The organism is Litoribacter ruber, assembly GCF_018500185.1.
In the GTDB taxonomy this organism is placed as follows: domain Bacteria; phylum Bacteroidota; class Bacteroidia; order Cytophagales; family Cyclobacteriaceae; genus Litoribacter; species Litoribacter ruber.
Genome location: NZ_JAHBGI010000002.1, coordinates 288,358 through 345,329 on the forward strand (window position 1 = coordinate 288,358; position 56,972 = coordinate 345,329).

The window sequence follows — 56,972 nt, forward strand, 5'->3', positions numbered from 1 at the left end:
TTATTTTGACAAAAATAAGCCTGGCAAGGAAGGCGCCCAGTACCTGACTTTCCCTTGGAAAGATGGGATGGATGTGGAGTCTATCGAAGCTTACTTTGACAACATTGACTTTGCTGACTGGATCCACCCGATGAGTAAGGCCAAGATGCTGAAAGCCCAGCACCCAGATTACGAATTGTTCTCCATGGGCGTACACGCCCAACGAGGCGTAAGTTGTGCGGACTGCCATATGCCTTATCGAACTGAGGGCGGACAGAAATTTACCGACCACCACATAGGATCCCCCCTAAACAATGTGGAAAACAGCTGTTTTGTGTGCCACAGAGAAAAAGTTTCCGATCTGGTAAATGATGTCTATGAGCGACAGAGAAAAATCAAGGAAGGCACCAATAAATTAAGGAGGATCATAGCCATGGCCCACTTTGAGGCAGAGAAGGCCTGGGAGCTTGGTGCCACCCAAGAACAGATGAAAGACATCCTTACCGGCATCAGACATGCCCAGTGGAGATGGGATTATGCAGTGGCCTCCCATGGGGCGGCTTTCCACGCTCCGCTTGAAACCAGTAGAATTGTAACCTCCGCCACGGATATCATCCAGGAAACCCGCATCAAACTGACCCGAGTACTGGCCGATTTGGGACATAATGAGCCTGTGAAAACCCCAGACCTAAACAGCAAAAGTGCACTTCAGGCCTATATAGGTATTGACCTTGAAAAGGAAACTGAGGCTAAAGGGAAATTCCTCGAGCAGGTGGTACCGAGATGGTTGAAGGAAGGCAGGGCCAGAGAGGCACAAAAAGAAGTAAAAGTACTTAGCAATAAATGATATTGGGTTGAGAAATAGGGCACTTATATTGTTCGTGTATTACACTATAAATCAGTTAAATATATTGAACAAAACCTTTACTCAGTTTTAAAATATCAATGTTATGAAAAAATGGATAACCATTGGATTGGTCATGATAATGACACTTTCCTACTACAGTGCGATGGCACAGTTTAGCATTGACGGCCAGTATATAACCCGGGGAGAATACCGGAATGGCTTCGGCAGACCCATTGGGGAAGGAGAAAACCCAGCAGCATTTATTGCCCATAGGGCCCGACTACAGGCGAGTTACCGAATGGATGGCTTTAATTTTTTCATGAGTGTACAGGATATCCGGACTTGGGGCAATACCACTCAGGTCAAGCTAACCGACAATTTTTTATCCGTCCATGAGGCTTGGCTTGAGGCGGATATGGGCCCCATGTGGAAAATCAAGCTTGGCCGGCAGGAATTGAATTACGATAATGCCCGCTTCTTGGGTAATTTGGATTGGGCGCTCCAAGCCAGGGCACATGATTTTGCACTGGTCAAATATGAAAAAGAAGACATGAAGCTTCATTTTGGAGGGGGATTCAACCAAGAAAACCAGTTCCTCTTTGAGACTACCTTCGTTATTCCCAACCAATATAAGGTAGCCCAAATGGCCCGATATGAAAACAAGTACGGGGATTTTCATTTCTCGGCTATGTTTTGGAATGACGGCAGGCAGTTTTGGACAGTTGAAGATGAAGAATTCTCCACCACGGGAGTGGATTTCCGACAGACGATTGGGCTCCCCACATTGAAATACCAAATGGGCAACACCACCTTTACAGGGTACTATTACCACCAATTGGGAAGAGATAGATTTGGCGTGGAAAGAAGAAGGATCAATGCCTATAATGTAAGTGCCCAGGTCACCCAGCAGTTTGACATCAATAATGAGATAGGCAGAAAGTTCAGACTTGTCGGAGGCTTTGAGATTCTAAGCGGCGGGGTGGACTCTTTGACGAATAATGCCTACTCCCCGCTTTATGGTACCAACCACCTATTTAACGGTTACATGGATCTGTTTTACGTAGGCGGAGCCCATGAAAACAATGTGGGCCTTCAGGATTATTTTCTCAGAGGCCGATATGATTTCAATGAAAGGTTTTTCCTTCAAGGCGATGCCCATTTGTTTTACTCCTATGCAAGTGTATTCGGACCTGAAGGCGGTCCAGACCCTTTGAGCAACTTCATGGGGACCGAGCTGGATTTGAGTTTTGGTTATGTATTCACCGATGCGATTTCCCTTCAGGGGGGATACAGCCAATTTTTCCACACAGATACTTATCGCGCCATACAGGGCAACCGTAACCTAAGAGACACCCAAAACTGGGCCTATCTCATGATGATCTTTAGGCCCAATATGAAGAATAAATTTATAGGAATATTACTGTAGGAAGAATGAGGTTAGTGAAGTTAGTATTTTCCACCAAGGTTACCTTGGTGCTGTTGATTGCTTTTGCTGGAAGTATGGCCTGGGCCACCTTTATAGAAAATGATCACGGGACAGCCGTAGCCCGGGGCATGGTCTATGATTCCTGGTGGTTTGAAATCATCCTGATATGGTTGGCCTTCAATTTTTTGGGGCACATCCAGCATTACAAGTTATTCAGCGCCAAGAGGTGGCCGATAGGATTGTTTCACATTGCCTTTGTAATCACCATATTGGGAGCGGGTATCACCCGCTACATGAGTGAGGAAGGCATGATACACATCCGTGAAGGTGAAACTGGAAATACCTTCTACACTACCGCGCATTACCTGCAGGTGAAAAACCACAATGCCGAAAAGGGAAATAGTTTTGAGAAGCCTATTGCCCTGATTGGTCATAAATTCAGACCACAAACCCATAAGGTAAACTTCAATGAGCCCAATTTCAAAGTGACTTTTGAGGATTACATCATTGGCGGCAGGGAGGAGTTTGAACAAGGTGATCAAACCTATATCGGTCTAGCTGTGGCAGTGGGATCCGGAAGGGAGGATTATCTGGTCAACCCGGGTCAGACAGTGAAACTGGGGGACTTTGAACTGGGAACTACTTTGGAGGCGGAAAGTCCTGTGAAAGTCTTCAAAACAGATTCTTCCTGGATGATCCACACCAACATTCACCTACAGCTGATGGACATGAATACCCAGCAGATGGGCGTGATGCATGCCGGGGAAACCCAGCCCATCCGCTACAGATCCCTATATCAATGGGATGCGGGAGCTTTTATAGTGAAATCAATCGAGGAAAACGCACAGCTACACTACGGGCCGGAGCCAGACCCTGAGGTGGCAAAAAACAGGTCGGACATCATCAAACTTGCCATCAAAGATCAAGATGACAATCCTATTTCTAACGCCTATTTTAAGCTCACCAGCCTAAAGCCCAATTGGCATTCCTTTGAACATGATGGGCAGGAATTCAGCCTAACATATGGCCCCAAGGCTATTTCTTTCCCATTTGAATTATATTTAAATGCCTTCGAGTTGGACCGCTACCCGGGTAGCCAAAGCCCAGCCAGCTATGCCAGTGAGGTGATGGTGAGGGATAATGGAGATGAATTCCCCTACCGGATTTTTATGAACAATGTGTTGGACTACAGGGGATACAGGTTTTATCAGTCCTCCTACGATACAGACGAAATGGGCACGGTGCTTTCCGTCAATCAGGATCGGCCAGGCACTTATTTGACTTACTTTGGCTACTTCCTAATGACCCTGGGTATGTTTATGACCCTATTTGTAAAAGGCAGCCGCTTCCAGATGCTGAATAGAAAACTGGTGACGCTGAGGAAAAAAGCCATGGTGACTCTGCCCCTCTTTTTATTCGCCATCGCAGGCCTTCAGGCCCAAACGCCAGTACCTACAGTAGCGCCAGAAAGCATTGTACCCAAGGAGGTAGCTGACGAGTATGGTAAACTGATCGTACAGGATCTTGACGGTAGAATGAAGCCTTTGAATACCCTTGCCAATGAAATTGTGAGGAAAGTGGCGGGAAAATCTTATGTGGACATTCCAACCGATGCTGGTACAGAAAGGTTGACGGCAGAGCAATTTTTGCTTGCCATACAGCTGGATCCTGTGAGTTATAGCCATTTGCCGATTATTAAGATAGACAGTGAAAAATCCCTACATGCATTTGCAGCATTGGACCTGGAGCCAACTGACAGGATTAGCTTCAGGGATTTTCTGACCGATGACGGGGAATACAGACTTTATGAATTGGTGGAAATTGCCAATATGCTCAAGCCATCTGAGCGAAATGAAAGCCATAAAGAATTGCTCAAAACAGATGAACGCTTCAATATCTTCTATGCCCTGTTGACAGGTGATTTTCTGAGAATTTTTCCAAACCAATTGGATGAAAATAACACCTGGTTTACCAGTCAGCAACACCAGCAGGGGTTTGAAGAGGAGGATGCCATTTTTGTCAAAAATATCACCCCACTTTTTCTGAACGGCGTGAAAAAAGGATTGGAGCAAAACAACTGGGAAGATGCCTATGAAGCGCTTAACTACATCAATGTCTTCCAGCAATATGCGGGCAAGGAAGTCTATCCTAGTGAAAACCTGATCATGGCAGAAGTGCTATACAACCGATTAAACCTAGGCACTAGAATGTTTGGTCCCTTCTGGTTGATTGGATTATGCATGCTGATGCTGGGAATTACCATGTTGTTCAAGGAAAATAAACCTTTACATATCGCTTGGAGTGTAGGCAATGTTTTGGGTTGGATCGGCTTGTTGGTGTTTACCTTTCACTTGGGATTGAGATGGTACATTGCCAAGCACCCGCCTTGGAGTGATGGGTTCGAGATGTTGGTCTTCGTGGCCTGGGGTGTGCTATTCTTCGGTTTGATATTTTCCGATAAATCAAAATTTACTGTGCCACTCGGGCTTCTGTTTTCAGGCACCCTCCTCTTTGTGGGGTTTCTGGATTGGCTAAACCCTGAAATCACCAACTTGATGCCGGTGCTCCACTCCTACTGGCTCAAAATCCACGTGGCAGTAATAGTAAGTGGCTATGCGCCATTGGCACTTTCCGCCATCATGGCCTTGCTAAGCCTGATGCTGCTGATCTTCAAGCCTACCGCACCAAAAGCCAAATGGTGGCTGAGCATGCAGGAACTCAATGTGGTGAATGAAATGTCCATCACCATCGGCCTGTTTTTGCTGACCATTGGCACCTTCCTTGGTGGCGTATGGGCCAACGAAAGCTGGGGCCGCTACTGGGCTTGGGATCCAAAGGAAACCTGGGCGTTGATCTCCATCATCATCTATGCGGCCATCCTACATTTGAGATTGATTCCTCCATTGAAAAACAGCCTGCTTTATAATTTGGCCAGTCTTTGGGGCTTCTCTACCATCATCATGACCTCCTTTGGGGTCAACTATTACCTATCGGGATTGCACTCCTACGCCGCCGGTGATCCGGTACCGGTGCCACATTGGGTATATTGGATTGTAGCCGTTCTACTTGTAATCTCTGTGATCGCCTGGATGAAGTATAAAAAACTTGGCGATGATGAAAAGAAAAGGTTGGTGGTGTAAGCCCTAGCCTATTCAGGTACCAAGGGAGTATGAAGCGTGTATGAAGCGTCTCATATCCAACCTTCACCCAGTCTTGGCCCAGCACCTGCCCACTCCTCACCCAAAGTTTTCTTGGGTCAAGGTCGGGTGAGTGTTGGGCCAAAGTTGGGTTACAAGCGGGAATTAGTACCTTTATAGTCCACAAGATACTACAAGATGAAGCGATTATTCATTTTCACAATTGTCCTTGCCCTTCTCGCCGCCTGTTCTCAGGCTCCAACTTCTTCCGATGACAATGACGCCCAGGCCATCACCGAAATGAGCAAGGCCAGGGCAAAGGCCTTTAATGAAGGAGATGCGGCAACCATTGCCGGACATTTTACCAAAAATGGAGTCCTCATGGCCCCCGGCCAAGAAGTAGCCACCGGCACGGAGGCCATTGAAGCCTATTATGCAAAAATCTTTGAAGAATATGAGGCTATACTGGACAGCTGGTATGAGGAAATAGAGGTTTCCGGCGACATGGGCTTCGGGCGCGGCGAGGCAAGGGTCACTTTGATAGATAAAACCTCCGCCGACACCACCGAAAGCAGCTCCAAATACCTCAATATCGTCAAAAGACAGGATGACGGCTCTTGGAAAACCAGCCATGATGTGTGGAATGATAATTAGGCGGAAGACCGAGGACGGGATAAGGCGTTCGGACAAGCGGGAATAAAAGGGACACGGAGTTTCGCAGAGTTTTATTGGAGTTTCACAGAGCCGCATCGCGGAGAATATACACAAGAAAAATTAGGACGTGAATATTTAGCAAACATTTTACATTTTCCAAAATGATGAATTTCAAATTATGATTGCCCGCCATGGTAAGAATAATGAAACTTCTTCTCGTTTAACTGATACCCCACCCCATCCTAAGAGCGAAGCTCGAAGGGAGGGTTCCGTGAATAAGGACATTTAATTACAGTAAGCCTCCAAATTACTCCTAAAAGCATCATACCCTGCGGTGTACTTCGTACTTGGTACCTAGTACTTTATACCTTTTTTAAGTAAAAGACCCATGAATCAAAAATCCACAGGTCTTTGCTATCAATTAGCCTTATGAAAATTTAAAATGTTATACCACTTTTTGTGCGGAATTTTGGGGTAAAGCTTTGAAGTATAATTTCCAAACCATTATTCCAGCCATCAATACAAACATTCCCAATACGATCCATCCGTTGATTATCCCTAGGCTTTGCCGTACCTCGGGATATTTCAGGAGAGCTGCAAGCATCCTTCCTAGCAAAGTGATCTGGAAGAATGACCAACCCCACCACAGCACAGGATGGTAAATGGTTTCAGGTTTCTTGAATACCGCAGGAAGGATGACAGGTGCATGGGCCCAGATCATGCTGAAGGCAAAGCCAAGAAAGTAGGTGTGAAGGAAAATATCATAGAATAGCGGGTGTTCCTCCAAAAGCAGAAGCGACACCCCAAAGACCCCCAGCCAGGAGTAACCCACCATAAGTCCAGTACCTACATATTGATGAAATCCTGCTTTCTTAATGGAATTTTTGGCCATATCAAATTTGATCAACCACAGACCTACCAGGAATGCCACCCAGCCTTGCAGGAGATTGCCACCCTCGTGGAAAGGGATCAACAATCCTAGAAAAAATAGGATGAGAAGGGCATAAAGCAGGTATTTGCTCCAAGGGGGATTGGGTAGAAACTTGCCAAACTCCAGTCGTTCCCCTACTATGGTAAAGAGAATGAACCCTATCCACCAGGTCGTGGCAGCAGGCACAAATTCGGTTTTGATAACCATCAAATTTCCAATCAGCCAGCCAATAGCCCCCAGGCACAAGATCCATTGCTCCACCAGCTTGTATCTGGATGCCTGCAAATATAGAATAACCACCAAGCCCGCGCTCTGGACGGATAGCAATACCATACCAGTAGTCTGCTGGCCTGCCAGGATAGCTATGGTCGCCAAAACCCCCAATAAGGGGACGGCAAGCCAGTTTTTTGATGGCAGCACAATGGACCTTTCCAACGATACCAAGGTGCCCATAAAGCAGCCAGTCATGAGCAAGGCATGGTTGATGGCAGAGTTAACATTAGGGAATCCAGAATAGCCTAACCTGGTCCAGCCTCCCACTATGCCCATCACCAACCCTACTAGTATTAAGGGCAACAACCATTGAGGTTTCAGCATTTTACCCATACCCCACTGCATTTAAAGGTCTTTTCTTTTGAAAATCCTCATGGACCAAGTCACAGGAATCAATGTCCAGAGAAGCAATATGGCTGTGGAGTAAACAAACCCCATATTTGACCCGAAGAATTCTTTATAGAATGCCCCCGTATACCCCATCAGGGCCGAGATGTCAAGCTGCAAGAGCATGAGAATTCTTGCCAGATCCACGGGATTGAAGGAAATCATGGCCAAGGTGGCCCTTTCGATAGGATAGTCGGCAAATTGATAGACTACCCACAGCAGCAGGGCATCATAGATAAGGGCGAAATAAAACCAGAAAAGCAGGCCCACGCCGATAGCCTTTGCCTTATCGCGGGTAAATACCGCAGCCAGAAAAGCCAAAGAGACAAATACAAAGGTGAGCATCAGACTAGCGTAAAGCAATGTCAGTGCGGAGCCGCTAGCTCCATATAAGAAAATCGGCAAACCAACCCCCACCAGTAAAGCCAAGCTTAGAGCCAGAATGACGGCTAGGTATTGACTTAGAAAGACCGTTTTTCTGTTGATTGGCTGGGAAAGCATCATTTCCATAAATTCATAGGAATTGTAGAAATGAATGGTGGTAAAGATCACACTCACAAGCGGCACCACCAGCAGCACAATGTTCAAGAGACTGAGCACTACCTTGGCATTATCGCCATCAAGCATGAACATGGATATGGTGCTGAGGAGCAAAAACCCTAAATATAATAGGATGAAGCGGGTACGCAACATATCAAACAGGATGTATTTGATGATTCTGGTCATGAGGTTATCAGTTCAGTTAAGCATTTATTTTGGGTGATCAAGCAACTGATCGCTTTGCCTAGTTTGGTTTCCCCCGTTTCTTTTTTAAGGTTTTTAATGCTGTCGTTATATATCAGGTCACCTTCAAAAAGATAAACCAAATCAGTGGTCAAATCATCAAGGTCACTCATGATATGGGAGGTGATGATAACCAATTTTCCGGATTCCTTTTCTTTGAGGATTTTGTCTTTGAGAATCTCCACAGAGACGGGATCAAGTCCGGCCGTGGGTTCGTCAAGAATCAAAATTGGCGGGTTGAAAAGGAAGGCTAAGGCGGCGCTAACTTTCTGCCTAGTGCCTCCAGAAAGGGTATGCATGCGCTTTCCATACATTTTCTCCAACTCAAAACTCTGGATAAGCTCCTCATCCAGAGCACCTGTATGCTTTCTGATATTTTTAATCATCTCGAAAACCTGACCGATGGTCATGTTTTCTGGATACCGTCCAATTTGTGGCATGTAACCAATCTTTTCCCTATAAGCCCACTCTTTCAGGATGCTTTTGTCCTGAATGGTGATATCACCTGATGTAGGAATTACCAAGCCCAAGATGGTTTTGATCAAGGTGGTTTTCCCAGAGCCGTTAGGACCTATGAGGGCATAGGATTTCCCCAACTCCAACTCTAGAGTCAGGTCGTTCAGGACGGTGAACTTGCCGAATTTTTTATTTACTTTTCCTATAGAGATCATAAGGCTTCATACTTGGACAGTTGTCTTTTAAATTTTCTGGAGTCATGGCAGGAATGACTTTTTCGGCCTTGTCGAGCATGGTTACAAGCATACTTCGGTAGATCATCATGGCCGAAGGGACTTTTTCCACAATCACGGAAAACATGCTAACGGGATGAAAGGGCACATCCCCTACTCCATCCTTGTTGAGGTCATAGCCTTGGTACTTTTCCCAATAGTTGCCATTGACTTTATTCAATACCAATGAGCCATTGGTGGAAAAGTCAAAGGTATTGGCGATGAAGTTGTTTTTGGAAAAGCTGTTGTCATCGCAAGATGCCTGAAGCTTCACTCCCCAACCGTTTTGCTTGAAGAGATTGTCTTCAAAAGTGCTGCGGCTGGTGCTTTCCATGTAGATTCCGATGGTGTTGCCGGTGAAGCGGTTACCGATGATCTGGCTATCCCGCATGTCTTTGAGCAAAAGTCCATAGGAAGCTGTACCCCAGTTGTCTTCAAAGTTGTTGTGGCGCATTTTCATACCATGGGAATACATCACCGCCACCCCGGCCCCATTGTTTTTGAAGGTGTTTTCCAGGTATTCATTTTCATTGGAAAACATGAAGTGTAGTCCGTAGCGCATGTTTCCTACACTCTGGTTGCGCTCAATGGTGGAATTGGTCACAAACTCAAAATATATCCCATCACGGTGGCCCGACACTTCATTATCTAAGATTCTTGCCCGCTTGCATTTCCAAAGATGAATACCGTTTCCCAACTGATATTCATGCTCGGCCTCTGCTTTCAAGTGGTTATTTTGGATCAGAGCCCTATTGGTATTGGACAAATGGATGGCAAAGAAGGTATTGTCAAAGCGGTTGTCGCGGATGGTGATATCATGGGCATCTAGCCCTTTGATGGCAGCAAGGTCTTCCACGCTTGACCTACCAGTATTTATTAGTTTAAAGCCTTGTATAGTGACATCTTTTCCGGCCACTATAAAAATCTCCCCTTTCCCGTCAGCATCAATGGTAGGATAATCAAGACCGATAAGGGTCAGCGGTTTTTGAATCAACAGGTTATTTTCAAGGTACTTTCCAGCTCTTATAAATAAAGTGTCACCAGGAGCAGCCGAGTCAATAGCCAACTGTATGCTGGCCCCCTGGCTTACTTTTCCATTTGTTGATTGGGAAAAGGTGAGCAAGGGAATGCATAACGTAAGTAATATTGTTAGGAGACTTTTCATATTCATAAGGCGTTAAAGTCACTCAAGAGAAAGCAGGCTTCAGTCTAGTCTGGCAAGCATCCTTTGGTAATTCATCAATTCCCCACTGCGTTGGTCCAGGTATTCTTTTGCTGCTTCCTGGGTACTGAATGCCGCAAAATTACTGGCCATGGGGGGTTTCAGATCTTCTGAAAGTACATAAGTGGCATTGTAGGCATTGATCAGCTCTTGGGGCTGGCTAAAATCAATCACAAGTAGGTGACGGATATCATCGGGTTCCAGCTGGGATTCTGCCATAAAGCTGTGAACACAATTGATATCGTCAAATTTGTAAACCCGCCCTTTGTTGGTGACGATCTCAGAACCGAACTTTGGGTCCATGATGGTCATTTTGCAGTGATGGCAGGCATCTTTCCCAAAATATATGGCCTCTGGATCTGCTTGGCAGGCCAACAGCAACCAAATGGGAGCGAGCAATACAAATAACTTTTTCATAGGCTTAAGTATATAATTTGGCGCCTCTATAGGCCCTTTTGTTCAAGGAGGATTTCCATTGTTCAATGATTATGGCAATGATTACCAACAATCCAGCTCCAGCAGCAATGAATCCGCCGACATCCGGTGCTGAGTAGGCAATGAAATTCAATAGTTCTTTGGAGCCAATCAATGGTGGCTGATAGCTCATTCCGGGTACTTTTATAGCGGCAGTTGGATCGAGATTGTGGCCATAATCATAGCTCCACAGATAGAAATCCAGCATGCCCCCTATGCCTGCTGACAGCAGGATACCCAAGTAGCTCCATAAGGCAAATTTTCTCCCGATCAGGGCCAAAACCAACCCTACTCCGATTATGGCGGCCAGGATATAAGGCATGATCTCAAACTCAGGGAACATTTCTACCTTGATGTATTTCATCCCGATATAGTGGTTCAAACCATTGATTACTGCCACATCACCGGTGATATTGTTGATCCAAATTTTCATATGAAGCCATTCCGGATATTGCGGAGCCCACATCTCTATTTTCCATATTGGCACAAAATAGATCAGGATCATCAGCAGAGCCGATAAGGCCATCAAAATTCTCGATAAGGGTGTAATTTTTCCCATATTATGGTTTTAATAAGCGGGACCTAGGAGCCCCAGGCCCCGCTCTTTAGGTTTAATCCTCCTCAGTGTCTCCTACTGAATATTTAAGGGCCACGGTGCTGTTAGCAGGTGAAACTCTCAAATACCCCTGCATCTCCTGGTGCAATGCCGAGCAGAAGTCCGTACAGTAGAATGGAAAGATCCCCGGTCTGTCTGGCGTCCACTTCAAGGTCTGGGTAGCCCCAGGCATGATCAACAGTTCAGCGGTATTGGCTCCCTTGATGGCAAATCCATGCGGGATGTCCCAGTCCTGCTCCAAATTGGTGACGTGGAAATACACCTCATCCCCAACTTTCACCCCTTCGATGTTGTCAGGTCCAAAGTGAGATCGGATGGAAGTCATGTAGACGTGAACTTTATTTCCATCCCTGACCACTTTGGCCTCTCCCGGGCCTTTGGTCACATAAGGGTGCTTGTTGTCCTCAATCTTGTAGATCTTGACCTGTTTGTCTTTGATCAGATGGGCAGGGAAGGCTTCTGCATAGTGGGGCTCACCTATAGTAGGGAAGTCAAGAAGTAACTGCATCTTATCCCCAGAAATGTCAAACAGCTGGGCTGAGTGGGCCAATTCTGGACCTGTAGGCAGGTATCTGTCCTTGGTAATCTTGTTGTAAGCTACTAGGTACTTGCCGTGTGGCTTGGCTGTAGGGCCACCGGGGATGGATAGGTGACCTACAGAATAGAATGTAGGCTGACGATCCAAAACCTCTAGCGTTTCAATGCTCCATTTTACTACCTCAGAGGATACGAACATAGAAGTATAAGCATTTCCTCTTCCGTCAAACTCGGTATGCAATGGACCAAGACCAGGCTTTTCCACCACACCATGAAGAGCCGACTCGTATCTCACAATTGGGAATCCGTCATATTCGCCTTCAAAATCCTGGTTGTCGATTGCTTCCATGAGTTTGGTGAAAGAGAATACTGGGATCAATGCAGCAAGTTTGCCACTACCCACGATGTACTCACCACTAGGGTCTACGTCTGTTCCATGAGGGGATTTAGGACAAGGGATGAAATAGATGATGTCCTTCAATTCCTTTGGATCTAGTTGCAGCACCTCTTCCATGATGGTGGAAGTCGCCATATGGGTGTCATGGTCAAGCTTGTTATGGGCATATTTGGCTTTTACCGTTTTGCCTTTGCCAGCCTTGATATATTCTTCGGCCTTTTTCCAGTTGACCGCCATGATAAAGTCCTTGTCCCGCTGGGAAGCATTTACTTCCAGAAGGGTGTGGGCCTGCTCCGTGTTGTAAGTCGAGAAGAAGAACCAGCCGTGGGATTTGCCCTTACCGGCCCTGGCCAAGTCGAAGTTTACTCCTGGGGTCACCAGCTGGAAAGCGATGCTCATATCGCCTTTATCACCGACTTTGATGAAGCTGACCGTTCCTTTGAAGTTCTCTTTATAAGTTTCAATCGGCACGTCATTTTCCTCATCCGTTCCCACAGGTACGGAAAAACGGGTACTGGCTACCACATATTCCGTGTTTTCGGTGATGAATGGTGAAGAGTGGTTACCAGCACTGTTTGGTATTTCCAGAATCTCCACCGTCTCAAAAGAAGTCAAGTCCACTCTGGCGATTCTAGGGGTATTGTTAGCATTCCCGAAGGCCCATCTGGCATCATGTTCACCATTGGTGGTGGAAATGGCGATATGGTGCAAATCATCCCAAGGCACAAAGCCGTGGGCAGTGTTAAGCATCGGCTTGGACTCCTCAGTATAACCATAGCCGTTTTCAGGATGTGCGGAGAACACGGGAAGGATTTTCAACACCCTGCCCGAAGGGAGCCCCACCACGCTCATTTGGCCATTGAATCCTCCAGACACGATGTTGTAAAACTCATCATGCTGGCCGGGGGCCACATACACCTTGGAGGCGGCATCACCCACGCTCACAGAGCCAGCCGTTTCCGGACGGCAGCCTGTAGAGAAACTCAGGGCCAATACCGCAGCAGAGATGGCCGTTAGATTGATTGCTTGTTTGATTTTCATATTGATCTGTTGATTGGGATTGTCAAAAACTAATTTAGTTATTCACTGCACCATCCATCTTCCCTGTTCTTTCCTTGTCATTGTGTCTCATGTACTCGAGCAGGTTTCTGGCTTCCTCCAAAGACACATTTTGGTTAGGCATTCTTGTCAGACACTCTTCCAACAGCTTCTGGGCTTCCGGATCGGTGTCCAACATGTCGTCCACGTTGGTGATCATATTCATGATCCACTCTGGCTTTCTGCGGTTGGTTACCCCTTCGAAACCGGGCCCCACTACCCTTTTATCATTTAGCTTATGACAGGCAGAGCACTTCATATCGAATATTGATTTTCCGTCAGCCACCATGCCATCATCCAGGTTAGCAGCCAACTCCACATGGGTGGTTTGGCCTATGCCTTTACCCTCTTTGACGGTTTGTGGGACTTCTGATTTCGCAGCAGCAGGCTTGGTTGCGGCCGTTTCTCGGGTTCCCGTCTCATTGGTGCTAGAGCCACAGGCTACCAGAAAGAGGGCGAACATTAGTGCGATTGGGATTTGTAAAACTTTCATGTTTGTACTATTTAGAATTGTAAATTAAGGTTGATTTAAAGGCGAAAACCATGATCAAAATCAGGTATTTATGTGATTATACTTGGGTATTGTCCGTTGGTACAAGGAAGTCAGGACCATAAGTCCGAGCCCCAGGGGCAATAGCGCCGAACACAGGAACAGGATTTCGTGATAATAGGGCAAGCTCCCCCATTTGGCCCAAAAGAAGACTCCTTGAACAAAGAGAAGCACTTCTGTACCCACATATCCAGTGATAAAGATGGCCGCGCCCATTGTTCCAAAACTGTGGCTATGGGCAAGCACCCAAAGGAGCCAGCCGGTGATAAATCCGAGCATGGTCAAATGGATATAGCCTATCATAAATTGGCGGATGGTAGTGGAGATATTGGCGATATCTGGCACTATTAAACCGACCTGGAAGAGCAACTTGAAAACCAGGGAAAGCAGGCCGAAATGAAAGAACACTTTCAAAATAGGAGCCTGAAGCCGCATTTTTTCCCTGATCTTATTCCATATCGGCCAAAGCAAATATCCAAATGCCAACACCTGAAGGATTACACCCACACTGTTGAAATGGAGATAAAGTACTTGTGGAAAAGCCCAGTTGAGAACATGGAAAAATGTCAGTCCAAGGCTAATTAGATATATATTGAGAAAACCTTTAAGTTGGTTGGGTGAAATGATTATTCCCCATGATTGAAACAGCTGGACCAACAGTGCTATCACAGCCAACACAAACCATCCGTTGAATTGGAAATGTAGGTAAAATTGGACAGTTAAGTGATAATAGGACGTGTTTCTCAGCCCCATGGCCATCACGGGGCCCATGCCCCAGATCCCAATGGTGGAAAAAACCATCGCGACAAGGCTGGCTTTAACCAATAGATTTATAAATGGGAAATTTGCTGCAGAAAGGTCTTTCCAAAGCCAGTAAACTAAGATATAGCTGGCAATTATGTGTAAGGTGGAAAAAATGATAGAGACCGCCCCATAACCCTGGATGGGAAAACTCACCAACATACCGAATACAGTGGCTTGGGTAAACCAAAATAAACGGTTGTAAAAAGAAGTCTTTTTCTTGTCTTCAGGGATAAAATAATGGTGAAGCAAGGTAAATAGGATCAGATAAACCCAACCCAACATAGCCACATGCGAGTGTCCGTGCAGCATGTTTCTGTAGTCCATCCCGGGGATTTCACCAATGAAAGCGTACCTGAGCATCAACCCCATCAGTGTGGCGATCAGGAAATTCAAGAGCGATATGTTGATCCAAGTATTACGCATAACCTTTCCATTTTGACATTAGAACGGCCAGGGAAAACCCGACTCCACGGGTTTTCCAAGTGGCCGCTCACCACCGTTCACTCTATTTAAATTCTAGGTATTTTCCACTTCAAACCGGGTTTCAGCTTCCGCTTTGATGGCTCTTGGAAACAAGATGTTGTTTTCCAGATGGATATGCTTGTGAAGATCCTTTTCAAACTCATCCAAAAGTTTGTAAGTCACTTGGTAAGTATTGCAGGCATGGGCTGGAGGGTTGTAGTTGTTGCTCAGCTCAGCGATTTTCTCAAATCTCTCCCCTTCAGACTCATGTTCATCCATCATCATCATAATCGGATTCTTGACAGTTCTGAAATGGGGCTCGTTCATGCTTTTGCCTTCCTGATGGTATTTCACCATTTTTCTCACAAAAGGAAACAATACCAACTCCTCTTTCTTCATGTGTGCAGAGAGATTCTGCGCGGTGTCATAGAATAACTTGTTGATTTCAATTAATTCGCGATTGGCGTGGCCGTGGACTTTGCACAGTTTGTTTAAGTATTGCAGCAATAGCGGGATGCGGTCTTCCACATATCTGTGGTGTTTTTTCTCTATATAGTCAGCCAGCAAGTCCAATGGCCAGCTCTCAAAATCCACGTGCCCTTCATCCTTAGTGTTGAATATCTTTTTCAAATCTTCCTTCACAGCCAGAGGGTCTATTTCCTTTTTCTCACAGGCTTCCTCGATAGTTCTTCCTCCTTTGCAGCAGAAGTCTATTCCATGTTTTTCAAATACAGTCGCGGCTCTAAAATCTTTTGCGACCAATTCCCCTATTGTTTGTGTTGTAATTTCCATGTTTATTCAGTTATTGAGTTTAATACCTTTTTATCTTTTATAAACTTAATTTTTTTTGGACAAGCTGTTTTCAAATAAGTAAATCCCTTGATTAACCCCGTGGAAAGATCTAAAAGATTGGCTCGGTGGGCCATAGCTTTCAGATCCGCCCTTACCAATTTAAAATGTTCATGTATCGGACAGGGATGGTCTTCGGAACATTCAGCCAACCCCAAACCACAGCCATTGTAAATCTGACTGCCATCCAATGCCTCTACAATATCGTGTAAGGTGATTTGAGAAAGTTTCTCGATGGGAATTTCAAATCCGCCAGTTGGTCCCTTCTGGGAATCTACCAAACCAGCCCTAGTCAAGGTTTGGAGGATCTTTGCCGTGAAGGCATTTGGGGAACCAATTTGCTCAGAGATATACTTAAGGCTAATTCTTTGGCCTTTTAGGGACTCCCCTGCTATGAGGATGGCGGCCCGGATTCCGTATTCGCATTTTTTAGAAAACATCTCGATTGGGGATCGTTTATGGTTCAAATATACGACAAAATACAAATAAGACAAATAAGTCCTTTATTTATTTTAGACTTTTTTGTCCGAATTAATTTTCAGGCAAAAACAGGCCCAAAAGACCATTCAGCAAAGCTTGTGGAAGTTTCGTAAAGCTTCAAATTTTGTAGTCTTACCCGATCGGGAAGCTTATCGATCAATATATCAGCCATCCAAAGGATCATCCGCTCGGCAGTGGGCTCCGTATTCATCCAAAAGATTTTCCCATCGGTATTTTGATAGTTGTCCCTGTTTTCTTCCGTGTCCTTCAGGATCAAGGCATGGTCCATGGGTTCTAAAATATAATTCCTTACTATATTTTTAAGCTTCTTGAAATCCATCACCATATCCTCCCCCTCTATCATATTTCCAGTGAGGGTTACATGAAGCTTATACGTATGCCCATGAATGAATTTACAAGCTCCATTATAATTGGAAATACGGTGGGCGGCTTCAAATTCAAAGATTTTGGTAATGCTAAGCATATTGAACACTCATTATTTATTAGGAGACCTGTCAATAAAATTCGGGACAAAATTATCCTTTTATACTGAAGAACCCTATAAATCAGCCGTCTAATTTAGGACAAAAAGGTATGATTCTTATCATATATGCACCTGACCAAAGTCAGCAATTACCATGATGGAACTACTTAATTTAGGGCAAATCATACTACGCCATGCAACATTATGTAATAAAACGAAACGGCAATTACGAACCGTTTGAAGCATACAAAATCAAGGATGCTTTGGAAAAAGGCTTCCAAAGTGTCCACCAAGAATTTGACGAGGATTTATTCCAATCCATTATCGCTAAGATAGAAAACCAAGTCACCTGGGCAGTGGAGGAGATCCAGGACATCATAGAAAAAGCTCTATATGAGAAAAAGTACTTTGAAGTCATGCGTTCCTTCATGCTATATCGCCATACCCGCAAGATGCAGCGGGAACATGTGGAAGGGCTTACCGAAGACACTACCTACGTAAACAGCACCCAGACCATTGAGGAATACATAGGCCTGACCGACTGGAGAATTAACGCCAATGCCAACACCTCCTACTCCAATGCCGGGCTGGTGAACAACGTGGCCGGAAAGGTAATTGCCAACTATTGGCTCGATAAGGTATATAACAAAGAAGAAGGATATGCCCACCGAAACGGGGATATCCACATCCACGATCTGGATTGCCTGACTGGTTATTGTGCGGGCTGGAGTCTGAGGGTACTCTTGAATGAAGGTTTTAATGGTGTCCGTGGCCGGGTGGAAAGCCGCCCTCCCTCCCATTTTCGGGAAGCATTGGGCCAAATGGCCAATTTTCTGGGCATCCTGCAAAGTGAATGGGCCGGCGCGCAGGCTTTTAGCTCATTTGATACCTACTTGGCCCCGTATGTGTTCAAGGACAACCTACCCTATGAAGATGTGCTCAAAGCTATTCGGAGTTTTGTATACAACCTGAATGTGCCTGCAAGATGGGGGCAGTCTCCCTTTACCAACATCACCATCGATTGGGAGGTGCCAGAAGACTTGAGGGACCAGATCCCGACCAAGAATGACCTGCATCTATTCAAAGATAATAAAAGCCCTGACTTGTATGAGCGGGCCAAGGAAAGAGGCGCCCCTGATCCAGAGGGGCTAACCTATCGCCATTTCAAGAAGGAAATGGACCTGATCAACAAGGCCTATTACACGGTGATGACCGAAGGCGATGCCAATGGGCAGCCCTTCACCTTCCCGATTCCAACTGTTAACATTACGGAGGATTTCGATTGGTATGGAGAAAATACGGACCTGCTCTTTGAAAACACCGCCAAAATCGGTTCTTCCTATTTCCAGAACTTTGTGGGGAGCCAATACATCCTGGATGAAGAAGGCAACCGTGTCGAAAACCCAAAAGCGTACAAGCCTAATGCGGTCCGAAGTATGTGCTGCAGGCTGCAGCTCGACTTGCGGGAGCTTCTGAAGCGGGGTAACGGCCTTTTCGGCAGTGCGGAAATGACCGGATCCATAGGTGTGGTGACCATCAACATGGCCCGACTGGGGTATTTATATCAAGACAACCTACAGGGCCTTTATGAAAGGCTGGACCAGTTGCTGGAAATTTCCAAATCGACGTTGGAGAAGAAAAGGGCATTTATCCAGGAAATGTACGACCGGGGACTTTACCCCTATACCAAGCGATACCTCCCCCATTTCAGAAATCACTTTTCCACTATTGGGGTAAATGGGATGAATGAAATGATCAAAAACTTCACTTCTGAACAGGAGGATATTACATCGGATTTCGGGATTGACTTTGCTTCAAAAATACTGGAGCATATCCGTGAAAAGATGAAAATCTACCAAGAAGCAACCGGAAACCTTTATAATCTTGAGGCCACTCCGGCGGAGGGCACCACTTACAGGTTTGCCAAAGAAGACAAAAAGCGGTACAAAGACATCGTTCAGGCTGGGCAAGGAGAAAACATCTATTACACCAACAGCTCCCAAATCCCGGTCAATTACACAGAGGACCCGTACGAGGCACTCTTCCTTCAGGATGAGCTCCAGTGCAAATACACCGGAGGCACGGTTTTGCACCTTTACATGAGCGAAAAAATCAGCAGCCCCCAAGCCTGCAGAAGCTTTGTACAGAAGGTGGTAAGCAACTTCAGACTTCCCTATATCACCGTGACACCCGTTTTCAGCATTTGCCCTGAGCACGGCTACCTGAACGGTGAACATGAGTACTGCCCCAAATGCGATGAAATCCTTATCAATCAATTAAACGATAATCAAATCAATGACCATGAAAACATCCAATGACACATTCCTAGCCCAGCTTCAGGACAAGAGAACCAAATGCCTGGTGTATACCCGTGTGATGGGTTACCACAGGCCAGTAGAAAGCTTTAACATAGGAAAGAAAGGTGAGCATAGACAGAGAACACATTTTAAAGAAGGACAGAGTTGCTAGGCCGATATTCAATATCACGCCATTCACCCTTTTAGACTACCCTGGACACACAGCCTGCATCCTTTGGTTTGCAGGCTGTAATATGCGCTGCCTGTATTGCTACAACCCCCAAATCGTGACGGGGAAAGGCAAACTGTATCTGGAACAGGCGTTGGATTTTATTTATTCTAGGAGAACCTTGCTGGACGGAGTGGTCCTGAGCGGAGGGGAATGTACACTTCACAGTGATCTTATCCCCTTGACGAAAATCATCAAAACCTTTGGACTGAAGATCAAAATCGACACCAACGGGGCCTTACCTTCCAGGATCAACGAACTCTTGGAAGAAAAGCTTATTGATTATGTGGCTTTGGACTTCAAATCACTACCCAAAAACTTCCAGCACATCACCGGATCGAATCTATTCGAGCAATTCGAGACCACGCTGTTGTTGCTGATGGGATCAAATGTGGAGTTTGAGGTGCGGACCACGGTTCACTCGGAGCTGATTGACCGGGAAGAAGTTAAACGGATGGTAAGCTACCTTGAAAAAATTGGATACAAAGGTGTTTACTACATTCAGCAGTTCAGAAATGATGCGGAAACCATCGGAAAAATGGGTAGCTCCTCCACCTTGCAGGATTTGAGGAGCCTTTCGACTCCCAACATTGAGGTGGTGGACAGGTAATCTATTTAGATAAATAAATGGATAACTTGTCATACCACCTTTCACCTTTATAAAAGTGGTAAAGGACTTTGGCCAGCTCTGCCTGGTATTTTTTGGAGGTCACCATCAGGTTGCATTTGGTCTGGGTGGCATATGACCAGAAGTCGGCAATCTTTCTAAAGTTAAACTTGATAAAGAAAGTGTCCTCAAAGTGCTGGTTGATCAAGGAAACCAGCTCTTTTTCCTCTGATAGCTTTGATTTTGGAATGAATCCGGGAGAAATGATGGTTGCTTGGCTGTTTTTCAATCTGGCACCAAAAAGATTTATGAATCCCTTTATAATTTGGGCTGACCCTTCGCTGCCGTCGTAATGGAAAAGTACTTTCTCAGTATTTATTTCTTGGTCAAACAACAATAACGGTATGCCACAGGGTGTTTTTTCAAGTTCTCTGGGCTTATCCATGTTGTGCAACCATTCCAAAACCTGGGGTAGATTGGCAGTAATAAGGGTGGGGTTTTCGATGACATGTTGCACGCCACTTTTTGGATCAAAATCCTCGAGAACATACGCTAGATCGTGAAAATTGAGGATGTTTTCAGGAATTTCAAATTGAGGTGGTGTCTCTGTTATCGTTGCCATAGTTTCTTAAGGTTTATGCAAATCTACAGGAGAAGGAGAAAAAGTATTATGACGAATCCCTGTTGGAAAAGTGATTATTGTCAGTTTTTTAAGATGATCTATTGATAAAAATCCGCCACTTTGGATAGGGACTTTTTATCAAGCACGTGGATGTATTTGCCCTGAAGGGCTATGAGTTTGTCTTTTTTGAATTCGGAAAGCAAGCGGATGATGGTCTCTGTGGCCGTACCCACCAGCGAGGCTATTTCCTCCCTGCTCAATACGATATCAATCTTCTCCCCCCTATCGTCCTCCACTCCAAAAGTGTGGACCAATTTCAACAAGGCAAAAGCCAGCCGCTCGCGGATTGATTTTTGGTTGGCATCGGTAAGCCTTTCTTCCATATTGCCCAGGTCACGGCAGATATTTTCGGTTACCCTGTAGTGGAACTGCACGTCATTGCGCAGCACTTCCAAAAAGGCCTCCTTGGGGATAAAACACACTTTGGCATCCTTGACAATGGTAGATGTGGATGAGTACACATCATCGCTCAGCAGTGAGGTATAACCCAAAAAGTCCCCCTCTTTGGCCAAATGGATGAGTTGCTCCTTGCCGTTTGAGGCTGCTTTGACTGTTTTTACCACACCTGATCGAACGCAGAAGATCCCGAGAGGCTTGGTACCTTCGTAAAACAGGGTTTGCCCTTTCTTGTGGGAAATCATGTTTTTGGCTGCTGTAATCTTTTTCAGCTCCTCCTCGGTCAGGTTGGCAAACATGGACAGCTTTCTACTCAGACAGATTTCACAGGCTTCTTTGGGATCTCTCATCTTATGGTTGGTTAGTGGGTTTATTCAATTGGCTTCTAAAATGAGGTCAAAATTGACGGTGACTTCATCTTTGACTCTTACCGCTCCCAGAAATTTGACAGGGGGCTCGATCTGAAAATCAGAAAACTTAAAAGTCTGCTCACCGGTAAGCTTTTTCTTGCCATTTCCGGGATCTTTCAGCTGACAAGTTATCGGAAACTGGTTGGCCACACCGGCCAAAGAAATCTCCACCTTACCCTCAAAAAGCTCCTTGGAGTTGTTTTTTGGGTTTTGCTGCAGACTTATGAATTTGATTTTTATTTCGGGATAATCTTCTGCCTGCACAGTTTTGCGAAAATCCTTGGTCATGATATTATTGGCACAATCGAAGTTGTTGGCCTGCATGACAATTTCCCCAGACCAGATGAGGTTTTGGGCCCCTTTGATATCATTGGCAAACAAGATGTCATTGCCAGAATAATCCACTGACACACAGTTGAAAGGTGTCACGTTGGTATTCCCATTGATCTCCAATCGGCTAAGTTCGGAAACTTTCCACTTTGCCCTCTCGATGGTGCCAGTAGGCATCAATACCGCCTGTCCAAGAATCAGAATAAGTATGAATAGCTTTGCCATTGTTTCTACACTTTTTAATCATTAATTAATTCAATAAAAAAGTGGACTGGATCTTCTGGGAACAGCAAATCCTCCGGTTTGGGAGGCTGCCTAGTTGTTTTTAAAGGAATAGAAGTGGGGACTACCTGTCCCCACCTCTGGTGAATTGTTAAAAACTAATTGCAGCTTCTATGTTTACCCCATGGAATCTACCTCCATTGTATTTGCTGGTAGCTGCGAAACCCTCATATCTTTGGTCCACATACTCAAGTTTGGTAAGGATGTTTTTGGTCATAAACCAGCCACCGCCTACATTCAATCTTGTAAGCTTAAGCTCACCGGCATTCTCATTCATCTTGCCCTGTACTTCATTGTATCGGCCACCGATGTAGAATTGCTCCGTGTTACCGAATCTGTAAAGCAACTCACCTGCAATCTGGTTGAAGTTACCGTTGCCCTGCTCAGAGCTGTTGTTCACCATTTCGTAGATACCGAAGAACTCAAGTCCTTTATACTTCACGAATGGGTTGAATTGAACCGCAGTCATTTGACTGAATCTTGGGTTAAATCTACCCTCGAAGTTGGTACCGTCTCCTTCTACAGTTCTCATGATCGCATAGTATCTAGAGCCTGCTCTGTCACCTCCGAAAAGGCTGCTACCAGTAGTGGTACCGTTGTTTTGGTAGATCGATCCGGTGAATCTCACTCTCAAATCATCCATGATATAGTCATCGTAACCTAACTTACCGAAAAAAGAGAGTCTGTTGTCAGTATTCTCATTCACGATCACGGTTTGGTTCATTTTACCGTTGGTCACACCGGCCATACCTATAAAACCGCTTCTTCTATACATCACCTGGCCAAAACCCTCAGTGGTGAATGCATCCATGATATAGTTGCCGATAAAAGGGTTGTAAATAGCTCTGGCGTTGTCAGATCTTCTGTAAACCGCATCACCGTAGCCAAATTCATCCAAACCTACTGTAATGGTGGTGTACTGCATGAGGTTTTCCAAAAAGCCTGGCTTGATGAAGTCCAATTGGTCAATCTGCAAGTGGCCACCTTTTACCCATGCCTCGTTATGGTGCTTGGAAGAAAGGTATGTTCTCAAGTGCATTCTCACACCATGGTGAAGTTGTACGTCCAAGTTCAAGTTGGCAGCAGGAAGGTTTAGGTTTCTTTCCATATCCACCAGGTTGTTCATGGTATTGCTTTGCTGCAAACCTTGGAACTGAAGTGCGAAATCTCCCCCTACTCTTACTCTCACGCCTTCAAATGTTCCTTTCGCTTCTTTTGGCGCCTCAAACATGTTGATGCCATCCTTGTTGTTTGGTCGGAAATACTGGAGATCGGTGTCTCTCTGGATATCCTGGGCCACAACGTTGCCTGCCATTAGTACCGCGGCTGATAACAGACCCGCTCTGTACAAGTTTTTATAAGTGTTCATAGCTTATGGGGTAAAAGAAATTAGTTGAATGTTGTGTTGAAACTTACTTTTAGGTCATCTCCGGTTTTGATAGTATTAAACATCGCGGTGGGAGGATCTATGTTAAACTGGGTGAATTTTATGTTTTGGTTACCTGTGAAGTTCACCTTTTTGCCGTCCACTGTGTAGTTGACATCCATCGGTACATTTTGGGTCTTTCCTGCTATGGTAAGGTTGCCTTTGGCTTTGATGACCTTGTCGGTGATGTCCAATACTTCAGTAAGCTCAAACAGGATTTCTGGATGCTTCTTGACATTGAGTGCTTCGTAAGCATTTTTATCCATTCCGTTCTTACCACTTTTAAGTGTGCTTGCTGGGATGGTTACTTTCAAAGTTTCGATGGAAGCAATCTTACCATTGTCAAGTTTGATTTTAGCGTTTCCTTTTTGTCCATTGTCAGAAACCATGTCCCAATCATGGATGGTGGAGGTGCCAGAAACCTTGAATTCCGATTTGCCATTTAAGGTGAGCGTCTCCTGTGCGTTTACCGTAAAGCCGGTAAACAGAAGAAAGGCTATCAGAAAAGTTTGGAAGGTTCGGTTGACAGTTTTCATAGCTTTGTTCTTTTGGTGAATGTTGATTTTTTCTCTCTTTCAACATTACAAAGCTAGGCAGGAAGCAGGGCCTAGGTTATGACCCCGGTTACAGAAAAATATGATTATTATCAGTATTTGATACCAAATTGGAATTAAGGCTCTGATTTTAATTGAAATAGGGCCTTTTGAGCTGGTTAAAAAAAAACACATCCCCTTACACGAGCTGTTAACAACTTAGTTTCCTTGACATTGCCACTGTAATCACGTAACTTAAATTCGTAAACACCAACTCTTTAGCCGATGCTTTGGTCATTTTTCATTCTGTTATTTTCCATGTTCCCTCAGGAGGACAAATACACCGCAGCCCGGGAGCGGATGGTAAAGGACCATATCCAGTCCAAGGGTATTCACAACAAAAAAGTGCTCTCGGCCCTGCGTGCAGTTCCCCGTCACAAGTTGGTGCCTGAAAGCCAGCGGGAGAATGCGTATTTGGACCGCCCCCTGCCCATCGGTGCCGGGCAAACCATCTCACAGCCCTTTATAGTCGCCTTTATGAGCCAGCTTATCGAACCCAAAAAAAGCATGAGGGTGCTGGAAATAGGCACTGGGTCCGGTTTTCAAGCCGCTGTGCTTGCCGAAATGGTCGACCAGGTGTACACCATTGAGATCATCCACTCCCTGGGGGAAAAGGCTAAAGCAGACTTGGAGGAACTTGGCTATGACAACATCCACGTGCGCATAGGTGATGGCTACGCAGGATGGCCTGAGGAGGCACCATTTGATGCCATCATCGTCACGGCAGCACCTGATAGGCTGCCTCAACCACTCCTAGACCAGCTAGCCGAGGGCGGTAAAATGGTCGTACCCATCGGCCCAATAAACCAAATCCAAGAGCTTACCCTCATCGAAAAGAAGAACGGCAAGATAAAAACCCGCAATGTGGCTCCGGTGAGGTTTGTGCCTTTTACGCGGGATACGCTTTAACCCACAGCAAAAAGGCCTACTACACCTATTATTAATAGACAGACAAACACTATGGAGAATTTCCAGAAGAAATGGGCCTTCTTCATTTCAAGAAAATCAAAGGCAACCAGCAGGTATTTTGCCGCCGCAATACCCATAATTACCAAGACCAACATTTTACCATCAAGCAGGGTCCAGGTAGATATCACGGCGGTCAATAGGGTCAAGGCTATTAACAGCAGATAGGTCATGTTTAAAGTTCTTTCCATAATCAAATCCAGTTAAAATATGAGGTAGAGGGCGGGAAACAGAAGCAACCAAATCAAGTCACACATGTGCCAAAATGCCGCCCCGGCTTCTACATCCACCAAAGCCATCTTTTCAGGCGCCGTCTTCAGGCTTCTCAGCATAAGCCCCAAAATCACCATTCCTACGACCACATGGACCAAGTGAAAACCTGTCAACAGCCAATAGGAAGTGAAAAACATATTGGCTCCCATGCCCAGCCCGGCATCGAGCTTATTCCAGTATTCAAAAATCTTGATCATGGTGAAAAGCCAACCTCCCAACAATGTCCATTTTAAATAGAAGCTTGTAGTCAGGTAGTTGTCCTGCTTGAAGGCATGGAGTCCCTTGGCTAGGAAAAAGCCGCTTGATAGGAGAATTACAGTATTGATGGCTCCAATGCTGGCATTAAGCTGAAGCCGGGAGGTGTGGAATAGCTCAGGTTCCAGTCTGGCATTATACACCAGTCTGGCCAATCCGATGCCGAATGTTATCACTTCCAAGAAAATCACAATCCACATCAGTAGGCCTCCCGGGGGACTGTTGAATTGCTTGTAGTCAATTTTTGCGGGTAATTTTTGTGCTATTACTTCCATTCCAACAGTCGTTTTTGTCTTTCTATATGTTTGAAATCGATTGGAAATCATATTTGGAATAACTTCCATGATTATTGGTGCTTGATTTTTTCATAAAGCTTGACCAGTGACTGCAACAGCTCCACCGGTGTGGTAAGGATCTGGTAGTGGTTTTGGCCAAACATCTGGGGAAGGTAATACTTGGCTTGAGCCTCAATAGCTAGGGCGTAGGTACGGATCTGCCTTTCGTTTAATTCCTCTAGGGCATGTTTGACATCATTGATTCCATATTTGCCTTCGTATCTGTCATAGTCGTTTGGTTTGCCATCTGAGATGAGGATCACCCATTTGTTTTTGGTAGGTCGGGAGTCCAGCCTGGCCCCGGCATGCCGAAGGGCCGCACCGATCCGTGTGTATCCATTTGGAGAAATAGCCCCGATTTTATTCTTAGCAGATGCCCAAGGCTCATCAAATTCCTTGACCGTGAGGTATGTGGTGTAGTTTCTGGTTTTGGAATAAAAGCTATCGATAGAGAAATCAATGTTAAATTCATTGAGTATTTCACCAAACAGGATGGATACCTGCTTTTCCACATCTATCACCCTGTTATCGGCTGCGAAACTGTCGCTGGATAAACTGATGTCGAGCAAAATCACTATGGAGAGGTCCTTTTCCTTTTTTCGGTTGGAGATGTAGATTTTTCCGGAAGGCGTCTTTCTGGCCACCACATCGGCATACATGTCGGTAACAGCATCAATATCCAGCTCCTCGCCCTGGCTGAGCCGTTTCTGCTGCTGCATCTTGTTGTACACACTGGTCAGCATTTTCCTTAGGCCCATGAGAGTTGAGGCATTTTTGGAAATGGTATCCCGATAATATTCTGCATCGGTTCGGACTTGCTGGAGGGGGTAGACTTTGGTAAAATCCTTTTTGTAGATTTTCTTTTTACAATCCCACTCATCGTATTTCAAATGAAACCCTTTTTCATCTGTTTCCGCACTTTCAGAAACAGTGGTGTTCTCTACAAACTCCGCCTGATAAACGGAATGGGCCGTGTCATCCACTCTCACGGTGAATTTCATGCTCAACTCCTCAAGGGCATCCTGATGGTCTTCCAAATCGTCCTTCCCGTCAAAATCTCTCCAAACACCATTAGACTCTTCAGCCGTTTCCACTTTTTCGAAATTATGCAGCAACACATAATCCTCTTGCTGCTTTTTGTCTATTTGTAAGCTTTGTACCTCCTCTACCGCCCTGGCTTGTAAAGTAGTCGTGGGAGCTTCCTCTTTGGACTTTTTGGTTTTGTCGGTAAATTTTTCCAAGCGATAGGCTTCCGATTCATCCGTTTCATTGCACATCCATTTTCCATAAAGCCAACTATAGTCAACAGGCGTTTTTTCCGTGGCCTTTTCGTCCAACGCAGTCTTTATTCTTTCGTGAAGAGGTGCGGCAAGCGGGAATTCTTGATATAAATGGGCTAATACCTGAGGTGATGTCTCCAGCGCATTTTCTCTCGATAGAATCAGATTGTCTGTAGGTTCTTTCAAGTTCAAACCTAGGTCAAGCTGGCTACTTAGATATAATATCCTGTAGAAATAAAATGATAGGTTTTCCTCATAGGTAGCAAGTTCATAAAAGGTGATGGGCAGAAAGAAGTTGTGGTTTTTGTACCCTCCTTCCCTTTCGGCGGGGAAAATCTCAATGGCTTTTCCCGTAACCGCTCTTGCCAATAGCGTGAGCCTTGGCCGGATTTGCTCCAGGTCCACCTTGTGAGCCATCTTTTCCTCTGCGGCCCGTTTACTTTTTTTGAAGTATTTGACCACTTTCCCATATACCCATTCATCTAGATCCAGTCCCATGTTGGTTTGAGTTTTTGTTTTGGTAAAAAGAATTTTGTCCGATGACCGATGAAGTCAGCGTTAAACATCTGGCATCCGACATCTTACATTCGACACCCTAGCATCAAATCAACAAATCACAGAGGTCCCTTAAGGACTCCAGCGTTTGGGGATCATCTGAAAGCGGTTCCACCACCGCTACCGCCACTGCAAGCCGCTTGGGAAGGCCGCTGTTGATCAGCTTTGCCGCATCGATTAACAATCGGGTTGATACGGTTTCGGAGAGGCCCAATTCGGTAAGGTTTCGGATTTTTGAGCCTATGGAAACCAGCTTTTTGGCCACATCGGCATCCACACCGCTTTCCATGATGAGGATTTCCCTTTCGGTTTTGGCCTCAGGGTAATCAAAGGATAGGGCGACAAATCTTTGTCTGGTGGAAGGTTTCAGTTCCTTAAATCCCCTTTGATAACCTGGATTAAAAGAGGCCACCAACATAAAGTTTTCATGGGCCTTGATGGTCTCGCCGAGTTTGTCGATAAATAATTCCCTCCTGTGATCGGTAAGCGAGTGGATGGCCACAATAACGTCAGGCCTGGCTTCAGCGACTTCATCCAGATAAAGAATTGCCCCCTCCTTTACTGCTGTAGTTAAAGGTCCGTCAAGCCAAATGGTCTCCGCACCTTTTATGATGAATCGTCCGATCAAGTCTGTGCTGGAGGTTTCTTCATGGCAGCTTATGGTGATTAATCTTTTATCCAGCTGGTGGGCCATAAATTCCACAAACCTGGATTTCCCTGTGCCCGTGGGGCCCTTCAGCAATAAGGGGATCTTGTTTTGAAATGCATGGGTAAAGACATCCGTTTCTTTATGGGTTTCCTGATAATATGGAGCTGTGATGAACATGAGGTTTGAATATTTAAGGGAGCGGCTTTCACACCGCTCCCAGGTTAATTAATGCACTAACACTTTATTGTCTTCCTCTACCGCAGGAACTTTCAAGGCCTCATCGGTAGGTCTTCCATACTTGATGAACTCATAGATGTACATTCCTATGCCGGTAGCAAACATGGTGGCGCAAAGAAGCATAACCACAAAGTGGATCTTCACCTCTTCCTGAGCAACCATGAAGTCCATGCCCAGACGTCTTTCCAAGTAAACCTGAACCACACCTGCTACTCCTAGGGCCGTCACCATACCCAGCATTCCAATATTCGATAGCCAGAAGGCCAAGTGACCATTGGTGTTGTCGTGTCGCTTCCTACCTGTTAGGTTAGGCATCGCATAAGAAATGATGGCCAAAACAATCATCACATACGCTCCCCAGAAGGCGTAGTGCCCATGCATGGCAGTCACCAATGTCCCGTGGGTATAAAGGTTTGTCTGTGGCAAAGTATGCGCAAATCCCAACAGACCTGCACCGATGAAGGATACAATGGAGGCACCCACAGTCCAGAACAAGGCAATCTTGTTGGGGTGGTTTCTTTCGCCTTTTCTGTACATATACACCGCAAACAAGGCCATGGCAAGGAAGGCAAGTGGCTCAAGTGCCGAGAAAATCCCCCCTACTACCAACCAGATTTTATTTACACCTATATAATAATAGTGGTGGCCAGTACCCAAAATCCCAGATAGGAAGGTCAAACCTACAATAACATATAGCCACTTTTCGATAACCTCTCGGTCTACGCCAGTAAGTTTGATTAGCAGGAAGGCCAAAATACCCCCCATGATAAGTTCCCAAACACCTTCTACCCAAAGATGGACAACCCACCAGCGGAAAAATGAATCTGTCACCTGGCTATCAAACCAAATCATACCGGGCAGGTAAAGCAAAGCCGCGAAAACCAAACCCATGGTCAACACCATCGCTGTGGTGGTCTGCCGTTTACTTTTAAATAAGGTGGCCAAAATAAGCCCCAAGAAGAGCAGCACATTGACTACAACCAGATAATCCAGTTCCCTAGGGATTTCCAAGAACTTACGCCCTTCCCAAATGTTGAAATGGTATCCGGTGATGGCAGCCACCCCGACTACGGCCAGGGAAATGAGCTGAATATAGGCCCATTTAACACTGACAATCTCCCGTTGTGCTTCTTCTGGAATAATGTAATAAGCAGCTCCCATAAATCCGGCAAGTAGCCAAACTACCAATAGGTTGGTGTGAACCGCTCTGGCGGTGTTGAATGGAATAAAGTCATGTAGACCATCCATTCCTATCCGGGCAAAGCCCATGATGAAGCCGTAGACAATTTGCAGTGAAAACAGGAGCATACACAGTGCAAAAAACCAGTAGGCGATCTTTTGTGATTGATATTTCATAGTATCTCAGTATTTAGTCTTTCATTCTTTCTCTTGCCAATGGGGACACGATGCGATCAAAGCCGTTCAAGTCGATTTCCCCGATCCATTTGAGGTATTCGATCATGGCCTCGGCATCCTCGTCGCTCATTTCATAGGCGACCATCTTCCGGCCATTGGGTGCCCAAGGCACCGGAGATTGCAAGATGGCCTTGATAAGAGGTTCTCCCCTTCTGTCGATCACCTTGGTAAGCTCAGGAGCGTAATAGCCCCCTTCCCCCATGATGGAGTGACAGCCCATGCAGTTGTTGGTTTCCCAAATGTGCTTGCCTTTTACCACCTGTTCGGTGATGTTTTCGTGATTGGTCTGGTCATTACTCGGAGCCAGGGAATAGATGGTCAGCCCGATGAAAATCAGGAAGGTAACTACTGTTCCGCCCAAGAAGAATGCCCGTGCCTGTGATTTTGAGAGCATAATATCAAATGTTTAGATTGTAAATAAAACTACAAAAGAATAGAAGACCTTTTTATCTTTTATACTGCTAAGGTAATGCGAACATCTTTTAATTTCCAAAAGAACTTAGAGAAAAAATTGAACTATTTTTCAAAATATTTTACACATTAAAAAAAAGGAATATTAAGGGACCTTTTTAACTTATTAAATTTATCTCTTATATTTATTACAGGAAATCGGACTGGGTATGAAAGAAGCAACTGATTGCAGAGTATGTGATAAAGCGGACTGCTTTATTAAATTGTGTAGTGATCATTGGAAGGTCAAGATCAACCAGACCAAAATCGTTTGCACCTATCCCAAAGACCAATACGTATTCAAAAGCGGCACACCGGTGATGGGAGCTTATTTTATATGTGAAGGAAAAGTAAAAGTAGTGAGTGAAGATAGCAACGGCCATGAACAGACAGTCAGGCTTGCCAACGATGGGCACATCTTTGGTCATGTGGCCGTAAAGTCAGAATTTTACCCTATTAGTGCCATCACACTGGATCAGTCCAAGATATGCTTTATAGAAAATGAGGTCCTGGAAGATGCTTATATGGAAAATGCGCCATTTACTTTTCAGACCATGGTATTTTACGCAAGAGAGCTCCGAAAAATGGAAGAAAGGCTGAAATGTCTTTCCCTCATGAACAATGAAAATAAAATCATCGCCACCCTAAAATACATTTCCCAGACCTTTGGATGCCTTGAGGATGCACGGACCCTCAATGTGAAATTGACCCGTAAAGAAATCGCTGACTTGGCAGGAACTACCATTGAACAAGTGAGCAGATCCCTTGTGGAATTGAAGAAAAGAGGCTGGCTTACTTACAAGCAAAAGTACATCACCATTCTTCAACCTGAAAAACTAGAAAACCAAATCGTCGGATTTTATCCAGTGACAGAATAATACTACTCTCTTTTCCCCAACCTAAATTCCGTGCGTTTTCGCACATTTTTGATTGATAAAGTTCCTATATCCAATTGACTTAGGTCAGTGCTTTCCAGTAGTATTGAAGGGTATATTTGTTTCATTATAACTCTCCTATCCTGTAGACTCAAAAATGGAAGTACTATGAAAAAGGCAAACCCAAAATCCAAAAAAAGACTTATTTATCTTTTTATCCTATTAATCTCATCATACACGTTGGGATGTGAGCTGAAAGGCGGTACGAATACCGAACTGAAACGTTCCCACAAGAAATCAGCAACCGCTCCAGCCGACATGAAGGTGTATGGCACCATGGAGGCGGAACTCACCGCCCCACCCTTTGTACCTGCCCCTGTAGGTAATCGGGCCCCAATGAAATTGATTGTGGATCTTGAAGTCACCGAGGAGGAAGGTGAAATGGCGGATGGCGTGAGCTACGTATATTGGACCTTTGGAGGATCGGTTCCAGGATCCTTCATTAGGGGCCGAGTGGGTGACGAAGTGGAGTTCACCTTAAAAAATCACCCCGATAACAAACTCCCCCATAACATTGACCTACACGCCGTAACTGGCCAAGGTGGTGGAGCTGAGGCAACTTATGTTGCGCCAGGCCAGCAGAAAACTTTCAATTTTAAAATGCTGAACCCAGGTCTTTATGTTTACCACTGTGCCACGGCACCGGTAGGGATGCACATCGCTAACGGGATGTACGGGCTGATTTTGGTGGAGCCGGAAGGCGGCTTGCCCCCAGTGGATAAGGAATACTATGTCATGCAGGGTGACTTTTACACCGAGGGCAAGCATGGTGAGCCAGGTTTACAGCAGTTTGACCTGCAGAAAGCTGTAGACGAGAAACCAGAATATGTGGTTTTTAACGGTAAAGTTGGAGGTCTAACAGGTGAAAATGCCATCAGCGCCAATGTTGGTGAAACAGTAAGATTGTTTGTAGGAAACGGCGGGCCAAATTTGGTTTCTTCCTTCCACGTGATCGGTGAGATTTTCGACAAAGTCTACCTTGAAGGCGGGGACAGAATCAACGAAAATGTGCAAACCACCATTATTCCAGCAGGTGGATCTGCCATCGTAGAATTCCAAGTGGATGTACCTTCTGATCTGGTATTGGTTGACCACTCCATCTTTAGGGCTTTCAATAAAGGAGCAATCGGTATCTTGAGTGTAAGCGGTGAAGAAAACCATAAGCTTTTCAAGTCTCAAGTTCGTGAAGGCATCTACAATCCAAACGAAAGCTTGGTGAAGAAGATGCCAAATGAAAAAGCATTGGCCGAAGTGGCTGCGCTTTCCAAAGACGACCGAGTGGCCAAAGGAAAAACACTTTATAATCAGTCCTGCTTTGCTTGCCACCAGTCAAATGGCGAAGGAATGGCCGGAGCCTTCCCCCCTCTTGCCAAGGCGGACTACCTCAATAACAAGGACAAAGCTATCGACGCTGTAATACACGGCTTATCAGGGGAAATCACCGTAAACGGTAAAAAATACAACGGTGTAATGCCTCCTCAAACCTTATCCGATGAAGACGCCGCGAATGTACTGACTTTTATCTACAACAGCTGGGGGAATGACGGCTCTGAGATCACTCCTGAAATGATCAAAAAACGCAGATGACATGAATATTAAGAATCTTCTCTGGATATGGATGTGTCTGCTACCTATACAGACCATGGCCCAAGAGATGGCTTTAGTAAGAGGGGGGGAATTCCTCCCCCTCTACGGAGCCGTAAAAAATGAAATGGTACAGGTTAAGGACTTCTATATGGATGCCAAGCCTGTGACGCACGCTGATTTTCTGGAATTTGTGCAGAAAAACCCACAGTGGAAAAAATCAATGGTAAAGAAAATCTTTGCCGATGAAAGATATCTTACCGCTTGGGATGGCGACCAGCAGGTTCCTTCTGAACTTCACAACAGCCCGGTAAACAATATATCATGGTTTGCGGCAAAAGCCTACTGCGAGTGCCAGGGCAAGCGCCTCCCCACAGTAGACGAATGGGAATATGCGGCCATGGCTGATGAAAAAATCAAAGACGCCCGAAAAGACAGCTTATATAATGTGAAAATCATCCGCACCTACGAAAAGCCCAAAACACACCTATTAAAAGTTGGCCAGGGTGAAAAAAACTATTGGGGCATATTCGACCTACACGGTTTGGTGTGGGAGTGGACCCAGGACTTCAATTCGGTCATCATTGCAGGAGAATCAAGAAACAACGGCAACGGGGAAAAAGGCCTCTTCTGTGCCTCTGGAGCCGTAGGTGCCAATGACTTGATGAACTATGCCGCATTCATGAGATACGCCATACGCGCAAGCTTGAAGGCCAACCACACCGTAACCACTAAAGGATTTCGATGTGTAAAAGATGCAAATTCCAACTATTTAGTTCAAAAATAAACTCCCTACTGTCATGAGCCTCGCTCGCCAATTACCCTATTTCCTCGCCTTCTTATTCCTGTTGGGATGCCAGGAGCAAACCTTGGACTCCTCTGCTTATTTGGACGAAGAGCTGGATGAAATGTCAATTTACCACTTGCCGTCTGAATGGCATACCCAATCAGGTGAGTTGATTGCATTGGAAGATTTGAGGGGCACACCATTGGTATCTGTCATGATCTACACAGCCTGCAAGACCGCCTGTCCCCGACTGGTGGCTGATATGCGCCATATTGAAACTGCGGTAAAATCCAAAACAAAAAAGGACATCAAATACCTCATGATCAGCATTGATCCTACCAATGACACCCCAGATAAATTGATGCAATTTGCAAAGGATAACCAGATGACAGATGACAAGTGGCTGTTTCTGCAGGGTACAGAAGAATCTGTTCGAGATTTTGCCAATATCCTTGCAGTGAAATATAAGCAAATATCCCCCATCGACTTTTCCCATTCCAACATAATCAGTGTTTTTGACAGGAATGGGGTGTTGCAATTTCAAAAAGAAGGATTGGGAATGGAAAACGACGAGATAATTAATAAAATAATTAGCATCAGCAAATAATTAGATTTAAACAGTATAAAATTATTTTTTTAAACATCAAATAACCGAATCTCTATAATTATAACCTGAAATTATAGAGGATTTTTTATTTGATATTTTTATCTTACTAATTAAATTGCTAATTTAAAAGTCACAATCTAAATCTAGCCTAACACCACTAACCTACTTTAGATATGAAACTTTTCAACCAGTACCCTCACGGCAGTCCGCATAATTACCACTCAAAACAATCAGTAAATAGCTGACAATTGTCATGTTTTCCTCTAGGATTAAGGGATACTTTTGTCCCCTAACGAAGAGAAATCAATTATTGCAACTATTTAAATACTGTTGTTATGTCGACTTGGCTGAAAGAATGGAACCCTGAGGACAATCAATTTTGGGAGTCCAAAGGTAAAAAAATTGCTTGGCGTACCCTGACCATTACCACAATTGCATTGACTTTGTCCTTTGCAACTTGGTTTATGATGAGTGCCATTGTCACTCGGCTAAATAGCGTGGGATTCGATTTTACTGACAATCAATTATTCTGGCTGGCTGCCTTACCGGGCTTGGCCGCAGGTACATTAAGGATAGTCCACACTTTTCTAATCCCCATCTACGGTACCCGCCATACCATCACTGTTTCTACCATTATTAAACTGATTCCTGTAATCGGAATTGGCTTGGCCGTAATGAACCTTAACACGCCATTCTGGGTGTTTGTGATATTGGCACTAACAGCCGGATTTGGAGGAGGCGACTTCAGTTCATTCATGCCTTCCACAAACTTATTTTTCCCCGCAAGACTGAAAGGGTCCGCCCTAGGGATCCAAGCAGGAATTGGAAATTTCGGTGTAAGTATAGCCCAGTTTATGACCCCTATCATGCTAGGAGTTGGACTTTATGGAGCTCCCCATTTTTTCCAGTCGGTTAATAAATTAACAGGTGAACCGATAAAGGCCGAAATCTATCTCCAAAGTGGGGCCCTTTGGTATGCGCCCCTCCTGATCATCATGGCGATAGTCTGTTGGAAATATTTAAGAAGTGTACCTGTAAAGGCAAGTTTTAAAGAACAGCTCGATATCTTTGGAGACAAACACACTTGGTATTGTACCATCACCTATTTCATGACTTTTGGAACTTTCGCCGGGCTTTCAGCTGCCTTTCCATTGTTGATGAAAGTCCTTTACGGGAAATTTGACCCTTCTTTAGATCCTCTAAAATATGCCTTCTATGGCCCCTTGATTGGTTCTGCATCCAGGATTTTGTTCGGATTTATTGCTGACAAAGTCGGTGGGGCTGTTTTAACGACCATTACAGGGATTGGCTTATTTGCAGGGGTAGTGGCCATGTTGGCTTTTGGACTGGTAAACCCCACTGGTATGGAGCAATTCCCGCTATTTGTGGGTGTGATGATGGCCCTGTTTTTCTTCACAGGTATCGGGAATGCTTCCACCTTCCGACAGTTTCCCATCATATTCAAGCATAACCCCCGTCAGGCGGCTGGGGTGATCGGCTGGACCGCAGCCATCGCAGCTTACGGCCCCTTCATATTCTCCATGGCACTGGGCTCATTTATCGCGGCTTCTGGCCATGCAGAAGGGTTCTTCTGGCTGTTGGGCGTCTTCCTGATTTTCGCCACGGCCATCAACTGGTATTTCTATGACAGAAAAGGTGCCGAAAGGCCAAGTTAATTAAGAAACTAAAAATTTTTGGATATATGTTCAGATTGATCAAAACCCTTAACCGAATAGCGCTCATCAAGGCAACTGTTGCGGCTTTGCTGGTAATTGTGGTTGTTTTTGCAGGCTCAAGAAATCTCCAAAACTACGATGCCGCCCTGATTGGGTACCTTTTCGGAACCGTTTTCGCAGTGTTTGGCATTGCCTACCGGTATTCGGTATGGCTGCAAAGACCACCTACAAGACTATACTGGCGAAGAAGCTGGGAGTTTTTGCTAAGCAAGGATTTTGTCCCATATGCTACTCGGTCCTTGAAGCTCTTCTTCCGAAACATCCTGTTTCAAAGGTTTATTTACCCAAGAGGAAAAACCAGATGGATAGGTCACTTTCTATTGGCAACAGGTTGCTTGATTGCCTTTGCCGTGACCATTCCACTTACCTTTGGATGGATACATTTCACCCTTGACCCGGATTCAGACACAACCTATATCGCCAACTTCTTTGGCTTTCCGGTGAGTACATTCCAGCTGGGTTCACCTATGGCCTTTGCTGCCTTTCACGCCCTGGTTTGGTGCTCTGTATTGGTCACCATCGGCGCTGTGATGATGATGAAAAGAAGGATGACGAATGGCGGGCTGATCGCCACCCAGACCTTTGACGGGGACTGGCTTCCCTTGATCCTGCTCATTGCCATTTCTGTTACAGGGCTGGGAATTTCTTATGATTACACTTTCTTGCAAGGCCGGACACATCAGTTTATGGCTGTGATCCATGCCATCACCGTGATCCTGTTCTTGATCTGGATGCCTTTTGGAAAGTTCTTCCACATCTTCCAGCGACTGGCTCAGCTCGGTGCCAATATCTACAAAGTGGAGGGCTCCAGACGGGGCATGGCCAAATGTCCGCACACCCAGCAGGAATTTGCTTCTCAGACACACATCAATGATTTGAAAGACGTAACCAAAGACCTAGGCTTTGATTTCACCTTGGAAGACGGAAGAAGTCACTTGGACTTTTCTCCGGAAGGAAAGAGATCGGCCCTGGCCAAAGCCCACTTCCAAGCAAGAAAAGAAGGCGGTCATTTCTTTGGATGATATAACCCACTAACCTATGGCAAAATTACCAGTATCAGTAGACAAACTTATCCAGGACTTTGGTCCACATAAAAATTACACCCCAAAAGACGGATTCGAAGGCACCCACGAGCCTGATAAGCTTGTAAAAACCCATTGCTGCTTCTGCGGAATGCAATGCGGTATCCAATTGAAGGTGAAGGACAATACCATTGCAGGTTTTGAGCCCTGGATGGAGTTTCCCTTCAATGAAGGCAGACTGTGTCCTAAAGGGGTTCAGCGCTATTTGCAAAACAACCACCCTGACCGTATCATGGAGCCTCTTCAACGTGTGGAGGGGAAAGGCTTCGAACCCATTGATTGGGATACGGCCATGGGTAGAACCGTGGATGAGATTAAAAGAATCCAAGGCAAATATGGCAATGATGCCTTTGCCATGCTTTCTGGAGTTTCTTTGACTAACGAGAAAAGCTACATGATCGGCAAATTTGCCCGTGTGGCACTTAAAACGGCCAACCTAGACTACAATGGTAGACTTTGCATGGTAAGTGCAGGAGCTGGAAACAAGAAAGCTTTTGGGCTTGACAGGATTTCCAACAGCTGGGCGGATCTGAAGCATGCTGAGGTAATCATCATCGCTGGCACAAATGTGAGCGAAACCTTCCCTACTCTTACACATTATATTTGGCAGGCTAGGGATAATGGTGCCAAACTGATTGTAGTAGACCCTAGAGTGACGCCAATTGCAAGAACTGCGGATCTTCACCTGCCTGTTAAGCCGGGGACCGATTCAGCACTTTTCGGCGCCATCTTGAAAATTTTGGTGGATAATGATTGGCTGGACCATGATTTTATTGAAAATCATACTTCAGGCTTTGATCAGGCAATTGATGCTGTAAAGGATTTTGATTTAGATTGGGCGGAAGCCAAAACAGGTGTTCCTCAGGAAAAAATCATGCAGGCAGCCACCATGTGGGGCAAAGCCAAAACCAGCTTTCTCCTTCACGCAAGAGGTATTGAACACCACACCAAAGGGGTCGACAATGTATTGAGCTGCATTAATATCGTTTTAGCAACCGGTAGGATCGGTAAGCCTTACTGTGGATATGGCACCATCACCGGTCAGGGAAATGGTCAAGGTGGCCGAGAGCACGGTCACAAATGTGACCAGCTACCTGGAAACCGGGATATCACCAACCCCGAACACCGCAAATACATAGCCGATGTTTGGGGTATTGAGGAATCCGAAATGCCTGGGAAAGGTCTCTCGGCATATGAATTAGTTGAGGCCATCCACAGAGGAGAAGTTAAAGGCCTCATCACCATTTGCTTCAATCCTTTGGTTTCTCTGCCCAACAACAATTTTGTGAGAGAAGCCCTGGAAAAACTGGAATATTTTGTGGCCATTGATTTCTTTCTCAATGAAACCGCCCGCCATGCTGATGTGATTTTGGCCAGCTCACTTCATGAGGAAGAGGAAGGTACCGTTACTACGGCAGAGGGTCGAGTAGTAAAAATCAACGCTGCCATCACCCCTCCCAATAATGCAAGGAGAGACGGTGAAATCATCATGGATCTAGCGAAGAGACTGGGAGCTGGAGATAAGTTTAATTATGAAAATAGCGAAGCAATTTTCAATGAACTCCGAGTGGCCTCCAAAGGAGGAACAGCGGATTATTTTGGGATTACCTATGAGAAAATTGAAAAGAACATGGGTGTATTTTGGCCTTGCCCAAGCGAGGACCATCCTGGGACCCCTAGACTTTGGGAAGACAAAAAATTCAGAACTCCTGATGGCAAGGCCCATTTCAACCCTGTGCCTTGGAAAGAATCTTCTGAAGTAGTGGACAAAGAATATCCAGTTGTATTGACCACAGGTCGAGTAGTGTCGCAATACCTGAGTGGCACCCAAACTCGACGCATCGGCAAACTGGTGGATCAATATCCGGAGCCTTTATTGGAAATCCATCCAAAATTGGCTTATCACTATGGTATAAAAGAACGAGAGCTGGTAAAAGTGGTCACCCGCCGCGGTGAGGCGGAATTCCCTGCGCAATTGGTGGAGACCATTAGAGAGGATACCGTTTTCATTCCCTATCACTGGGGAGGAAAACAATCTGCGAATCAGCTGACAATAGGGACCCTGGATCCTATTTCTAAAATTCCAGAATTTAAAGTCTGTGCGTGCAAACTGGTGCCGACCAAAAAATGGGCGGGCCCGGCCAACGAATCGCCTGCGTATCAAAGTTTCTAACCTTTAACCCCCAACCAAATGCCTAATACTAAATATGACCAGCAAATGGAATTTTTCGTGGACATGCAGCGGTGTATTGGCTGCCATGCCTGTGAAATGGCCTGCGCCGAGTGTGAGACAAATGGTCAAGAGAGTATGATTCACATCCACTACGTGGACAGAGCCTCCACTGTGCAAACCACCGTACAGGTGTGCATGCACTGCGAGGATCCGGCCTGCGCCAACGTATGCCCGGCAGATGCCATCACAAAAGATGAATTCGGCGTAGTACATACCGCCAATTCTTCCCGATGCATCGGCTGTTCAAACTGCGTGTTGGCTTGTCCTTTTGGTGTGCCCCAAAAACAGGAACAGGCTGAACTGATGATGAAATGCAACATGTGCTACGACCGCACTAGTGCCGGCAAAAAACCCATGTGTGCGACCGTTTGCCCAAGTCAGGCCCTATTTTACGGAACCAGGGAAGAAATCCAAAAGATGCGTCCTAACAGCACCCCTGTCAAGAAATTTGTTTTTGGCCAACAGGAGGTCAATACCAAGGTAAATATCATGATGCCAAAAGGCAGCACAGAACTTAAAATACATTAACGCATACCATTATGGCAGAAAAAGATAAAGATCCGACCTGGAAGTCTGATTTCCCTATAGATCAGGAGGAAGCTACCCACGTTTCCCGCAGGGAGTTTGCCAAATTCCTTGGCCTCTTTTCTGGGGCTTTGGCCCTGGGAAATGGAGCCATCGTGCTCAAAAGCCTCGCTTTTCCTGATAAGGAACTCGAAGGGGAGCATTTTATATGTGAGGAGAATGAAGTCCCTGTGGGTGGCATGAAGCAGTTTGAGATTCACGGAACCAAAGACATCCCTTATATCCTTATCCACTTGGAAGAGGGCGAATGGAGAGCCTTTGAGCAAAAATGCACCCACCTGGCCTGTGCCGTTCGCTATAGGCATGATTTGGGTCAAATTGAATGTCCATGCCACCAGGGGTTTTTCGACCCCCGAACGGGTGTGGTTATCCAAGGTCCTCCCCCACGCCCCCTCCCACAATTAGAGGTAGCGGTAAAGGAAGGAAAGGTATATGTTAAATCCATGTCGAAAGATAAGCCCTATAACGTATGAGTTATTTTAGAAGCTCCCAGAACGAAGCCCATCCGAATAAAACCAATACGGTGATGACTGGCATCATATTAATGCTTATATTATTGGTGAGTATTCAGATCTGGTTTTTATATTCGGCATTGAATAATGCCCTGGATGATAATTTCGGCATTGCACTAGCCACCTTTGGAGGATCCTTGGCCCTGGCCTTGGTCTCTTTTTGGCTCTTGAGATACCTGCCGGACCCAAGACCAGCAAAATCTAAACCACGCAAATAGCCTATGCTAATAGACAAACACCATAGAGTTCACGATTATTTAAGGATATCACTCACCGATAGCTGCAACTTCCGATGCAGCTACTGCATGCCTGATGAGGACACGCCCTGTCTGCCCCAGTCGCATCTGATGAGCGAAAATGAAATAATCCAAATTGCGAAAGTGTTTGTCAGCCTTGGGGTGACCAAAATCAGGTTGACGGGAGGAGAACCCATGGTAAGAAAGGGTTTTGCCTCCATTTTGAAGGAACTGGCAAAGCTCCCAGTCGAATTGACCATGACTTCCAATGGGGTGTTGATTGATAAATACTTAGCTGACCTGAAAACCTCAGGTATGAAAAGTGTCAATATCAGCTTGGATACCTTGGACAAAGATTCTTTTTTCACGCTCACCAAAAGAAACCAGTTTGATAAAGTCTGGGAGAATATCAACTTGTTGCTTGAGCACAATTTCAGGGTCAAAATAAATGTAGTGGCCATTAAAGGCAAGGTGGAAAAAGAACTGCTGGATTTCATCCAAATCACCAAAAAACTACCCTTACACGTCAGATTCATCGAATTTATGCCATTTGACGGCAATCGTTGGGACAGCAGCCAAGTGGTGACCGCCCAGCAAATGCTCCAAACGGTAATGGAGGAATACGATATAGTCAAACTACGTGATGAACCCCACGCCACGGCCAAGAAATTCAAAGCGGTTGGCCATGAAGGCACTTTTGCTTTCATCACCACCATGAGTGAGCATTTTTGCGGGAGCTGCAACAGGATGCGCCTAACAGCTGATGGCAAAATGAAAAACTGCCTATTTGGAAGTGATGAAATGGATTTATTGGGAGAGCTTCGCAAAGGCAACGAATTACTTCCCTTGATCCAAGCCTCCATAAGATCTAAGCATAAGGTGATGGGCGGGCAATTCTCTGAAGGTTACCAAAACACTTCCACCACTTCGCTTCAAAACCGGAGCATGATTAAAATTGGAGGCTAATTCCCTATGATTTCAGTACAAGAAGCGAAAGAAATTCTAATGGCAAACGCCATTAGAGGGACCAAACATAATGTTCCATTGATAGATTCTTTGGGAAAAATCGTGGCTGAAGACATTACATCCCCATGTGATGTCCCCTATTTCGACAATTCCGCCATGGATGGATACGCCATCAAATGGAACGGCGAAAACAATTTCCGCCATTTCGACAAGCAAATATCTGGAAAAGCTGGACCTACGGGCTGCAGCAATTTACCGGCTGAAAGTGCATTTCGGATATTTACCGGCGCACCCATGCCCAAAGGTGCCGACACGGTTATTCCGCAGGAATTTGTAACATTGGAAAATGGCCTACTTTCATTCGATTTGGAGAAATTCCAAAAAGGCTCCAATGTCAGGTATCAGGGCAACCAGAATAAAAAGGGAGACCTGATTTTAAAAAAACATTCTTCCATCACACCAGGTACAATCGGTTTGTTGGCTTCAGTTGGCATCAGCCAGGTGCCTGTGTATGCGGCACCTTCGGTGGCCATCATCGTAACGGGCGATGAACTCAAAGAAATCGGTCAAGACCTGGAATATGGGGAAATCTATAACTCCAACGGCCCTACTTTAAAAAGTTATTTGAGATTACTCGGCATTGAGGAAGTTCAAGAATTTCAGGCTCCTGATAAGCTCGAAAGTCTGTCTTCTTTGGTCAAAGAGGTGTTAGTCAAGTTCGATTTTATCTTGTTTTCCGGAGGAATTTCTGTCGGGGAATATGACTTTGTCAAAACAGCCATGAAAGAAAATGGAATAGAAGAACTTTTCTATAAAATCAAACAGCGGCCAGGCAAACCACTTTTTGCAGGAAAAACCGCAACCCAACTGGTGTTTGCCTTACCTGGCAACCCCGCCTCCGTAATCAGCTGTTTCAACCAATACGTGAGACCAACTTTAAAACATTATCTGGGATTTGAACAGGTGTGGGAAGACTATGAGCTTCTCCCCTGTACCAATTCATTTTCCAAAAAGCCTCCCTTGACCTTTTTCCTCAAAGCCCTGAAATCCAAAAACGGCGTTGAGATCTTGGGCGGACAGGAATCATTCAACCTGCTTAGTTTTGGCATTTCCAATGCATTTGTGGAAATACCAGAGGACTGCAACCAAGTCAATCCTGGTCATATCTTAAAAGTTTACAATTGGTAAAATATGCTCAGCAGTGATTATGGAATTCTTTTATTGGTGGCCATGCCGGTGGTTGCCTTTCTATATGCCTCGGTAGGCCATGGCGGCGCGAGTAGCTATTTGATGTTTTTGACGCTTGCAGGCTTTATCCCCGACCAAGTTCGTCCCACAGCCTTATTATTGAATATCGCCGTTTCCCTAATCGCATTCATTTCCTACAACAAAGTAACAACCTTCCCCCACAGGATATTTTGGCCCTTGGTAGCCTTCTCTATTCCTGCAGCATATCTGGGAGGAACAATCAGCATTGATCCAAATATTTACAAGAGGATCTTGGGCGTATTGCTTTTATTGCCAGTCTTGAGATTTTTGAATGTATTTCCAAAATCCCAAGTGCTCAAAATAAGTCCCTCCATAGCAATCATTGCTTTGATTGGCCTTGGAATAGGCCTTCTTTCCGGCCTGATTGGTATCGGTGGCGGCATTATCCTTTCTCCCCTGATCCTGATGCTAGGCTGGGCCGACATGAAAGTGACAGCAACCTTGAGTTCCATTTTTATTTTTGTAAATTCAATCGCTGGCTTGACGGGTTCTGCCACAGGGAATTTGATGATTTCAAATGATTTATGGCTTATCCTTGGGGTCACCATCATCGGCGGGATATTTGGGGCCTTCTTTGGTGCACAGAGATTTAAAGTGAAAACCGTGGAATATTTACTTACCACCGTCCTATTAATCGCATCGGTCAAATTGATTTGGACATGAAAGAATCAATTGAGGTATTTGTTCTTTCGGGAGGAAAAAGCAGCCGAATGGGTGAGGACAAAGGTTTGCTAAAAATCAATGGTCTACCCATGATCAATTACATCCTGGATACGGTCAAGCAGGTTGGTTACAGCCCCCAAATCATCGCAAATGATGCTGAATATTTAGAGTTGGGATTTCCGGTGCTGGAGGACAAAATACGCGAAATGGGCCCAATGGGTGGACTATTTACCGCCTTATCTGCGACTCAAGCCAATCATGTGATGCTCTTGAGTTGCGACACGCCCAATATCAGCCGTCAAACCTTGACCTATTTGATAGCTCAAAGCGAAGCGCACAAAACCAATGTTTGTAGACATAAAGGTAAAATCCATCCATTGATAGGTATTTATCCTAAAACTTTGCTTCAAATTGTCGCCAACAATCTTGAAATGGGAAGATTGAAAATGCAGAGGTTAATCCAGGATTCTCCTCACCAATTTATCGATACGGACAAAATTGCTTCTGACCAGGAGTTTTATAATATCAATACAAAAAAAGATTTGCTAGAAATGCAGTTAGAAAAGCAGACGATCAAAATAATGGCCTTTGGAGTGATTGCCGAAAAGTTGGGCCAAGCAGAACTCAAAATTGAGCAACCCCAAAACATATCAGAACTTAGGGAGACCCTTTTAAACACATATCCGCAGCTAGCCTCATTGAAGTTTACCATTGCGCTCAATAAGCAAGTAGTTAGCGAGGACAAAGCTATAGGGCCGGATGATGAAGTTGCCTTGCTTCCACCTTTCTCTGGAGGATGATATGGATAGATTCATCAGACAATATAGTCTCAACGGTTTTGGGCTTGAAAAGCAACAGAAGCTCGCATCGGCAAAAATCCTTGTAGTGGGTGCCGGAGGACTGGGCTGCCCTGCACTCCTTTATTTGGCAGCAGCCGGAATTGGCCATATCGGGGTGGCCGATGGCGACCAGGTTTCTCTTTCCAACCTCAATAGGCAGGTGATCTTTGGCGAGCAGGATCTGGGGAAACCAAAAGTAGAAGTGGTCCAATCCTACTTTTCAAAGAAGTATTCTGACCTCCAAATTGAAATTTACCCATTCTACTTAACACAGGAAAACAGCCTTGATATTATTTCCAGGTACGATGTTGTAATCGACGGATCGGATAATTTCCAGACCAGGTATATGGTCAATGATGCCTGTTATTTACTGGAGAAACCCCTGATCATGGGTTCCATATTTCAAAATGAAGGTCAGGTTTCAGTGTTGAATGGCAAGGGGAAAACTAGCCCAAATTACAGGGACATATTCCCAGAACCCCCAGAAGCACATGAAGTCCCCAATTGCAGTGAAACTGGCGTGCTGGGCGTTCTTCCAGGTATAATCGGAACCTTCCAAGCTGCTGAGGCCATCAAACTCCTCGCTGGTTTTGGCCAAACTTTGTCTGGGAAACTTCTCGTTTACGATCTTTTAAGCCAAATTTCCAATGTTTTTGATGTTGGAATAAATGTGGCATCCAGAGCGCTTATTCCAAAAAGTGAAAAGGAGTTTCTGGAAATGGATTACTCCCTTTCTTGCGGCACTGTCCAGGAAATTTCGTGGGATAATGCAGTTGAAATGCTCACTCAGCAAGACAACCTTTTGGTTGATATCAGGGAGGATCATGAACAGCCTAAAATAAAGGAAATAGAACATATGAAAATCCCCATGGCCGAGGTTGAAACCAAACTTGATCAATTTGCCCAGCAGGACCGCATTTTGATTTGCTGTCAATCTGGGATAAGAAGCCTTAAAACGGCCCAAAAGCTGAGTGGCCTGCTAATAGGAAAAGAATTCTATTCTGTAAAAGGCGGTGTGAATGCATTGCCAGAAAAATATTTGCACAATGACTGAGAAAAAAAGAACACCCAAAAACATATTTCGCCAAGGCCCCATCACCCCAGAGGCAATTGCCACCTCCATTGCCAACCATAGCACCAAAACGGGTATAGGGGGGCACAGCATTTTTCTTGGCCAGGTTAGGGCCGATGAAAAACCGGAAGGTAATGTGACCGCCATTGAGTATACTGCTTACGAGGAAATGGCCCTGGAAAAGGCTTTTGAAATCCGGGAGGCAATTTTCGATAAATACCCGCTTACCTGCATGCACATTTACCACAGTCTGGGCAAAGTGAAAGCCGGAGAAATCTGCCTATTTGTATTCACCTCCTCCAAACACAGAAAAGCGGCTATGGACGCCTGCGAAGAACTGGTGGAAAGAATAAAAAAAGAACTGCCCATCTGGGGAAAAGAAGTCACTGATCAAGATCAAACGGTCTGGAAGGAAAATAATTAAGTCGGAAGACGAAAGACCGAAGACGGAACAAGGGGACACAGAGTTTGCCACAGAGGTCCACAGAGGCTTCTTCGCGGCAAATTTTTATTACAAAATAGTTATGCCCGCTACTCGGAAACTCTGCTGAACTCAGTTTAAAATTCTGAGCTACTCTGTGTCCCATTTTACATCCGACATCGGACATCCCACAACAAACATCTAACATGGTAGACATTACACATAAAAAAAGCACCCTGCGAAAGGCCATAGCTCAGGCAATTGTGAAAGTGAGCAAATCCGAAACCATACATGCTATCCAAAACAGGCTGGTTCCCAAGGGTGATGTGCTCGAAATGGCCAAAACAGCGGGCCTTTTTGCTGCCAAAAAAACCAGCGATGTGATTCCAGACTGCCACCCTTTACCCATTGAGTTCACCGGAATCAGCTATGAGGTTAGGGATATGGAAGTGCAGGTGATGGTGGAAATCCACACCATTTACAAAACCGGTGTAGAAGTAGAGGCCATGCACGCCGCCTCCGTGGTGGCCCTAACAATGTATGATATGCTCAAGCCAATTGATAAGGGTGTGAGTATCCATGAGGTGAAGCTTCTGGAGAAGAAGGGTGGCAAATCCGATTTCAACAAAAAAGAAGTGCAAAACCTCAATGCGGCCGTGATTGTCTGTTCGGATTCCATTTCCAAAGGGACAAAAGAAGACCGTGCGGGAAAAGCTATTATAGCCAAGCTAGAGCAATTTAAAGTCCATATCCAGGATTACACCGTGATCCCAGATGAGCATGACATCATCCAGGAAAAGGTCAAAAACTACGGTGAAGCGGGAGTAAGAATGGTGATTCTGACAGGTGGCACGGGGCTTTCCCCAAGAGATGTGACCCCTGAGGCAGTTATCCCACTGCTGGAAAGAAGAGTGCCGGGCATTGAAGAGGCCATTAGAAATTATGGACAACAGCGCACCCCCTACTCCATGCTGTCCAGAAGCGTGGCCGGATTGATCGGAAACACGCTGGTATTGGCATTGCCCGGCTCTACCAATGGCGCTTCAGAATCCATGGATGCCGTTTTCCCCGCCATTCTGCACATTTTCAGGGTAATGGAAGGTGGCTATCATTAAAAATGGTTTCATCAAATGTTTAACATATTCAATTAAGAATCATATAGTATAAATTATAATCCCCTGCATTTTAATGTGGATTTATTGCAGCCAGAAATAGATTGACTTCTGATATTTGGTATGCATAACGAGTTATTTACTGACAAAACTCACACATTTACGCTGAACAAAGTATGATTATTATCAGGAAAGAGATTTTTATTTCCGAAATTAGCATACTTCGAAGGACAAAACCGGATGGGCTTTGTTACTTGAAAAATACGCTTGCTAACTTTTAAATTTTCCAGGTATGACTAAAATCAAGAATTCCACCGTACTCATCACAGGCGGTGCCGCTGGAATTGGCAAACTGATGGGCCGCAACGTGCTGGAAGAGGGTGCTGCCCACCTTGTCATTTGGGATATCAATGAAAGTCAGATGCTGGAAACAGCAGCTGAACTGGGGAAAATCGGAAGCGTTCATACTTACCAAGTCAATGTAGCCGACTTAAATGAAATTAATCAAGCTTTTGATCAGATGCTGCAAGATGGCTTGGCCATTGATATTTTGATCAACAATGCAGGAATAGTTGTGGGGCGGTATTTTTGGGAGAATTCCCATGAGGATATTGAAAAAACCATGCTGATCAACACCAATGCCTTGATGCATATTGCACTGAAATGCCTCCCTGGTATGATGGCCAAAAATCATGGGCACATCGTCAACATCTCTTCTGCAGCAAGCTTGATAGGCAATCCCAAAATGGCCGTCTATGCCGCCAGCAAATGGGCCGTTACGGGTTGGTCGGAATCACTCAGACTGGAACTGGAGCAAGTCAAATCAAAAGTGAGAGTAACTACAATAACCCCAAGTTACATCAATACAGGCATGTTCGAAGGAGTAAAGACCCATTGGATCCAACCAATCCTTACCCCAGAAAAAACCGCCAAACAGATTATAAAAGGGATCAAAAAGAATAACATTTTCATCAGAATGCCAAAATCGGTTTTTTTGACTCCTATATTAAAAGGACTGTTGCCAGTACGTTGGTTTGACAAATTGGTAGGCGGTTACTTGGGGGTATATAGCTCTATGAAGGACTTTCATGGCCATTTCGCCGTGGAAAAGAAATCCACCACAGAATAATTTTTAACCACTAAAAACTTTAATATGCAGGAAAAATCAGACATCGTTAGCCTTTATTTTTCAAAAAAGTTGAAAGGGATGATTGGGACGGAGTTTTTTGATATGGCTACCGTGCCTGAGGACAATATTACGGATGAGTTTTACCGTTGGTATGGGGACATCTTCTATGTCAACCGCAAAAAATACTTGATCTTTTCAAATGGGTTGACAAAGTTTTCATTTGTCATTCCCGATTTTAGGGTAGAAAAGAAATCAAGTTTTTTTAGAAAATTCTGCCACTATCTCACGGAGGCATTAAAACACCACAATCATGATCCGGAAATCTATTCGGGTTCTTGGGAGTTTTTTTCCCATGATACGATAGTCAACCGCTCAGCCATGGCTCATCTCAGCCAGTTGAAGGATATGTGTGAGCATGTGATAAAAATCGAACACTACTTAATTGAAAAAAAGGAGGAACTGGAATACCTCAACCACTATGTGAACAATTGGATAACGACCTATAAGGACAAAAAAGGGTATCACAAACCCAAGGAAGTCTTTGTGGAGGAATTGGAAAAAAGAGGATTGTTGGTCGAGAAATAGAAAAAGCGGGAAATCCCGCTTTTTCTATTTCTTAGGTGGCATGGAAGGCCTCACTTCAATTTTGCTCGGCAGAGTTCTGGAATTGAGCTCAAACAATCCCACGACCATTTCTCCAATATCCTCAATCTGGATCTTCCAGGCATCTTCATCGCTCACTTTATGATTGTTGAAGTTGGTGGCTACAGAGCCCGGCATGATGGTGCTCACGCGGATGCCGGCATCCCTTAGATCAAGCATGATCGCCTGGGTAAAGCCCGTCAAGCCAAACTTGCTGGCATTATAAGCCGATCCACCTGCAAAGAAGTTGGTGCCTGCCAAACTGGAAATGGTGATGAAATAGCCCTTGGAAGCCTTCAGCGGCTCAAGAGCTGCCTTGATGCTATAAAATACCCCTGTCAAATTGGTATCGATAGTTTCGCTCCACTGCTCGGGAGTCAGTTCCTCAATGCTACCAAAATGCCCCAGGCCGGCATTGGCAACAAAATAATCCAAACGGCCCCACTCGTCGGTTACCGCCTTGACTGCATTTTGCTGGGCTTCAAACTCCCTCACATCTGCCTGAATGGGAAGCACTTCCCCACCCAATCCTTCTAGTTTTCTGGCCGCTTCCTCTATCCTACCCTTATCTCTTCCGGTAATACCAACATTTACACCCTTTTTGAGAAGTTCCTGAGCAATTCCATACCCAATACCAGAACTCCCACCGGTAATCAATGCTACGTTTCCTTTCATAATTTTCGTTTTCAAAATGGTTTAAAACTTAGTAAACCCAACTTGATACTCCAGAGAAAGTTTTAACAGTTTCCGTCCACATCACAGGAGTTGGAATTGGCGGACTGCTGCTCATACGCCTGATTCAATGCATGAAGAAAAACCTCGGATGATTGGGCACCGCTAAGGCCATATTTTCTATCAAAAACAAAAAACGGAACCCCTCTTACCCCCAGCTGCTGGGCTTCGGCATATTCCTGTTTTACCCTTTCCACAAATTGATCTGAATTAAGCATCTTTTCTACTTCATTGGAATCCAATCCCAACTTTTGCCCCAATTCCAAAAGTACTGCCGGGTCATCGGTATTGGCTTTTTGATCAAAATGGGCCTCAAACAAAAGCTCTTCAGCCAAATCACCTTTGCCATGAACTTTTGCCATTTGGATCAGGCGGTGGGCATTTAGGGAATTGGCCACAACTGTATTGGTCAAATCCATGTTCAATCCTTCAGAGCGCCCCATTACCTCAACCTGAGCCATCATCTGTTCAATTTGGGGAACCTGCATTCCTTTGGAATTGGCTAAATATTCCACTGGGGAAAGGGATGTGTCCGTTTTAAGATCTGGGTTGAGCAAAAAGCTTTTCCACTCAATTTCTATTTCACTCTGGCCTTCAAATTGTTTTAAAGCCTTTTCAAACCTTCTTTTTCCGATATAACAAAAAGGGCACATTACATCGGACCATATTTCTACTTTCATCTATTTTTTCTTTAACTAAGGATAATTAATAATTATGAGTTCCCGCTTATCATATTTAAATATCACAAGTTACTTATGGCATAAAAGTTGAACTATTTACCAAAACAGAACTTATTCAAATTGAAAAATTGTTAAACCCCTGTGAAGGTTTTTACCAATTTGACAAAGAATTGAAAATTTTGTTTGTTTTTAAAATTTTTGTTTTGAAACTTTGTCTTGAGAATCATACAATGTCCTACAAGATCAACATATCCGCCGATTGCCCGGCCCCTGCACACCAGCAGGTGGAAATCACGGTTATGAATTTTTCAATAAGGACAAGGAACTTTTATAGGGCCTAGTCCCTGCTATATTTATGGCAACCTATGCGGTTGCTGCTTTCCGATTCTATTTCCAAGATAATTCATTTCAGACGCTTGAAAGCTGATCATTTTATTGGTCGGTTCTAAACCATATCACAATTATCATGAATATGATAAACAAGCAATTTGTTATTCAAGTAGCCCAAGAAGAACACTTGAAATATGCCGACACCATCGTAGAGGAAATGGCCAATTCCGCCCAAGCACGAGGTACAGGTATAGCTAAGCGTAGCCCAGAGTACATCATGCAGAAAATGCGAGAGGGGAAAGCCGTTATTGCCCTGAGCAAGACAGGCGAGTGGGCAGGATTCTGTTACATTGAAGCGTGGGGACATGAAAAGTTCGTGGCCAATTCCGGATTGATTGTCTCCCCAAATTTCAGAAAATCAGGACTGGCTAGAGAAATCAAACATGCCATCTTCAAACTTAGCCGCAAAAAGTATCCAAATGCCAAAATATTCGGCCTTACCACGGGTGCGGCTGTGATGAAAATCAATTCGGAGCTGGGCTATTACCCAGTCAGCTACTCTGACCTCACCGATGATGAGCAATTTTGGAAAGGCTGCCAGAGCTGCGTAAACTACGCCATCCTGACCAGCAAAAACCGTCAGAACTGTCTTTGCACGGCCATGCTCTATGTGCCGAAAGACCAACGACAACCAAACAAACAAAGATTAAGAAAAGACTTTTACGGCAACCTCAATCTATTTGAGCGCTGGACAAAAATTAAGAAAAGTATTTTAGTAAAATTCAACAAAGCATTAAAACTCGATCTTCAACCATGAAAAAAGTATTACTGGCCTACAGTGGAGGCCTGGACACCACTTACTGCGCATTGTATTTGAGTAAAATAAAAAACTATGAAGTCCATGCCGTTTTGGTGAATACTGGTGGGTTTGAAAAAGAGGAGTTGGAAACAGTAGAGGCCAGAGCTAAAAAACTGGGGCTGAAAAGCTTTGAGGTTTTGGATGTGACCCAGGATTATTATGAGAAGGTCATCAAGTATTTGATTTTTGGCAATGTGCTCAAAAATCAAACATACCCCCTGTCTGTGAGTGCCGAAAGAATCGTTCAGGCCAAAGCTCTGGCTGATTATGCCGCAAAAATTGGCGCCGAATCCATTGCTCACGGAAGCACAGGCGCGGGAAATGACCAGGTAAGGTTTGATATGATCTTCCAAACGGTAATTCCCAATATTGAAATTATCACGCCCATCAGGGATATGCAGCTCAGCCGTGAGGAGGAGATTTCCTTTCTTAAAGAACATGGGGTGGAAATGAATTTTGAAAAAGCCGCTTATTCCATCAATAAAGGAATTTGGGGCACATCTGTAGGAGGAAAAGAAACCCTGAACTCCCATGACACCTTACCGGAGGAGGCTTTTCCTACTCAGCTAACCAAGAAGGAGCCTGAAGACTTAAAGCTAACATTTGAAAAAGGTGAAATTGTAGCCGTAAATGGTGAAAAAATGGATCCTGTAAAAGCCATTCAAAAGATCCAGGCCCTGGCGGGACCTTTTGCTATAGGAAGGGATATCCATGTAGGCGATACCATTATAGGTATCAAAGGTAGGGTTGGTTTTGAAGCCGCGGCGGCATTGATACTTATCAAGGCCCACCAGTTGCTCGAAAAACATACACTGACTAAGTGGCAATCCTTCTGGAAAAATCAAATGGCTGAATTTTATGGCACCCACCTACATGAGGGCCATTATTTGGATCCTGTCATGCGAAACTTGGAAAGCTTCATGCAGTCCACACAGGATTTTGTTACAGGAGAGGTAAATGTAAAACTGATGCCTTACCATTTCAAACTTATCGGCATCAATTCCGAGCACGATTTGATGTCCAATAAATTTGGGGCTTATGGAGAGATAAATAAAGGCTGGACCGCCGATGATGTGAAGGGCTTCACCAAAATATTCGGTAACCAAACCGCAATTTTTCACCAAGTAAACAAAACATTGGATAATGGATAAAATTAAAGTTGGCGTTATTGGCGGAGCAGGATATACCGGCGGAGAGCTTGTCCGACTGTTGCTTTTTCACCCGCAGGTGGAATTGGTATCCATCCACAGCAATAGCCAAAAAGGAAAAAAAGTATACGAGGTGCACCAGGATCTTTTGGGAGATTCGGAACTGGTGTTTACCGATGAAATAAACAAAAACGTGGATGCGCTCTTTTTGGCCCTACCCCATGGGGAGGCCAAAGGATTTTTGGACAACAATGAGTTTTTGCCATCCACAGTCATCATAGATCTGAGCACGGATTTCCGGGATGAGAGCGACAACTTCGTCTATGGCTTGCCGGAAATCAATAAATCTAGGATCATGACAGCCAAAAAAATAGCTAACCCTGGATGTTTTGCCACTGGGATACAGTTGGCACTTGCCCCAGCGATCGCCCATAGGTTCATCGACGGACCTATCCATATCAACGGGATTACCGGAAGCACCGGAGCTGGTAAAAAACTTAGTGAAACCACCCATTTCAGTGAAAGAAACCAGAACGTTTCTATCTACAAGCTTTTTGATCACCAGCACCTCAAGGAAATAAAGAAAACCTTTCACGAATTGGACATGGAGTTTAAAAACAATCTCCTATTTGTCCCCTACCGTGGTAATTTCTCCAGAGGAATATGGATCACGGCTTATGGTACCTTGGACAGATCATTTGAGGAAGTGAAGGATAAATACCAGGCATTCTACTCCGATGAGCCATTCACGCATGTGTCCGACAAGGAAATCATGCTTAAGCAGGCGGTCAACACCAATAAGTGCCTAATTTCTCTGCAGGAAAAAGAAGGGCAGTTGGTGATATATGCCGCTATAGATAACCTTCTGAAGGGAGCCGCCGGACAGGCTGTTCAGAACATGAACTTGGCATTTGGATTGGAGGAAAAAGCTGGCCTCAATTTGAAAAGTATCGCATTTTAACCTCTTTAATTATGAAACCTTACGCAGTTTACCCCCTTATGGACATCACGCCCGTGAAAGCGGAGGGATGCAAAATCTGGGATTCAAACGGAACGGAATATATGGACCTTTATGGGGGGCACGCCGTGATCTCCATCGGCCATAACCACCCCCACTACACCGATAGAATCAAATCGCAACTGGATAAAATTGCATTTTACTCCAACTCGGTACAAATCCCAGAACAGGAAGAACTGGCCAATTTGCTCGGAAAAGTCTCAGGCTATGACGAGTATGACCTTTTCCTGTGCAACTCAGGAGCAGAAGCCAATGAAAATGCCCTTAAACTTGCTTCATTCAAAACCGGTAAAAAAGGCTTCATTTCATTCAAAGGGGGATTTCACGGTAGAACAAGCGGAGCGGTAGCCTTAACGGATAACCCGAAAATAGTTGCTCCATTCAATGCTTCCCATGAGGTGCACATCCTGGAAATGGATCTGGCGCAAGTGGAAGAATGTCTGAAAAAGCATGATGTCGCCGGGATTATTATCGAAGGCATTCAAGGCATAGCCGGAATCCATACACCTTCTGAGGAGTTTCTTTTAGGCCTTCAGAAGCTGAGTAATGATCATAATGTCAAATTTATTTTGGATGAAGTTCAGTCTGGCTATGGCCGTACAGGTAAGTTTTTTGCCCACCAGTGGGTTGAGGGTTTGAAGCCGGATATTATTACCATAGCCAAAGGTATGGGAAACGGATTCCCTGTGGGTGGCGTTCTCATTAATCCTGAAATGGAGGCAAAATACGGCATGTTGGGCACTACATTCGGCGGCAATCATTTGGCCTGTGTGGCATCCCTGGCTGTATTGGAAGTATTGCATCAAGAAAACCTTTGCTCCAAAGCTGATGAAATTGGGAAATATCTTATGGAAAAACTTCAGGGTATGGAAGGCATCAAAGAAGTCCGTGGCAAAGGCTTGATGATAGGCGTGGATCTGGAAACAGACGCTGCTCCTGTGCGAAAGGAGCTAATTGAAAAACATCATATTTTCACCGGAAATGCATCAACCAAAAATACTATCCGGATTTTGCCTCCCCTCACGATCACCAAAAAGGAACTAGATATCTTCCTGGAAGCACTTCCCCAGGTCATACAATCTACTCCAGTTCAAACATATTAAATCAAAGTTAATAAAAATGCAAAATTTCACCTCATTCACTGATTTTTCGGAGGCACAAAGCCTTATCAACCTGGCTTTAAAGTATAAAAAAGACCCATTTTTGGATAAGCATTTGGGAAGAGGAAAAAGGATAGGATTAATATTTCTTAATCCCTCATTGAGAACAAGGGTAAGTACCCAACTTGCGGCCAGCAATTTGGGAATGGAACCCATTGTGCTGAATATGGATAAAGATGGATGGGCGCTTGAAATGAAAGAAGGTGCAATTATGAATAAAAACACGGTGGAGCATATCAAAGATGCTGCAGCAGTTCTAGGTTCATATTTTGATATTTTGGCCATTCGCGCTTTCCCAACTTTGACAGACAAATCACAGGATGTGGATGAATATACTTTCACCCAATTCCTCAAGTTCACCGGTAAGCCCATCATTAGCCTTGAAAGTGCCACCCGTCACCCGCTTCAAAGCTTGGCCGACATGGTGACCATCAAGGAAAATGCCCAGGAGAAAAGACCAAAAGTTGTACTGACTTGGGCACCGCATATCAAAGCTATACCCCATGCTGTGGCCAATTCCTTCTGCGAATGGGCACTTGGCTGCGATTATGATTTAACTGTCACCCATCCTGAAGGATATGAGTTGGATGAGCAATTCACTGCTGGAGCTACCATTACACACGATCAGGATGAAGCCCTCAAGGATGCTGATTTTGTATATGTGAAAAATTGGAGTGCATTCAATGATTATGGCAAAATCCTTCACGCAGGTGATAATTGGCTTCTTGACGAGCAAAAACTTGCCAACAGTCCCAATGCAAAAGTAATGCATTGCCTACCAGTGCGAAGAAATCTGGAGCTTTCCGATGAAATCCTGGACGGCAAAAGAAGTCTAGTTCAAGAACAGGCTAACAACCGGATTTATGCAGCCCAGGCAGTCATAAGTGAGATTTTGAACACGCAGGCCGGACATCCAAACAAAAACGTTTAGAGAATGGAAGAAAAACTGCAGATAAATATCGTCAAAATCGGAGGAAATGTGGTGGACAACCCCGAGGCTCTTCAGACTTTCGTGGAAGAATTTTCCCAAATTGAGGGACCCAAAATTTTGGTACATGGTGGAGGAGTGTTGGCTTCCCGCTTGAGCGAAAAACTGGGTATCGAACCCAAAATGGTAAATGGACGCCGAATAACTGATGAAAATACCCTGGACGTGGTCACCATGGTCTATGCTGGCTTGGTCAACAAAAAAATTGTTGCTTTACTGCAGGCAAAGGGTGAAAACGCAATTGGCCTAAGCGGCGCTGACGGTAACCTAATCACCTCCGAAAAGCGACCAATAAAAGATATCGATTATGGATTTGTCGGAGATATTGTAGCTGTCAACGTGCCCCTGCTGGAAACCATTTTATCCCATAATTATGTGCCAATTGTAGCGGCAATTACCCATGATAAAAATGGACAGTTGCTCAATACCAATGCTGACACCATCACAGCAGAGTTGGGATTGGGATTGGCTAGGCATCATGATGTGTCCTTGTTCTACGGCTTTGATAAAAATGGAGTTTTGAAAGACATCAATGATGACCAGAGCAATATTTCAGAAATCAATTTTGAGAAATATCAGGATTTGCAGGCGGAAAAAACCATTCATTCGGGCATGATTCCCAAACTGGATAATGCATTCAAAGCCATTTCAAAAGGCATCAGCCAAGTATGGTTGGGCAAAGCAGAAGATGTGCGAAAAGCCATCAATTCTAAATCCAAAGGAACATTTATAAAAACCCAAACCTCTTAAAAAATTGACTGAAAAGGATCCACATACTTTAAGCCTTGAAGCCAAAGAGTTGTTAAAGTCCCTTATTGAAACCCCGTCCTTTAGCCGAGAGGAAGATAAAACTGCGGCTTT

At 44.8% G+C, this 56,972-nt stretch carries 59 protein-coding genes (2 of these 59 only partly in view); 34 read left to right on the top strand and 25 right to left on the bottom strand.

The window, feature by feature from the left end:
- The 4 genes from nrfA to KIH41_RS03540 form a co-directional block, all read left to right on the top strand.
- A protein-coding gene (nrfA, locus tag KIH41_RS03525) for an ammonia-forming cytochrome c nitrite reductase (RefSeq protein WP_214161521.1) crosses the window boundary here: on the top strand, positions 1–826 show its 3' portion. 668 nt of this gene lie to the left of the window's left edge; 826 of the gene's 1,494 nt are visible here — the last part of the coding sequence; its start codon lies off the left edge, out of view; it ends in the stop codon at positions 824–826.
- A gap of 103 nt (positions 827–929) precedes the next feature.
- On the top strand, positions 930–2,252 hold the full coding sequence (locus KIH41_RS03530; protein WP_214161522.1) for an alginate export family protein: 1,323 nt from the start codon (positions 930–932) through the stop codon (positions 2,250–2,252).
- A gap of 5 nt (positions 2,253–2,257) precedes the next feature.
- The gene (gene ccsA / locus KIH41_RS03535) at positions 2,258–5,392 is read left to right on the top strand and encodes a cytochrome c biogenesis protein (RefSeq protein ID WP_214161523.1); all 3,135 of its coding nucleotides are present in this window, start codon (positions 2,258–2,260) and stop codon (positions 5,390–5,392) included.
- A gap of 195 nt (positions 5,393–5,587) precedes the next feature.
- Positions 5,588–6,043, top strand: coding sequence for an SgcJ/EcaC family oxidoreductase (locus KIH41_RS03540; RefSeq protein WP_214161524.1), 456 nt, complete (start codon positions 5,588–5,590; stop codon positions 6,041–6,043).
- 445 nt (positions 6,044–6,488) lie between these two features.
- On the opposite strand, the gene KIH41_RS03545 is transcribed toward KIH41_RS03540, so the two are convergent.
- The 12 genes from KIH41_RS03545 to queD form a co-directional block, all read right to left on the bottom strand.
- Positions 6,489–7,580 carry a hypothetical protein gene (locus tag KIH41_RS03545; protein WP_214161525.1) on the bottom strand — a complete coding sequence of 364 codons (1,092 nt, stop codon included), beginning with the start codon at positions 7,578–7,580 and terminating at the stop codon, positions 6,489–6,491.
- Positions 7,581–7,592: 12 nt separating this feature from the next.
- Positions 7,593–8,360, bottom strand: coding sequence for an ABC transporter permease subunit (locus KIH41_RS03550; RefSeq protein ID WP_214161526.1), 768 nt, complete (start codon positions 8,358–8,360; stop codon positions 7,593–7,595).
- Positions 8,357–9,088, bottom strand: a complete 732-nt coding sequence (locus KIH41_RS03555; protein ID WP_214161527.1) for an ABC transporter ATP-binding protein — start codon at positions 9,086–9,088, stop codon at positions 8,357–8,359. The genes KIH41_RS03550 and KIH41_RS03555 overlap by 4 nt, the downstream gene beginning before the upstream one ends.
- Entirely contained in the window at positions 9,063–10,310 is a 1,248-nt protein-coding gene (locus KIH41_RS03560) for a nitrous oxide reductase family maturation protein NosD (protein ID WP_214161528.1), read from the bottom strand. Before KIH41_RS03560 ends, KIH41_RS03555 begins: the two co-directional genes overlap by 26 nt.
- Positions 10,311–10,349: 39 nt before the next feature.
- On the bottom strand, positions 10,350–10,784 hold the full coding sequence (locus KIH41_RS03565; RefSeq protein ID WP_214161529.1) for a nitrous oxide reductase accessory protein NosL: 435 nt from the start codon (positions 10,782–10,784) through the stop codon (positions 10,350–10,352).
- A 4-nt stretch (positions 10,785–10,788) separates the two neighbouring features.
- Entirely contained in the window at positions 10,789–11,400 is a 612-nt protein-coding gene (locus KIH41_RS03570; protein WP_214161530.1) for a hypothetical protein, read from the bottom strand.
- 52 nt (positions 11,401–11,452) lie between these two features.
- The gene (gene nosZ, locus KIH41_RS03575; protein ID WP_213945336.1) at positions 11,453–13,432 is read right to left on the bottom strand and encodes a Sec-dependent nitrous-oxide reductase; all 1,980 of its coding nucleotides are present in this window, start codon (positions 13,430–13,432) and stop codon (positions 11,453–11,455) included.
- A 34-nt stretch (positions 13,433–13,466) separates the two neighbouring features.
- A complete protein-coding gene (locus tag KIH41_RS03580) occupies positions 13,467–13,982 on the bottom strand; it encodes a c-type cytochrome (protein ID WP_213945335.1) in 516 nt (171 codons plus the stop codon).
- Between the two features lie 60 nt (positions 13,983–14,042).
- Positions 14,043–15,266, bottom strand: a complete 1,224-nt coding sequence (locus KIH41_RS03585; RefSeq protein ID WP_214161531.1) for a hypothetical protein — start codon at positions 15,264–15,266, stop codon at positions 14,043–14,045.
- Between the two features lie 93 nt (positions 15,267–15,359).
- A complete protein-coding gene (gene ric, locus KIH41_RS03590; RefSeq protein ID WP_214161532.1) occupies positions 15,360–16,097 on the bottom strand; it encodes an iron-sulfur cluster repair di-iron protein in 738 nt (245 codons plus the stop codon).
- Positions 16,098–16,099: 2 nt separating this feature from the next.
- Complete coding sequence (locus tag KIH41_RS03595; protein ID WP_214161533.1) at positions 16,100–16,594, bottom strand: RrF2 family transcriptional regulator; 495 nt, start codon at positions 16,592–16,594, stop codon at positions 16,100–16,102.
- Between the two features lie 98 nt (positions 16,595–16,692).
- Positions 16,693–17,118, bottom strand: a complete 426-nt coding sequence (queD, locus tag KIH41_RS03600; protein WP_213945331.1) for a 6-carboxytetrahydropterin synthase QueD — start codon at positions 17,116–17,118, stop codon at positions 16,693–16,695.
- A gap of 194 nt (positions 17,119–17,312) precedes the next feature.
- Between queD and KIH41_RS03605 the strand changes: the two genes are divergently transcribed.
- Genes KIH41_RS03605 through KIH41_RS03615 form a run of 3 tightly spaced genes read left to right on the top strand, consistent with a single transcriptional unit; the run spans position 17,313 to position 20,254 of the window.
- A complete protein-coding gene (locus KIH41_RS03605) occupies positions 17,313–19,436 on the top strand; it encodes a ribonucleoside triphosphate reductase (RefSeq protein WP_214161534.1) in 2,124 nt (707 codons plus the stop codon).
- The gene (gene nrdD, locus KIH41_RS18200; protein ID WP_213945329.1) at positions 19,420–19,587 is read left to right on the top strand and encodes an anaerobic ribonucleoside-triphosphate reductase; all 168 of its coding nucleotides are present in this window, start codon (positions 19,420–19,422) and stop codon (positions 19,585–19,587) included. The genes KIH41_RS03605 and nrdD overlap by 17 nt, the downstream gene beginning before the upstream one ends.
- Positions 19,541–20,254: an anaerobic ribonucleoside-triphosphate reductase activating protein gene (locus KIH41_RS03615; RefSeq protein ID WP_317194917.1), complete on the top strand. Its 714-nt coding sequence runs from the start codon at positions 19,541–19,543 to the stop codon at positions 20,252–20,254. Before nrdD ends, KIH41_RS03615 begins: the two co-directional genes overlap by 47 nt.
- A gap of 1 nt (position 20,255) precedes the next feature.
- Here KIH41_RS03615 and KIH41_RS03620 read toward each other — a convergent pair whose 3' ends face one another.
- The 5 genes from KIH41_RS03620 to KIH41_RS03640 all read right to left on the bottom strand — a co-directional run bounded on the left by KIH41_RS03620 (position 20,256) and on the right by KIH41_RS03640 (position 24,313).
- Positions 20,256–20,873, bottom strand: a complete 618-nt coding sequence (locus KIH41_RS03620) for a hypothetical protein (protein WP_213945328.1) — start codon at positions 20,871–20,873, stop codon at positions 20,256–20,258.
- Positions 20,874–20,971: 98 nt separating this feature from the next.
- Positions 20,972–21,679, bottom strand: a complete 708-nt coding sequence (locus tag KIH41_RS03625) for a Crp/Fnr family transcriptional regulator (RefSeq protein ID WP_246538937.1) — start codon at positions 21,677–21,679, stop codon at positions 20,972–20,974.
- Positions 21,680–21,703: 24 nt separating this feature from the next.
- Positions 21,704–22,294, bottom strand: coding sequence for a YceI family protein (locus tag KIH41_RS03630; RefSeq protein ID WP_214161535.1), 591 nt, complete (start codon positions 22,292–22,294; stop codon positions 21,704–21,706).
- Positions 22,295–22,442: 148 nt separating this feature from the next.
- A complete protein-coding gene (locus KIH41_RS03635; protein ID WP_214161536.1) occupies positions 22,443–23,720 on the bottom strand; it encodes a hypothetical protein in 1,278 nt (425 codons plus the stop codon).
- Between the two features lie 20 nt (positions 23,721–23,740).
- Complete coding sequence (locus KIH41_RS03640) at positions 23,741–24,313, bottom strand: YceI family protein (RefSeq protein WP_213945325.1); 573 nt, start codon at positions 24,311–24,313, stop codon at positions 23,741–23,743.
- A gap of 282 nt (positions 24,314–24,595) precedes the next feature.
- Here KIH41_RS03640 and KIH41_RS03645 point away from each other — a divergent pair, with 282 nt between their 5' ends.
- Complete coding sequence (locus KIH41_RS03645) at positions 24,596–25,279, top strand: protein-L-isoaspartate(D-aspartate) O-methyltransferase (RefSeq protein WP_213945324.1); 684 nt, start codon at positions 24,596–24,598, stop codon at positions 25,277–25,279.
- Here KIH41_RS03645 and KIH41_RS03650 read toward each other — a convergent pair.
- The 6 genes from KIH41_RS03650 to KIH41_RS03675 form a co-directional block, all read right to left on the bottom strand.
- Positions 25,276–25,527: a cytochrome C oxidase subunit IV family protein gene (locus KIH41_RS03650; protein ID WP_214161537.1), complete on the bottom strand. Its 252-nt coding sequence runs from the start codon at positions 25,525–25,527 to the stop codon at positions 25,276–25,278. The genes KIH41_RS03645 and KIH41_RS03650 overlap by 4 nt on opposite strands.
- Positions 25,528–25,539: 12 nt before the next feature.
- Entirely contained in the window at positions 25,540–26,139 is a 600-nt protein-coding gene (locus KIH41_RS03655; protein ID WP_214161538.1) for a cytochrome c oxidase subunit 3, read from the bottom strand.
- Positions 26,140–26,210: 71 nt separating this feature from the next.
- Positions 26,211–27,977 carry a nitric oxide reductase activation protein NorD gene (locus tag KIH41_RS03660; protein WP_214161539.1) on the bottom strand — a complete coding sequence of 589 codons (1,767 nt, stop codon included), beginning with the start codon at positions 27,975–27,977 and terminating at the stop codon, positions 26,211–26,213.
- Positions 27,978–28,080: 103 nt separating this feature from the next.
- A complete protein-coding gene (locus tag KIH41_RS03665; RefSeq protein ID WP_214161540.1) occupies positions 28,081–28,860 on the bottom strand; it encodes a CbbQ/NirQ/NorQ/GpvN family protein in 780 nt (259 codons plus the stop codon).
- 48 nt (positions 28,861–28,908) lie between these two features.
- Positions 28,909–30,276, bottom strand: coding sequence for a cbb3-type cytochrome c oxidase subunit I (locus KIH41_RS03670; RefSeq protein ID WP_214161541.1), 1,368 nt, complete (start codon positions 30,274–30,276; stop codon positions 28,909–28,911).
- 13 nt (positions 30,277–30,289) lie between these two features.
- Positions 30,290–30,730 (bottom strand): c-type cytochrome, encoded by a 441-nt coding sequence (locus KIH41_RS03675; protein WP_214161542.1) that lies wholly within the window; start codon positions 30,728–30,730, stop codon positions 30,290–30,292.
- Between the two features lie 226 nt (positions 30,731–30,956).
- On the opposite strand from KIH41_RS03675, the gene KIH41_RS03680 reads away from it, so the two are divergent.
- The 19 genes from KIH41_RS03680 (at position 30,957) to KIH41_RS03770 (ending at position 49,139) form a co-directional block, all read left to right on the top strand.
- Positions 30,957–31,664, top strand: a complete 708-nt coding sequence (locus KIH41_RS03680; protein WP_214161543.1) for a Crp/Fnr family transcriptional regulator — start codon at positions 30,957–30,959, stop codon at positions 31,662–31,664.
- Positions 31,665–31,829: 165 nt separating this feature from the next.
- Positions 31,830–33,308 (top strand): copper-containing nitrite reductase, encoded by a 1,479-nt coding sequence (gene nirK, locus KIH41_RS03685; protein WP_214161544.1) that lies wholly within the window; start codon positions 31,830–31,832, stop codon positions 33,306–33,308.
- 1 nt (position 33,309) lies between these two features.
- Positions 33,310–34,092, top strand: a complete 783-nt coding sequence (locus KIH41_RS03690; protein WP_246538939.1) for a formylglycine-generating enzyme family protein — start codon at positions 33,310–33,312, stop codon at positions 34,090–34,092.
- A 13-nt stretch (positions 34,093–34,105) separates the two neighbouring features.
- Positions 34,106–34,699: an SCO family protein gene (locus KIH41_RS03695; RefSeq protein ID WP_214161545.1), complete on the top strand. Its 594-nt coding sequence runs from the start codon at positions 34,106–34,108 to the stop codon at positions 34,697–34,699.
- 335 nt (positions 34,700–35,034) lie between these two features.
- Positions 35,035–36,375, top strand: coding sequence for an MFS transporter (locus KIH41_RS03700; protein WP_214161546.1), 1,341 nt, complete (start codon positions 35,035–35,037; stop codon positions 36,373–36,375).
- A gap of 26 nt (positions 36,376–36,401) precedes the next feature.
- Positions 36,402–37,457 carry an MFS transporter gene (locus tag KIH41_RS03705; RefSeq protein ID WP_214161547.1) on the top strand — a complete coding sequence of 352 codons (1,056 nt, stop codon included), beginning with the start codon at positions 36,402–36,404 and terminating at the stop codon, positions 37,455–37,457.
- A gap of 16 nt (positions 37,458–37,473) precedes the next feature.
- Positions 37,474–39,690 (top strand): molybdopterin oxidoreductase family protein, encoded by a 2,217-nt coding sequence (locus KIH41_RS03710; RefSeq protein WP_214161548.1) that lies wholly within the window; start codon positions 37,474–37,476, stop codon positions 39,688–39,690.
- Positions 39,691–39,708: 18 nt separating this feature from the next.
- Entirely contained in the window at positions 39,709–40,278 is a 570-nt protein-coding gene (locus KIH41_RS03715) for a 4Fe-4S dicluster domain-containing protein (RefSeq protein WP_214161549.1), read from the top strand.
- A gap of 11 nt (positions 40,279–40,289) precedes the next feature.
- Positions 40,290–40,808, top strand: coding sequence for a QcrA and Rieske domain-containing protein (locus KIH41_RS03720; RefSeq protein ID WP_214161550.1), 519 nt, complete (start codon positions 40,290–40,292; stop codon positions 40,806–40,808).
- Positions 40,805–41,065, top strand: a complete 261-nt coding sequence (locus tag KIH41_RS03725) for a DUF6755 family protein (RefSeq protein WP_214161551.1) — start codon at positions 40,805–40,807, stop codon at positions 41,063–41,065. The genes KIH41_RS03720 and KIH41_RS03725 overlap by 4 nt, the downstream gene beginning before the upstream one ends.
- Positions 41,066–41,068: 3 nt before the next feature.
- The gene (gene moaA / locus KIH41_RS03730; RefSeq protein ID WP_214161552.1) at positions 41,069–42,049 is read left to right on the top strand and encodes a GTP 3',8-cyclase MoaA; all 981 of its coding nucleotides are present in this window, start codon (positions 41,069–41,071) and stop codon (positions 42,047–42,049) included.
- Positions 42,050–42,055: 6 nt separating this feature from the next.
- Complete coding sequence (locus KIH41_RS03735) at positions 42,056–43,237, top strand: molybdopterin molybdotransferase MoeA (RefSeq protein ID WP_214161553.1); 1,182 nt, start codon at positions 42,056–42,058, stop codon at positions 43,235–43,237.
- 3 nt (positions 43,238–43,240) lie between these two features.
- Positions 43,241–43,981: a sulfite exporter TauE/SafE family protein gene (locus tag KIH41_RS03740; RefSeq protein WP_214161554.1), complete on the top strand. Its 741-nt coding sequence runs from the start codon at positions 43,241–43,243 to the stop codon at positions 43,979–43,981.
- On the top strand, positions 43,978–44,781 hold the full coding sequence (locus KIH41_RS03745; RefSeq protein WP_214161555.1) for an NTP transferase domain-containing protein: 804 nt from the start codon (positions 43,978–43,980) through the stop codon (positions 44,779–44,781). The genes KIH41_RS03740 and KIH41_RS03745 overlap by 4 nt, the downstream gene beginning before the upstream one ends.
- Positions 44,741–45,874 carry a HesA/MoeB/ThiF family protein gene (locus KIH41_RS03750; protein ID WP_246538940.1) on the top strand — a complete coding sequence of 378 codons (1,134 nt, stop codon included), beginning with the start codon at positions 44,741–44,743 and terminating at the stop codon, positions 45,872–45,874. Before KIH41_RS03745 ends, KIH41_RS03750 begins: the two co-directional genes overlap by 41 nt.
- Positions 45,867–46,316, top strand: a complete 450-nt coding sequence (locus tag KIH41_RS03755) for a molybdenum cofactor biosynthesis protein MoaE (protein WP_213945319.1) — start codon at positions 45,867–45,869, stop codon at positions 46,314–46,316. The genes KIH41_RS03750 and KIH41_RS03755 overlap by 8 nt, the downstream gene beginning before the upstream one ends.
- 203 nt (positions 46,317–46,519) lie before the next feature.
- Positions 46,520–47,428 (top strand): bifunctional molybdenum cofactor biosynthesis protein MoaC/MoaB, encoded by a 909-nt coding sequence (gene moaCB, locus KIH41_RS03760; RefSeq protein ID WP_214161556.1) that lies wholly within the window; start codon positions 46,520–46,522, stop codon positions 47,426–47,428.
- Positions 47,429–47,717: 289 nt separating this feature from the next.
- Complete coding sequence (locus KIH41_RS03765) at positions 47,718–48,554, top strand: SDR family oxidoreductase (RefSeq protein ID WP_214161557.1); 837 nt, start codon at positions 47,718–47,720, stop codon at positions 48,552–48,554.
- Between the two features lie 24 nt (positions 48,555–48,578).
- Entirely contained in the window at positions 48,579–49,139 is a 561-nt protein-coding gene (locus KIH41_RS03770; RefSeq protein WP_214161558.1) for a DUF6933 domain-containing protein, read from the top strand.
- A gap of 24 nt (positions 49,140–49,163) precedes the next feature.
- Here the strand turns inward: KIH41_RS03770 and KIH41_RS03775 are convergent, their stop codons facing one another.
- Together KIH41_RS03775 and KIH41_RS03780 are read right to left on the bottom strand one after the other, a co-directional pair.
- On the bottom strand, positions 49,164–49,871 hold the full coding sequence (locus KIH41_RS03775; RefSeq protein ID WP_214161559.1) for an SDR family oxidoreductase: 708 nt from the start codon (positions 49,869–49,871) through the stop codon (positions 49,164–49,166).
- 62 nt (positions 49,872–49,933) lie between these two features.
- Entirely contained in the window at positions 49,934–50,608 is a 675-nt protein-coding gene (locus tag KIH41_RS03780; RefSeq protein ID WP_214161560.1) for a DsbA family oxidoreductase, read from the bottom strand.
- 472 nt (positions 50,609–51,080) lie between these two features.
- Between KIH41_RS03780 and KIH41_RS03785 the strand changes: the two genes are divergently transcribed.
- The 7 genes in view from KIH41_RS03785 to KIH41_RS03815 are tightly spaced (at most 16 nt apart) and all read left to right on the top strand, a layout consistent with a single transcriptional unit that may run on beyond the window.
- Positions 51,081–51,755, top strand: coding sequence for a GNAT family N-acetyltransferase (locus KIH41_RS03785; protein WP_213945501.1), 675 nt, complete (start codon positions 51,081–51,083; stop codon positions 51,753–51,755).
- Complete coding sequence (gene argG / locus KIH41_RS03790) at positions 51,752–52,948, top strand: argininosuccinate synthase (RefSeq protein WP_214161561.1); 1,197 nt, start codon at positions 51,752–51,754, stop codon at positions 52,946–52,948. Before KIH41_RS03785 ends, argG begins: the two co-directional genes overlap by 4 nt.
- Complete coding sequence (argC, locus tag KIH41_RS03795; protein WP_213945313.1) at positions 52,941–53,906, top strand: N-acetyl-gamma-glutamyl-phosphate reductase; 966 nt, start codon at positions 52,941–52,943, stop codon at positions 53,904–53,906. The genes argG and argC overlap by 8 nt, the downstream gene beginning before the upstream one ends.
- Before the next feature lie 11 nt (positions 53,907–53,917).
- A complete protein-coding gene (locus tag KIH41_RS03800; RefSeq protein ID WP_214161562.1) occupies positions 53,918–55,066 on the top strand; it encodes an aspartate aminotransferase family protein in 1,149 nt (382 codons plus the stop codon).
- A 16-nt stretch (positions 55,067–55,082) separates the two neighbouring features.
- Positions 55,083–56,054 carry a Rossmann-fold NAD(P)-binding domain-containing protein gene (locus KIH41_RS03805; RefSeq protein WP_214161563.1) on the top strand — a complete coding sequence of 324 codons (972 nt, stop codon included), beginning with the start codon at positions 55,083–55,085 and terminating at the stop codon, positions 56,052–56,054.
- A gap of 3 nt (positions 56,055–56,057) precedes the next feature.
- Positions 56,058–56,861, top strand: coding sequence for an acetylglutamate kinase (gene argB / locus KIH41_RS03810; protein ID WP_246538942.1), 804 nt, complete (start codon positions 56,058–56,060; stop codon positions 56,859–56,861).
- A gap of 4 nt (positions 56,862–56,865) precedes the next feature.
- A protein-coding gene (locus KIH41_RS03815; RefSeq protein WP_214161564.1) for a M20 family metallo-hydrolase crosses the window boundary here: on the top strand, positions 56,866–56,972 show its beginning. The gene runs 979 nt beyond the window's last position; 107 of the gene's 1,086 nt are visible here — the first part of the coding sequence; its start codon is at positions 56,866–56,868; the stop codon falls past the right edge of the window.

Excerpts from the sequence above, each read along its gene's own strand:
- KIH41_RS03530 (WP_214161522.1), top strand. The coding sequence starts at position 930 with ATGAAAAAATGGATAACCATTGGATTGGTCATGATAATGACACTTTCC.
- ccsA (WP_214161523.1), top strand. The coding sequence starts at position 2,258 with ATGAGGTTAGTGAAGTTAGTATTTTCCACCAAGGTTACCTTGGTGCTG.
- KIH41_RS03540 (WP_214161524.1), top strand. The coding sequence starts at position 5,588 with ATGAAGCGATTATTCATTTTCACAATTGTCCTTGCCCTTCTCGCCGCC.
- KIH41_RS03545 (WP_214161525.1), bottom strand. The coding sequence starts at position 7,580 with ATGGGTAAAATGCTGAAACCTCAATGGTTGTTGCCCTTAATACTAGTA.
- KIH41_RS03550 (WP_214161526.1), bottom strand. The coding sequence starts at position 8,360 with ATGACCAGAATCATCAAATACATCCTGTTTGATATGTTGCGTACCCGC.
- KIH41_RS03555 (WP_214161527.1), bottom strand. The coding sequence starts at position 9,088 with ATGATCTCTATAGGAAAAGTAAATAAAAAATTCGGCAAGTTCACCGTC.
- KIH41_RS03560 (WP_214161528.1), bottom strand. The coding sequence starts at position 10,310 with ATGAAAAGTCTCCTAACAATATTACTTACGTTATGCATTCCCTTGCTC.
- KIH41_RS03565 (WP_214161529.1), bottom strand. The coding sequence starts at position 10,784 with ATGAAAAAGTTATTTGTATTGCTCGCTCCCATTTGGTTGCTGTTGGCC.
- KIH41_RS03570 (WP_214161530.1), bottom strand. The coding sequence starts at position 11,400 with ATGGGAAAAATTACACCCTTATCGAGAATTTTGATGGCCTTATCGGCT.
- nosZ (WP_213945336.1), bottom strand. The coding sequence starts at position 13,432 with ATGAAAATCAAACAAGCAATCAATCTAACGGCCATCTCTGCTGCGGTA.
- KIH41_RS03580 (WP_213945335.1), bottom strand. The coding sequence starts at position 13,982 with ATGAAAGTTTTACAAATCCCAATCGCACTAATGTTCGCCCTCTTTCTG.
- KIH41_RS03585 (WP_214161531.1), bottom strand. The coding sequence starts at position 15,266 with ATGCGTAATACTTGGATCAACATATCGCTCTTGAATTTCCTGATCGCC.
- ric (WP_214161532.1), bottom strand. The coding sequence starts at position 16,097 with ATGGAAATTACAACACAAACAATAGGGGAATTGGTCGCAAAAGATTTT.
- KIH41_RS03595 (WP_214161533.1), bottom strand. The coding sequence starts at position 16,594 with ATGTTTTCTAAAAAATGCGAATACGGAATCCGGGCCGCCATCCTCATA.
- queD (WP_213945331.1), bottom strand. The coding sequence starts at position 17,118 with ATGCTTAGCATTACCAAAATCTTTGAATTTGAAGCCGCCCACCGTATT.
- KIH41_RS03605 (WP_214161534.1), top strand. The coding sequence starts at position 17,313 with ATGCAACATTATGTAATAAAACGAAACGGCAATTACGAACCGTTTGAA.
- nrdD (WP_213945329.1), top strand. The coding sequence starts at position 19,420 with ATGAAAACATCCAATGACACATTCCTAGCCCAGCTTCAGGACAAGAGA.
- KIH41_RS03620 (WP_213945328.1), bottom strand. The coding sequence starts at position 20,873 with ATGGCAACGATAACAGAGACACCACCTCAATTTGAAATTCCTGAAAAC.
- KIH41_RS03625 (WP_246538937.1), bottom strand. The coding sequence starts at position 21,679 with ATGAGAGATCCCAAAGAAGCCTGTGAAATCTGTCTGAGTAGAAAGCTG.
- KIH41_RS03630 (WP_214161535.1), bottom strand. The coding sequence starts at position 22,294 with ATGGCAAAGCTATTCATACTTATTCTGATTCTTGGACAGGCGGTATTG.
- KIH41_RS03635 (WP_214161536.1), bottom strand. The coding sequence starts at position 23,720 with ATGAACACTTATAAAAACTTGTACAGAGCGGGTCTGTTATCAGCCGCG.
- KIH41_RS03640 (WP_213945325.1), bottom strand. The coding sequence starts at position 24,313 with ATGAAAACTGTCAACCGAACCTTCCAAACTTTTCTGATAGCCTTTCTT.
- KIH41_RS03645 (WP_213945324.1), top strand. The coding sequence starts at position 24,596 with ATGCTTTGGTCATTTTTCATTCTGTTATTTTCCATGTTCCCTCAGGAG.
- KIH41_RS03650 (WP_214161537.1), bottom strand. The coding sequence starts at position 25,527 with ATGGAAAGAACTTTAAACATGACCTATCTGCTGTTAATAGCCTTGACC.
- KIH41_RS03655 (WP_214161538.1), bottom strand. The coding sequence starts at position 26,139 with ATGGAAGTAATAGCACAAAAATTACCCGCAAAAATTGACTACAAGCAA.
- KIH41_RS03660 (WP_214161539.1), bottom strand. The coding sequence starts at position 27,977 with ATGGGACTGGATCTAGATGAATGGGTATATGGGAAAGTGGTCAAATAC.
- KIH41_RS03665 (WP_214161540.1), bottom strand. The coding sequence starts at position 28,860 with ATGTTCATCACAGCTCCATATTATCAGGAAACCCATAAAGAAACGGAT.
- KIH41_RS03670 (WP_214161541.1), bottom strand. The coding sequence starts at position 30,276 with ATGAAATATCAATCACAAAAGATCGCCTACTGGTTTTTTGCACTGTGT.
- KIH41_RS03675 (WP_214161542.1), bottom strand. The coding sequence starts at position 30,730 with ATGCTCTCAAAATCACAGGCACGGGCATTCTTCTTGGGCGGAACAGTA.
- KIH41_RS03680 (WP_214161543.1), top strand. The coding sequence starts at position 30,957 with ATGAAAGAAGCAACTGATTGCAGAGTATGTGATAAAGCGGACTGCTTT.
- nirK (WP_214161544.1), top strand. The coding sequence starts at position 31,830 with ATGAAAAAGGCAAACCCAAAATCCAAAAAAAGACTTATTTATCTTTTT.
- KIH41_RS03690 (WP_246538939.1), top strand. The coding sequence starts at position 33,310 with ATGAATATTAAGAATCTTCTCTGGATATGGATGTGTCTGCTACCTATA.
- KIH41_RS03695 (WP_214161545.1), top strand. The coding sequence starts at position 34,106 with ATGAGCCTCGCTCGCCAATTACCCTATTTCCTCGCCTTCTTATTCCTG.
- KIH41_RS03700 (WP_214161546.1), top strand. The coding sequence starts at position 35,035 with ATGTCGACTTGGCTGAAAGAATGGAACCCTGAGGACAATCAATTTTGG.
- KIH41_RS03705 (WP_214161547.1), top strand. The coding sequence starts at position 36,402 with ATGTTCAGATTGATCAAAACCCTTAACCGAATAGCGCTCATCAAGGCA.
- KIH41_RS03710 (WP_214161548.1), top strand. The coding sequence starts at position 37,474 with ATGGCAAAATTACCAGTATCAGTAGACAAACTTATCCAGGACTTTGGT.
- KIH41_RS03715 (WP_214161549.1), top strand. The coding sequence starts at position 39,709 with ATGCCTAATACTAAATATGACCAGCAAATGGAATTTTTCGTGGACATG.
- KIH41_RS03720 (WP_214161550.1), top strand. The coding sequence starts at position 40,290 with ATGGCAGAAAAAGATAAAGATCCGACCTGGAAGTCTGATTTCCCTATA.
- KIH41_RS03725 (WP_214161551.1), top strand. The coding sequence starts at position 40,805 with ATGAGTTATTTTAGAAGCTCCCAGAACGAAGCCCATCCGAATAAAACC.
- moaA (WP_214161552.1), top strand. The coding sequence starts at position 41,069 with ATGCTAATAGACAAACACCATAGAGTTCACGATTATTTAAGGATATCA.
- KIH41_RS03735 (WP_214161553.1), top strand. The coding sequence starts at position 42,056 with ATGATTTCAGTACAAGAAGCGAAAGAAATTCTAATGGCAAACGCCATT.
- KIH41_RS03740 (WP_214161554.1), top strand. The coding sequence starts at position 43,241 with ATGCTCAGCAGTGATTATGGAATTCTTTTATTGGTGGCCATGCCGGTG.
- KIH41_RS03745 (WP_214161555.1), top strand. The coding sequence starts at position 43,978 with ATGAAAGAATCAATTGAGGTATTTGTTCTTTCGGGAGGAAAAAGCAGC.
- KIH41_RS03750 (WP_246538940.1), top strand. The coding sequence starts at position 44,741 with ATGATGAAGTTGCCTTGCTTCCACCTTTCTCTGGAGGATGATATGGAT.
- KIH41_RS03755 (WP_213945319.1), top strand. The coding sequence starts at position 45,867 with ATGACTGAGAAAAAAAGAACACCCAAAAACATATTTCGCCAAGGCCCC.
- moaCB (WP_214161556.1), top strand. The coding sequence starts at position 46,520 with ATGGTAGACATTACACATAAAAAAAGCACCCTGCGAAAGGCCATAGCT.
- KIH41_RS03765 (WP_214161557.1), top strand. The coding sequence starts at position 47,718 with ATGACTAAAATCAAGAATTCCACCGTACTCATCACAGGCGGTGCCGCT.
- KIH41_RS03770 (WP_214161558.1), top strand. The coding sequence starts at position 48,579 with ATGCAGGAAAAATCAGACATCGTTAGCCTTTATTTTTCAAAAAAGTTG.
- KIH41_RS03775 (WP_214161559.1), bottom strand. The coding sequence starts at position 49,871 with ATGAAAGGAAACGTAGCATTGATTACCGGTGGGAGTTCTGGTATTGGG.
- KIH41_RS03780 (WP_214161560.1), bottom strand. The coding sequence starts at position 50,608 with ATGAAAGTAGAAATATGGTCCGATGTAATGTGCCCTTTTTGTTATATC.
- KIH41_RS03785 (WP_213945501.1), top strand. The coding sequence starts at position 51,081 with ATGATAAACAAGCAATTTGTTATTCAAGTAGCCCAAGAAGAACACTTG.
- argG (WP_214161561.1), top strand. The coding sequence starts at position 51,752 with ATGAAAAAAGTATTACTGGCCTACAGTGGAGGCCTGGACACCACTTAC.
- argC (WP_213945313.1), top strand. The coding sequence starts at position 52,941 with ATGGATAAAATTAAAGTTGGCGTTATTGGCGGAGCAGGATATACCGGC.
- KIH41_RS03800 (WP_214161562.1), top strand. The coding sequence starts at position 53,918 with ATGAAACCTTACGCAGTTTACCCCCTTATGGACATCACGCCCGTGAAA.
- KIH41_RS03805 (WP_214161563.1), top strand. The coding sequence starts at position 55,083 with ATGCAAAATTTCACCTCATTCACTGATTTTTCGGAGGCACAAAGCCTT.
- argB (WP_246538942.1), top strand. The coding sequence starts at position 56,058 with ATGGAAGAAAAACTGCAGATAAATATCGTCAAAATCGGAGGAAATGTG.